Annotated in this window: 37 protein-coding genes and 2 pseudogenes (2 of these 39 only partly in view); 18 read left to right on the top strand and 21 right to left on the bottom strand. The window is 73.7% G+C overall.

What is annotated here, in order from left to right:
- Positions 1-426, top strand: the 3' portion of a protein-coding gene (locus tag ACZ6JY_RS30990; protein WP_469201121.1) for an ANTAR domain-containing protein. Its footprint begins 594 nt before the window's first position; the window shows 426 of its 1020 coding nt (coding positions 595-1020); its start codon lies off the left edge, out of view; the stop codon is at positions 424-426.
- Positions 427-437: 11 nt separating this feature from the next.
- Here the strand turns inward: ACZ6JY_RS30990 and ACZ6JY_RS30985 are convergent, their stop codons facing one another.
- The gene (locus ACZ6JY_RS30985) at positions 438-1160 is read right to left on the bottom strand and encodes a hypothetical protein (RefSeq protein ID WP_469201119.1); all 723 of its coding nucleotides are present in this window, start codon (positions 1158-1160) and stop codon (positions 438-440) included.
- 88 nt (positions 1161-1248) lie between these two features.
- On the bottom strand, positions 1249-2226 hold the full coding sequence (locus ACZ6JY_RS30980; protein WP_469201117.1) for an MBL fold metallo-hydrolase: 978 nt from the start codon (positions 2224-2226) through the stop codon (positions 1249-1251).
- A 144-nt stretch (positions 2227-2370) separates the two neighbouring features.
- On the opposite strand from ACZ6JY_RS30980, the gene ACZ6JY_RS30975 reads away from it, so the two are divergent.
- From ACZ6JY_RS30975 to ACZ6JY_RS30960, 4 genes are all read left to right on the top strand, one after another.
- A complete protein-coding gene (locus ACZ6JY_RS30975) occupies positions 2371-2598 on the top strand; it encodes a hypothetical protein (protein WP_469201116.1) in 228 nt (75 codons plus the stop codon).
- Entirely contained in the window at positions 2585-4012 is a 1428-nt protein-coding gene (locus ACZ6JY_RS30970) for an amidase (RefSeq protein WP_469201114.1), read from the top strand. Before ACZ6JY_RS30975 ends, ACZ6JY_RS30970 begins: the two co-directional genes overlap by 14 nt.
- Before the next feature lie 28 nt (positions 4013-4040).
- Positions 4041-4598, top strand: a complete 558-nt coding sequence (locus tag ACZ6JY_RS30965; protein ID WP_469201112.1) for a TetR/AcrR family transcriptional regulator — start codon at positions 4041-4043, stop codon at positions 4596-4598.
- Between the two features lie 347 nt (positions 4599-4945).
- Positions 4946-6112: an alanine--tRNA ligase-related protein gene (locus tag ACZ6JY_RS30960; protein ID WP_469201110.1), complete on the top strand. Its 1167-nt coding sequence runs from the start codon at positions 4946-4948 to the stop codon at positions 6110-6112.
- Positions 6113-6797: 685 nt separating this feature from the next.
- On the opposite strand, the pseudogene ACZ6JY_RS30955 reads toward ACZ6JY_RS30960, so the two are convergent.
- A pseudogene (locus ACZ6JY_RS30955) lies at positions 6798-6920 on the bottom strand (nucleotidyltransferase domain-containing protein); the annotation flags it as partial.
- Positions 6921-7172: 252 nt separating this feature from the next.
- Here ACZ6JY_RS30955 and ACZ6JY_RS30950 point away from each other — a divergent pair.
- The 4 genes from ACZ6JY_RS30950 to ACZ6JY_RS30935 all read left to right on the top strand — a co-directional run bounded on the left by ACZ6JY_RS30950 (position 7173) and on the right by ACZ6JY_RS30935 (position 10506).
- Entirely contained in the window at positions 7173-7355 is a 183-nt protein-coding gene (locus ACZ6JY_RS30950; RefSeq protein WP_469201108.1) for a hypothetical protein, read from the top strand.
- Complete coding sequence (locus ACZ6JY_RS30945; RefSeq protein ID WP_469201106.1) at positions 7352-8086, top strand: hypothetical protein; 735 nt, start codon at positions 7352-7354, stop codon at positions 8084-8086. The genes ACZ6JY_RS30950 and ACZ6JY_RS30945 overlap by 4 nt, the downstream gene beginning before the upstream one ends.
- A 105-nt stretch (positions 8087-8191) precedes the next feature.
- Positions 8192-9124 (top strand): DUF6895 family protein, encoded by a 933-nt coding sequence (locus tag ACZ6JY_RS30940; protein ID WP_469201104.1) that lies wholly within the window; start codon positions 8192-8194, stop codon positions 9122-9124.
- Positions 9121-10506: a serine hydrolase domain-containing protein gene (locus ACZ6JY_RS30935; protein ID WP_469201102.1), complete on the top strand. Its 1386-nt coding sequence runs from the start codon at positions 9121-9123 to the stop codon at positions 10504-10506. Before ACZ6JY_RS30940 ends, ACZ6JY_RS30935 begins: the two co-directional genes overlap by 4 nt.
- Before the next feature lie 201 nt (positions 10507-10707).
- Here the strand turns inward: ACZ6JY_RS30935 and ACZ6JY_RS30930 are convergent, their stop codons facing one another.
- Positions 10708-11133 carry a pyridoxamine 5'-phosphate oxidase family protein gene (locus tag ACZ6JY_RS30930; RefSeq protein WP_469201100.1) on the bottom strand — a complete coding sequence of 142 codons (426 nt, stop codon included), beginning with the start codon at positions 11131-11133 and terminating at the stop codon, positions 10708-10710.
- Between the two features lie 96 nt (positions 11134-11229).
- On the bottom strand, positions 11230-11718 hold the full coding sequence (locus ACZ6JY_RS30925) for a hypothetical protein (RefSeq protein WP_469201098.1): 489 nt from the start codon (positions 11716-11718) through the stop codon (positions 11230-11232).
- A 190-nt stretch (positions 11719-11908) separates the two neighbouring features.
- Here ACZ6JY_RS30925 and ACZ6JY_RS30920 point away from each other — a divergent pair, with 190 nt between their 5' ends.
- Positions 11909-12763 (top strand): LysR family transcriptional regulator, encoded by an 855-nt coding sequence (locus ACZ6JY_RS30920; RefSeq protein WP_469201096.1) that lies wholly within the window; start codon positions 11909-11911, stop codon positions 12761-12763.
- A gap of 13 nt (positions 12764-12776) precedes the next feature.
- On the opposite strand, the gene ACZ6JY_RS30915 is transcribed toward ACZ6JY_RS30920, so the two are convergent.
- The gene (locus ACZ6JY_RS30915; RefSeq protein WP_469201094.1) at positions 12777-13394 is read right to left on the bottom strand and encodes a DinB family protein; all 618 of its coding nucleotides are present in this window, start codon (positions 13392-13394) and stop codon (positions 12777-12779) included.
- Positions 13395-13598: 204 nt separating this feature from the next.
- Here ACZ6JY_RS30915 and ACZ6JY_RS30910 point away from each other — a divergent pair, with 204 nt between their 5' ends.
- From ACZ6JY_RS30910 to ACZ6JY_RS30900, 3 genes are read left to right on the top strand one after another with little or no spacing between them, the layout of a single operon-like run.
- On the top strand, positions 13599-14132 hold the full coding sequence (locus tag ACZ6JY_RS30910) for a 2Fe-2S iron-sulfur cluster-binding protein (RefSeq protein ID WP_469201092.1): 534 nt from the start codon (positions 13599-13601) through the stop codon (positions 14130-14132).
- The gene (locus ACZ6JY_RS30905; protein WP_469201090.1) at positions 14129-15124 is read left to right on the top strand and encodes an FAD binding domain-containing protein; all 996 of its coding nucleotides are present in this window, start codon (positions 14129-14131) and stop codon (positions 15122-15124) included. The genes ACZ6JY_RS30910 and ACZ6JY_RS30905 overlap by 4 nt, the downstream gene beginning before the upstream one ends.
- 26 nt (positions 15125-15150) lie before the next feature.
- Positions 15151-17259 (top strand): xanthine dehydrogenase family protein molybdopterin-binding subunit, encoded by a 2109-nt coding sequence (locus ACZ6JY_RS30900; protein ID WP_469201089.1) that lies wholly within the window; start codon positions 15151-15153, stop codon positions 17257-17259.
- Between the two features lie 60 nt (positions 17260-17319).
- Here ACZ6JY_RS30900 and ACZ6JY_RS30895 read toward each other — a convergent pair whose 3' ends face one another.
- From ACZ6JY_RS30895 to ACZ6JY_RS30870, 6 genes are all read right to left on the bottom strand, one after another.
- On the bottom strand, positions 17320-18348 hold the full coding sequence (locus tag ACZ6JY_RS30895) for a PHP domain-containing protein (RefSeq protein WP_469201087.1): 1029 nt from the start codon (positions 18346-18348) through the stop codon (positions 17320-17322).
- A 101-nt stretch (positions 18349-18449) separates the two neighbouring features.
- Positions 18450-18701 carry a hypothetical protein gene (locus ACZ6JY_RS30890; RefSeq protein ID WP_469201085.1) on the bottom strand — a complete coding sequence of 84 codons (252 nt, stop codon included), beginning with the start codon at positions 18699-18701 and terminating at the stop codon, positions 18450-18452.
- Between the two features lie 135 nt (positions 18702-18836).
- Entirely contained in the window at positions 18837-19697 is an 861-nt protein-coding gene (locus ACZ6JY_RS30885) for a SigB/SigF/SigG family RNA polymerase sigma factor (RefSeq protein WP_469201084.1), read from the bottom strand.
- A gap of 399 nt (positions 19698-20096) precedes the next feature.
- Complete coding sequence (locus ACZ6JY_RS30880; protein ID WP_469201082.1) at positions 20097-20762, bottom strand: HAD family hydrolase; 666 nt, start codon at positions 20760-20762, stop codon at positions 20097-20099.
- A gap of 53 nt (positions 20763-20815) precedes the next feature.
- On the bottom strand, positions 20816-21037 hold the full coding sequence (locus ACZ6JY_RS30875) for a hypothetical protein (RefSeq protein WP_469201081.1): 222 nt from the start codon (positions 21035-21037) through the stop codon (positions 20816-20818).
- 37 nt (positions 21038-21074) lie between these two features.
- On the bottom strand, positions 21075-22370 hold the full coding sequence (locus tag ACZ6JY_RS30870) for a cytochrome P450 (protein WP_469201080.1): 1296 nt from the start codon (positions 22368-22370) through the stop codon (positions 21075-21077).
- 307 nt (positions 22371-22677) lie between these two features.
- On the opposite strand from ACZ6JY_RS30870, the gene ACZ6JY_RS30865 reads away from it, so the two are divergent.
- The gene (locus ACZ6JY_RS30865; RefSeq protein ID WP_469201078.1) at positions 22678-25479 is read left to right on the top strand and encodes an AfsR/SARP family transcriptional regulator; all 2802 of its coding nucleotides are present in this window, start codon (positions 22678-22680) and stop codon (positions 25477-25479) included.
- A gap of 73 nt (positions 25480-25552) precedes the next feature.
- On the opposite strand, the gene ACZ6JY_RS30860 is transcribed toward ACZ6JY_RS30865, so the two are convergent.
- Together ACZ6JY_RS30860 and ACZ6JY_RS30855 are read right to left on the bottom strand one after the other, a co-directional pair.
- The gene (locus tag ACZ6JY_RS30860; protein ID WP_469201076.1) at positions 25553-25816 is read right to left on the bottom strand and encodes a hypothetical protein; all 264 of its coding nucleotides are present in this window, start codon (positions 25814-25816) and stop codon (positions 25553-25555) included.
- Positions 25817-25870: 54 nt separating this feature from the next.
- Entirely contained in the window at positions 25871-26044 is a 174-nt protein-coding gene (locus ACZ6JY_RS30855) for a hypothetical protein (RefSeq protein ID WP_469201075.1), read from the bottom strand.
- Positions 26045-26379: 335 nt separating this feature from the next.
- Here ACZ6JY_RS30855 and thrS point away from each other — a divergent pair.
- Positions 26380-27603 (top strand): annotated as a pseudogene (thrS, locus tag ACZ6JY_RS30850) (threonine--tRNA ligase); the annotation flags it as partial.
- Positions 27604-27615: 12 nt separating this feature from the next.
- On the opposite strand, the gene ACZ6JY_RS30845 reads toward thrS, so the two are convergent.
- Positions 27616-28230 carry a LysE/ArgO family amino acid transporter gene (locus tag ACZ6JY_RS30845; protein ID WP_469201074.1) on the bottom strand — a complete coding sequence of 205 codons (615 nt, stop codon included), beginning with the start codon at positions 28228-28230 and terminating at the stop codon, positions 27616-27618.
- A gap of 70 nt (positions 28231-28300) precedes the next feature.
- Here ACZ6JY_RS30845 and ACZ6JY_RS30840 point away from each other — a divergent pair, with 70 nt between their 5' ends.
- From ACZ6JY_RS30840 to ACZ6JY_RS30830, 3 genes are all read left to right on the top strand, one after another.
- The gene (locus ACZ6JY_RS30840; protein WP_469201072.1) at positions 28301-29224 is read left to right on the top strand and encodes a LysR family transcriptional regulator ArgP; all 924 of its coding nucleotides are present in this window, start codon (positions 28301-28303) and stop codon (positions 29222-29224) included.
- A 193-nt stretch (positions 29225-29417) separates the two neighbouring features.
- A complete protein-coding gene (locus tag ACZ6JY_RS30835; RefSeq protein WP_469201071.1) occupies positions 29418-30317 on the top strand; it encodes an MBL fold metallo-hydrolase in 900 nt (299 codons plus the stop codon).
- An 80-nt stretch (positions 30318-30397) separates the two neighbouring features.
- Complete coding sequence (locus ACZ6JY_RS30830; protein ID WP_469201069.1) at positions 30398-30697, top strand: hypothetical protein; 300 nt, start codon at positions 30398-30400, stop codon at positions 30695-30697.
- Between the two features lie 46 nt (positions 30698-30743).
- Here the strand turns inward: ACZ6JY_RS30830 and ACZ6JY_RS30825 are convergent, their stop codons facing one another.
- The 6 genes in view from ACZ6JY_RS30825 to ACZ6JY_RS30800 are tightly spaced (at most 46 nt apart) and all read right to left on the bottom strand, a layout consistent with a single transcriptional unit that may run on beyond the window.
- Positions 30744-33278: a type I polyketide synthase gene (locus ACZ6JY_RS30825; protein ID WP_469201068.1), complete on the bottom strand. Its 2535-nt coding sequence runs from the start codon at positions 33276-33278 to the stop codon at positions 30744-30746.
- A 9-nt stretch (positions 33279-33287) separates the two neighbouring features.
- Complete coding sequence (locus tag ACZ6JY_RS30820; protein ID WP_469201066.1) at positions 33288-34436, bottom strand: adenine nucleotide alpha hydrolase family protein; 1149 nt, start codon at positions 34434-34436, stop codon at positions 33288-33290.
- A 46-nt stretch (positions 34437-34482) separates the two neighbouring features.
- Complete coding sequence (locus tag ACZ6JY_RS30815; protein WP_469201064.1) at positions 34483-38034, bottom strand: amino acid adenylation domain-containing protein; 3552 nt, start codon at positions 38032-38034, stop codon at positions 34483-34485.
- Positions 38031-52904, bottom strand: coding sequence for an SDR family NAD(P)-dependent oxidoreductase (locus ACZ6JY_RS30810; protein WP_469201062.1), 14874 nt, complete (start codon positions 52902-52904; stop codon positions 38031-38033). The genes ACZ6JY_RS30815 and ACZ6JY_RS30810 overlap by 4 nt, the downstream gene beginning before the upstream one ends.
- Positions 52901-56104 (bottom strand): ACP S-malonyltransferase, encoded by a 3204-nt coding sequence (gene fabD / locus ACZ6JY_RS30805; RefSeq protein ID WP_469201060.1) that lies wholly within the window; start codon positions 56102-56104, stop codon positions 52901-52903. The genes ACZ6JY_RS30810 and fabD overlap by 4 nt, the downstream gene beginning before the upstream one ends.
- Positions 56101-57671: the 3' end of a non-ribosomal peptide synthetase gene (locus ACZ6JY_RS30800; protein ID WP_469201059.1), read on the bottom strand. 4414 nt of this gene lie beyond the right edge of the window; the window shows 1571 of its 5985 coding nt (coding positions 4415-5985); its start codon lies beyond the right edge, outside the window; its stop codon occupies positions 56101-56103. Before ACZ6JY_RS30800 ends, fabD begins: the two co-directional genes overlap by 4 nt.

Genomic DNA, 57671 nt, shown 5'->3' with positions numbered 1-57671 from the left:
TACGCGGGTGAGGCGACCGAGCAAGATCTGCGGGCCACCGTGTCCCAGCTCCAGCGGGCCATGCGGACCCGGCCGACGATCGACCTGGCCCGCGGCATCCTGATGTCCGTGTTCACCCTGAGTCCCGAGGCGGCCTGGGAGGTCCTCGTCACGGCGTCGCAGAACACCAACACCAAGCTCCACCGGCTGGCCGGGGACCTGGTGGACACCATCAAGGGCGACGAGCTGCCCCCGGCCGTGCGGAAGCAGCTCGTGAACGCGGTCGCCAAGACCAACAAGGAGCGGGCGGCGCCCCATACGGAGGCGTCGCCGGCGGTTCCTCCCGTCGCCGAGGAGCAGCCGAAGCCGCCCCGGCCCGTCCCCGCGCCCCCGGGCGCCTGCCCGACGCCCGGCCCGACGCCCGGCCCGGGTCCCGCCACCCGCTGATCTCCGCCCGGCTACTCGGCACCGGCGAGCTGTTCGAGGTCGACGGTTTCACCGGCCGCGGGCTTCTCGGGGGTCACGTCCTCGCCGTAGTCACTGAACGTGGCGCTGTTCGGCGTCTTTCCGCCCTCGGTGGAGCTGCGCAGGATGTACGGCTCGCCCTCGGTGGCGACGTAGAGCGTCAGCGTCTCGCCGCCCGACTTCTTCTTGATGAGCTTGATGGCATCCTGGCCGCCGACCGTGGTGGCCTCGCCCTTCTTCATGCCCTTGCGCTCGGACTTGTTCTCGTCCATCGACGCCATGAGCTGCCGCTTGTCGCACATGCCCTGTGAGGCGTCGTCACCCGCGGGCATCTTCGCCCACTTGTCCTTGAGCTTCGGAATCGCCTTCTCGGCGCCCGGCTGCCCCTTAAACGCGGTCTTCCAATAGGCCTCGTCACCCCGTATGTAGAAAGCCTGGCCGACCTGCCGCACATCGGCCCGTGTGTTCTGTATCCGGATCGTGCCGTCGCAGTTCTTCTGCTTGTCCACCGCGAGATCGACCGTCATCGTCTTTCCGTCGGGCTGCCGCGCGTCGCCCTTCATGCGCAGGGAACGGGCCTTCTCGGTGGCCGCGACCGCCTTGTCCGCGATCTGGTCCGCGCTCTGCCCGGAGAACGCCTTGTCCGAGCCGCTCTTGCCGTCCCCGTCGTCACCGCATCCCGCGAGAAGCGCTCCGGAAAGCCCGACAACCGTCATCGCCGCCAGCATTTTGCTTCCACGCACTGTGAACGTCACCCTCCCCTGGAACGCACGACCGCGTTCCGCTCGTCACGCGGCGTCGGTATCAGCCGCCGGAAGTGCCGGTTACCCCGAATTCACCTTTCTGCACAGCCGAGTTGACCCGGTGGGCCGGGGCCATCCGGTAACCGGAGCCGTGCGCGATCACCCGGCCCGCGGTGGGGGGTGAGAAGTGCGTGCCGATGACGAGGGTGTCGGTGCCGGCGAGCGACGCGAAGAGCCCGCGCCGGGTGGCCTCGGATTGCGCGGGGTCGATGTCGACGCACGAACCGATGCCGGGGTGGGCGAACTGCACGGGGTGGTGGATGCAGTCACCCGTGATCAGCGCGGTCTCGCCCCGCGACGACAGGTGGACGGCGACGTGGCCGGGGGTGTGACCGGGCGTGGGGAGCAGCCGCACTCCCGCGGCGACCTCCACACCTTCGTCCGGGACGTCGACGAGGTCGAGCAGACCGGCCTCCTCCACCGGGACGACGGAGTCGGCGAACATCTGCCGACGCGCCTCGTCCATGTCCTGCCCGGCCCAGAACGCGCGCTCGACGCGGGAGGTGAGGTGCCGGGCGTTGCGGAAGGTCGGCACCCATGCTCCGTCGACCTGGTGGGTGTTCCAGCCGACATGGTCGGTGTGCAGGTGGGTGAGGAGCACCAGGTCGACGGAGTCCGGCGGGAAACCGGCCGCGCCGAGGTTGTCGAGGTACGCCGTGTCGAGGCCGTCCCAGGCCGGGTTCGCCCGCGTCTTGCCGTTGCCGATGCCGGTGTCGACGAGGAGCCGCGTGCCGTCCTCGGTCTCGACTGCGAAGCTCTGGCTGTGGGCGCGGAGGACGCCGTCACGGTCGGCGAAGTCGGGGCTCAGCCACTCCTGCTGGTTCACCACCTCGTGGGTCGCGTCGGGCAGCAGCCAGCGGCCGGTCTCCGGGGGCAGCGGGATCTCTTCGACGCGGTGCACGGTGATGCCGCCCACCGTCCATGCGGGCGGGGAGACAAGGGATTTGGCGGGGGTGAGGGGGGCGGTTCGCGTGTTCACGGGGTTCTCCACGTTCGGGAAGGCCGACTCTTAACGCAATGGGTTTGCTTTAGCCGACCGTAGGCCGTACTGTCCCTTAACGCAACTGCTTAGCGTTTATGCGTTGCGCCGAGCCCACCGACCCACTTGAAGGGACGACCCCAGATGCCCGACCTCACACCCGCCGAGGCGGCCCGCCTGGCCGCTCGTGCGGGGCTGCCGCTCGCCGACGCCCGTACCGCCGGCGTCGCGGCCACGGCCAACCACATCCACTCCGTCGTCTCCGCCCTGCGCGACCTGGACTTCGGCGACACCTCGCCCGCCGCCGCCTACCGGGCCCAGGGCCCGCGGCACGCACACGAAGAGAAGGGCAACACCGATGACGCTCGCTGACCTCACCCTCACGGAAGCCTCGGACGCGATCCGGGAGCGCCGCCACTCCCCCGTCGAACTCGTCGAAGCGGTCCTCGACCGCATCGAGCAGGTGGAACCCCGGCTGCACGCCTACGCGACCGTGGCGGCGGAGCGGGCGCGCCACGCGGCCCGCGATGCCGAGCGCGAGGTGGCCGCCGGGCACCACCGCGGTCCGCTGCACGGCGTGCCCATGGGCCTCAAGGACCTCATCGACGTCGGCGGCATGGCGACCGCCGCCGGCTCGAAGATCCGCGCGGATCACCGTGCCGACTCCGACAGCGCGGTGGCCGTGCGGCTGTCGAAGGCCGGGGCCGTGCTGCTCGGCAAGACCCATACGCACGAGTTCGCCTACGGTCTGACGACCCCGCAGACGCACAACGCCTGGGATCAGGAGCGGGTGGCGGGCGGATCGAGCGGCGGCTCCGCGGTCGCCGTCGCGGCCGGCGCCGCGACCTTCGCGCTGGGCACCGACACCGGCGGATCGATCCGTGTGCCCGCCTCGCTCAATGGTGTCGTGGGCCTCAAGCCGACCTACGGCCTGGTGTCCCGGCACGGCGTCACCTCGCTCTCCTGGTCCCTGGACCACGTGGGCCCGATCACCCGGACCGTCGAGGACGCCTCCCTCGTACTCTCCGAACTGGCCGGGTACGACCCGCGGGACCCGGCGTCCGTCCCCGCTCCCGGCGGCGGCCACCGGCCGGACGGCGGTACCGACCTGTCCGGGCTGCGCGTCGGGGTGCCGCGCAACTACTACTTCGACCGGGTCGACCCGGAGGTCGAGGCCGCCGTGCGTACCGCCATCGCACGGCTCGCGGAGCTCGGCGCCCGTCTCGTCGAGGTCGAGATCCCCATGGCCGCGTACGTCCAGGCCGTCCAGTGGGGTCTGATGGTGCCCGAGGCCACCGCCTACCACGAGCGAAGCCTGCGGACCACGCCCGACCTGTACGCCGACGACGTCCGCGCCCTGCTCGAAGCGGGCGAGCTGATGAGCGCCGGGGACTACCTGCGGGCCCAGCGCGCGCGGACGCTGATGCGGGAGGCGTGGGCACGCCTCATGGCCGACGTCGACGTGATCGCCGCCCCGACGGTGCCCATGACCGCGGCACCGGCCGGGCAGGCGACGGTCACCTGGCACGACGGCAGCGTCGAGAGCGTGTCCGACGCCTACGTACGCCTCTCGGCCCCCGCCAACATCACCGGCGTCCCGGCCCTCACCGTGCCGGTGGGGCAGGACTCGGCGGGTCTGCCGATCGGCATGCAGCTGCTCGGCCACCCCTTCGGCGAGGACGTGCTCCTGCGCGCCGGGCACGCCTATGAGCGGTCACAGCCCGCCGCCGCCCGGGGCTTGACCGCCACGACCACCACGACCGCCAAAGTCACCACAGTCGCCTGAAGCAATTGCTTCGCTTTAAGGTGGTGCCATGAGTCGCAGATCGATGGTGCGCCCGGGCGGGCGCAGTGCCCGGGTCCAGGAGGCGGTGCACGCGGCCGTGCGTGACCTGCTGGCGGAGGTGAGCCGCGAGAGTCTGACCGTTCCCATGGTCGCCTCGCGGGCCGGTGTCACGCCGTCGACGGTGTACCGCCGGTGGGGCGACCTCCAGGAACTCCTCTCGGACGTGGCGGTGGAGCGCCTGCGTCCCGAGACCCCGCCCGACGACCACGGTGCGCTGGCCGCGGACATGGCCGCGTGGGCGGAACAGTTCGTCGACGAGATGTCCTCGCCCGCGGGGCGCGCGTACATCCGTGACGCCCTGCTCGGCGATCCGGACGGCAGCAACGCCGGCCAGTGCTCCACCTACGCCGCCGAGCAGGTCGAGGTCATCCTGGTGCGGGCCGCCGAGCGCGGGGAGGCGGTGCCCGACGTGGAGACCGTCATCGACGGCGTCGTCGCGCCGATCATGTACCGGATCCTGTTCCGCCCGACGGACCTGGGCGCGCCGTACGCGCGACGGCTTGTGGCGTCGGTGCTCGGCGGTTAATCGGGTGACCGAGGGGGCAGGGCGCGTTATCGTCGACGGCATGAATGTCATCGGACGAGACACCTTCGCGACCGCGCGAGCGACCAGCTCGCCGGTTGCCGCCGCCTGACGTCCTTCTTTCATCGGCGACCGGAAACGGCCCGCCGATGATTCCCCCGGTTCCGGCTCTCCCGCCCCGACTCCGGTGATCGTGCGGTTCCGTTCTCCGGCCGCCTCCGCGCCCGTACGCGAAGGAGCCACCCATGAACCCGAACCCGAACCCGAATCCCCACCCGAGCCCGGACCCGAGCCCGAATCCGAGCCCGAATCCGGGCTCGGGTCCGGGCTCGGGTCCGGGTCCGCGGGGCTTGAGCAGCGAGCAGATCATCCGGACGTTCGTCGAGTACTTCGAGGAGCGCGGACACCACCGTACGACGGGCTCGACGCTGCTTCCTCCGCCCGGCGACCCGGTGCTGTTCACCACCTCGGGCATGCATCCGCTCACCCCGTATCTGGAGGGGCGCCCGCATCCCCTCGGCAGGCGGCTGGTCAACGTACAGCGCTGTCTGCGCACCACCGACCTGGAGGAGGTCGGCGACCTCACCCACCTGACGGTCTTCGAGATGCTGGGCACCTGGTCGCTCGGCGACTACGAGGGGCCGCAGAGCCTCGACTGGGGATACGGGCTGCTCACCGAGGGCTTCGGCATCGATCCGAAGCGGCTGCACGCCACGGTCTTCGGCGGCGACGAACGGGTGGGTCCCGACACTCCCTCCCTGGAGGTGTGGCAGAAGCACGGTGTCCCGGTGGAGCTCACCGTCGAGGACAACTGGTGGAACAACGGTCCTACCGGGCCCTGCGGCCCCGACTCCGAGATCTTCCTCTGGACCGGTGACACCCCGCCGCGCTCGACACCCACCCAGGACGACCGGTGGGTGGAGGTGTGGAACCACGTGATGATGCGCCACCGCCTGCTCGACGACGGTTCACTCGTCCCGCTGCCCCAGCGCAACATCGACACGGGCCTGGGGCTTGAGCGGCTCGCCTCGCTGCTCCAGGGGCGGACGTCGGTGTTCGAGTGCGACGTCTTCGACCCCTGGCGGCGCCTCGTTCCGTCACTGTGGCCCCTGGAGGAATCCTCGCTGCGGCTGGTCTGCGACCACTTGCGCTCGGCCATGGTGATCGTCGGCGACGGCGTGCGCCCGGCCAACACCGGCCGCGGCTATGTGCTGCGCCGCCTGGTGCGGCGCGTCCTCACCGTCCTGTGGCGGGACGACCCCTCGCGCGAACTCGCCTCGCTGCCGGACGAGTTGATCCGGCACACCGGTGACCACTTCCGCCAGGAGACGGACGTGGACGGCGTACGGGGTGTGCTGCGCGAGGAGGAGCACCGCTTCCGCAGCCTCCTGGAACGCGGCAGGCAGGTCCTGGCCCGCCCCCGCTTCCGGGGCCCGCTCGACGAGGAGGACCTGCACTATCTGCACGACACGCATGGCTTGCCACGTGACCTCGTGCTGAGCCTGCGGGAGGAGTGAGGGCCGGGCCGGAACACCCGACGCCCTGGTCGGTCCGGCCCCCCTTCGCTCCAGCCCCCTTCGGTCCGCTCCAGCCGTCGGAGCGGCCGCGCCAGTCGAGCGCGTAGCCCTCCCGCAGCGGCCCGCCCACGAGGTCGAGCACCTGCTGGACGGCCGCGGCCAGGGGCACGGGGTCGGCGGTCTCGGCCACGGCCTTGTGACCGTCCAGCAGCGCCGCGCCCCGCACCGCGTCCGCGGCGAGCAGCCTGCGAGGGAGCCACTTGCCGATGCCCGTCCAAGCGTGGTGATGGGCGGTGAGCAGGTGGCTCGCTTCGCGCAACGCGAAGTCGGCCAGGGACAGTTGCTCGTGGCGCGCGGAGCGTGGGGTGTCCAGGAGGTCGTCCAGGTAGCAGGTCAGGCTGTAGCGGCCCTGGGTCCACTCCGTCGGGGTGAGTGGTGGGGGGCCGGCGGCGAGTGTCGCTCGGGCGTGGTCGCGGGTGCGGGACAGCGCTCCGTGGGGGTCGAGCAGAGGGACGCCCTGGTCGTAGAGGAACAGGACCGTGCCGCGGCGGCGGGCGCTGTCCCAGGCGAAGAACTCGGGTATGTCCGCGAGGGTGTTGAGGAACAGTTCCGTCAGGCGGCCCTCGTGGCGCAGGACTTCGCGGCGGCTGGTGTCGGAGTCCGGCAGAAGCACGGCCACGTCCAGGTCGCTGGCCGGGGTGGCGCGCCCCTGGGCGGCCGAGCCGCCCAGTATGGCGCCGAGAGCCTGCGGGAAACGGGCGGAGACCAGGCGTAGCGCCTGAGCGGCCAGGTCGTCGTGATCAGTCATGGGGCCGCATCCTGGCAGGCCCGGCGCGGCGAGTGGTACGTCGTCGGGCGCGGCCTCCACGGCGGTGCGCCGACTGCGTATCAGGGGTGAGCCCTCAGACATGCGGCCACCCTATGTACACGCCCGTTTCCACCCTGCTCGGGGTTCGGGTGACCGCATGAACTGAACAGACAATATAGGCCAATTGCCCTAAACTAGTCCGAGGGTGGGCGTCACTTGACCGGTGATGACGTTTTGATTGAGGAGGCAATGATGCTTACTCAGGAAGTACCACTTCTCGTCAGCACGACCGACGCGGCGACCCTCGGCACGGCCATGGTGGAACCGGAAGCCACTCTGAGCGACGCACCGGTGTACGCGCCGCAGGCGGTGGGAATCCTCCTGCTCCTCGCGCTGCTGTCGCCGAAGGAGCCCAAGGAGCCCAAGGACAAGTGAATTCCGATCAGTCGCAGATCGCATACGCGGCCTCGGCGGCTGACCTGGCTGTTCGTGCCCTTGATGTCCTGCGTGGCATCGAGGGCGCGGCCGTGGTCGCCCGGCACGTCGAGGGCGCGGCGGACCCCAAGGCGGCGCTGGCCGCGGTCCGCGTCGTGGGCGCCGACCTGTTCGCCCCGCAGCTCCTCACCGGCACCGCACTCTCCCCCGAGGACGCCATGGCCGTCACCCAGTCCTTCACCGTCTTCCCGCTCCCGGTGAGCGTCCCGGCCCCGCCCCCGGCGGCGGCCGCCGAGCCCTGGATCGCCGCCTGGCGGGACTGGGCCACCGCGGCCCTGCTGGCCCGCTTCACCGGCGGCGAAGTCCTGGCGCCCAGGCCCGCGGGGGCCCCCGCCCCGGAGGACTCCGACTGGCAGCGCTGGTCCGTCCGCATGGGCCAGCTCTCCCCGCTCGCCCTGCCCGGCCTCGACGGGCCCGTGCACGCCGCCGCCCGTCGCGCCCCGCTCGCCCTGGCGCGCGGCGCGAGCCGTGCCGTGCTGCGCCGGGACTTCCCCACCGCCATGCGGATCACCCGGTGGCTCGCCCTGCTCGCCGCGGAGGGCGTGCGTCTGCCGCTCGACCCCGCTCCCCTCGTCGAGCACCTGCGCCTGCTCGGCGGCGGACCACGGCTCGCGCTCGACGCGGCGATCGCCGGACGGCTGCTCGCGCCGGCCCGCAGCGACCGCGCCTGATCCCTCACGGGACTCCAGGCACGCCTGGATCCCTCGGACTCCAGGCCCGCCCGATCCCCCCCGACCGGAGACGCTCCGCACGCCTGACCCCTCACGGGAGACCCCATGACGGCAACCGCGACGCAGACAGCCCACCAGGTGAGCGCCCAGGCCATGGCCTGGCTCCACACCCACCACCGGCTCGGCGCGCTGCCCCCCGACACCACCGCCGACCTCGGTGACCCCGACAGCGTCTACAAACCGCTCGGCGAGACCGCGCTCGCCGCCTCCCTCGTGCTGCGCGAAGCGGCCGCCGGAAGCACGCAGCTGCGCATGGCCCGCGAACTCCTCGACTTCTGCTGGCAGCAGCTCCGCGAGGGCGACATGCTGTACGAGCGGCTGCTGCGGTACTCGATGATGACCGACCCCCTCGAAACGTACGCGCCCTTCGCCCGCAGCGGCCTCCGCCATGAACCCCTGGAGCGGTTGCTCGGCCACACCAGCGCGCTGCGGTCCGTGCGGGCCCTGGAGATCATGCCCAACCGGCGGCTCGCCGTCGCCAACGCCGCCCGCGTCGTCGGCCTCGACCAGGGCCGTGCGTACGACTGGCCGGCGCTGGCCCGCGCCACCTGGCTCGGCGGCCTGCCCGAGCCATGGCTCGTGGACTGGATGTCCGGCTACTGCGCCACCCACACGGTCTTCCACCTCACCGACTGGGGCGCACGCCCCGCGGGCCTGCCGGCCGACCTCACCGCGTATGTGGGCGCGTGGCTGCCCGTATGGATCGACATCTGGGCGGAGATCGAGCAGTGGGACCTGGTCGGCGAGCTGATGCTCGTCGGGTGCTGCCTCGACGAGCCCTACTGCGAGCCCGCCGACTGGGAACGGCTGGCCGGGGTCCAGCACGCGGACGGCCTCGTCCCGCGCGACGGCGACCCGGTGTCCGAAGACCCCGCGCGGCGGTTCACCGACCAACAGCACACCACCGTGGTCACCGCCATCGCCGGCACCCTCGCGGTCTCCCGCACGCTGGGCGGCGGAACGGCGGCGACGACGTGACCCACGACGACCCGCCGTACACCGGGGGCGATGGACGACCGCCGTACACCGGAACCGGAGGCGCTGGCCGACCACCACACGCCGACCGCGACGGAGAGCCGCCGTACGTCGAGCATCACGGTGAACCCCCGCACGCCGATCGCGACGGCCAGTCACCGCACGCCGACCACGACCGTGAACCGCCACACGCCGAGGGTGACGGCGAGCCACCGCACGCCGACCGCGACGGTCAGTCACCGCACGCCGACCGTGACCGTGAACCCCCGCACGCCGACCGCGACGGCCCATCGCCGTACGTCCGGTTTCAGGGCGGCGTGCCGGGTGGGCCCGCGTGGGCCGACGCTCTCCTCGGCGGGCTCCGCGATGCCGCGCCCCGGGCCAGCGCGGTGGCGCTCGCCGTGCGGCGTGGGCCGGAACGGGCACTGCTCGCCACCGGCGGGACGGTGATGCGGGGCGGGGCCGCGGCCGGGCCCGACACCCGGTTCGAGATCGGCTCGCTCACCAAGACCTTCACCGCCCTGCTGCTCGCCGAGATGGTCGCGCGCGGCGAGGTCGCGTACGACGATCCGATCGACCATTTCCTGCCCCACGGCGCCGCCCCGCGGCTGCGCGGCTCCCCCATCACGCTCGGCCACCTGGCCACCCACACGTCGGGGCTGCCCCGGCTGCCCCCGGGGTTCCTGCGCGGCAGCGCGCCCGCCTATTTCAGCAACCCCTACGCCCACTGCTCCCCCGCCGACCTGTGGCGAGCCCTCGCGCGCACCCGGCCGCGCGCCGCCCCCGGCACCCGCGTGCGGTACTCCAACCTCGGGGTCGGGCTCCTCGGTGAGCTGCTCGCCCGCGCGGCGCACGGCCCCGGCGGCACCTATGCCCCGCTGCTCGACGAGCGCGTCCTGCGGCCGCTGGGCCTGACCCGTACGAGCTGCGACACCGGGCTGCCTCAGGCCACCGGCTACTGGCACGGCCGGGCCCGCCCCGCCTGGCGGATTCCCGCCCTGCCCGGCGCCGGGGCCGCGCGGTCGAGCGCGCGCGACATGCTGACGGTCCTGGACTGTCTGATGGACCCCGCGTCGGCGCCCGCGGACACTCCCGGCCCGCTACGGGCCGCGCTCGCCGACGTCGTCAGGCCGCGCATCGCGCTGCCGCGCACCGGCCGGCGCATCGCCCTGGTCTGGAACATCCGCCCGCGCCCCGGCCACGACCTCTACCACCACTCCGGGGGCACCCGCGGCTTCACCGCCTTCGCGGGCTTCGACCCCCGGCACCGGATCGCCCTCGCCGCGCTGGCCAACACGCACCCCGCCGTGACCGGCGCGTTCATCCAGCGGGCGTATCTGGCGCTGTGGGCGCTCGCCCAGGAGGAGTCGCTGAGGCGCGTGTGAACATGCGTGAGCGGCCGCGTCTCTGTCCCACGAGGAACGCGGCCGCCCATTTCACACACCCGACACCGCCCACTGACCATTCACAGCGGTGCCTCACAGGTTGTCACCCCTGTACTTCCTCGACTGCCCCGAGCGACGGGGCCTACACCCCCCGGAACCCATCCAGTTCGCGGAACGTGGGAACGCGGTGGCCGGCGCCCGTCAGACGGTGCCGAGGTCCGAGGAGTACCAGCGCTCGGGGCGCAGGTAGTAGACGGCCTGCTCGCCGTGGTCCTTGGCGGCCGACTCCATGTACGCGTCCACGTTCTCGGCCGGGAGGTAGCGCGCCGAGATCTCCCGGAGCTGCTCGGTGGTCGCCTCCTCGGTGCGCACCACGGGGCCCTCCACGGAGACGTACCGGATCGTCGGCTCCAGCCGGTCGACCATCAGCGAGAAGCGGCCTGCCGCCTCGATCAGACGCCCCTTCCTGGAGTGGCGTCCGGTCATCACCCACAACTCGCCGCCGGGCGCGTACTGGTACCAGATCGGCAGGGTGAGCGGCGCCCGCCCGTCACCCGCCGCCACGGCCAGCGCCCCGATGTGGGGTTCGGCAAGGAACTGTTCCCGCTCTTCGACACTGAGGGACATGACTTCTCCTCCGGAGATACGGCGAGCCGAGCTGGGGCCTGTCCTGGTCCTCAACCCGGCGGCGGCGCGCGGATATTCCGTACCTGCGCAGGAGTTTCAGCGCTCGCCGAGCGACGTCCCGCACCGTGCGCAGAAGCGGGCGTCGCGCTCGGTGGCGAGGCGGCCGCACTCGGGGCAGACGCGGTCGAGCAGGCAGGCGGCCTCACCCGCGTCGGAGGGGCGCGCGGAGCCGATGCTCATGGGCGGCCTGCGGCGATGGGCGGTCGTGTACGTGAGCCCGTCAGGTCCCGCGTGGACGGAGCGGGTCGTGCCGGCGGGCAGCCAGGCGAGGACGCCGGGTTCGAGCCGGAAGGCCGCGTCCGGCGTACGCACCTCGCCCGAACCGGCGAGGACGGTGACGAGGACGCCGAGGACGGTTTCGGTGTGCTCGGCGATGTACGCGTCGGGCGCGAGACGCACGACGTTGGCGTCGAGGTCGCGCGTGGGGCCGGTGAGCGACCACGTCACGCTGATCGGGCCCAGTCCTGCCGCTCCGGTCTGCTCCTTGCCGACGTACTCTGCGGCGGCGGGCGGCGGCGTACTCATGGCGACTCCAGTCGACGGGGGTCGGGTCACCATAGCCAAGCCGTCGGCCACCCGCCCGCGCGCCCCGGGCCACCTGCCCGCGCGCCCCCGGCCGCCTGCCCGCGCGCCCCGGGCCATCTCCCCGCGCGCCCGGGCCGGCCTACTCCGACCCGCGGCCCGCCGCGATGAGCCGCGGTTATGCTCTGGAAGCATGACCATCGAGCTGCGGCACCTGCGGGCGTTCCTCGCCATCGCCGACGAGGGCAACGTGACCCGTGCCGCCGCGCGGCTCCGGCTGAGCCAGCCCGCGCTCTCGCGGACCTTGCGGCAACTGGAGGACCACCTGGGCGCCCGGCTCGTCGACCGCTCCACCCACCACCTCGAACTCACCGCGCCGGGCCGCACCTTCCGTGACAAGGCCGCCGCCGCCATCGCCGCCGTCGAGACCGCCCTCGATCCCGGCGGCCTGAGCGGCTGGCCGCTGCGTCTCGGGCACAACTGGGCGGCGCTCGGCGACCACACCGTTCCGCTGCTGCGCCGCTGGGACGAGACCAGGCCCGGCGTGCCGCTGGAGCTGCTCCGCTTCGACGACCGCACGGCGGGGCTGATCCAGGGCAAGGTCGACGCGGCCCTGCTGCGCGGCGCGGTGACCGCCGCGGGGCTCCGCACGGAGCCGCTGCGGCACGAGGAGCGCGTGGCGGTCATGCCCGCCGACAGCCCGCTGGCGGCCCTGCCCCGCGTCACGCTCGCGGATCTCGCCGCCCATCCGATCGCGCTGAACAGCGTCTCGGGCACCACGACACCGGACCTGTGGCCGCCCTCCGCCCGTCCCCGCAGGACCGTGGACGTCTCCAACACCGACGAGTGGATCATGGCGATCGCCGCGGGGCGCGCGCTGGGGGTCTCGACGTCGGCGACGCCGAGCAGCCACGCCCATCCCTCGCTGGTGTACCGCCCGCTCGCGGACGCGCCGCCCGTCCCTCTCGTCATCGCCTGGCGGGACGGGCCCGGGCACCCCGCCATCCCGGATCTGGTCGCGCTCGCCCACGAGATCCTCGCGGAGTGAGCGCGGCGCCACCTCAGCCGCGGCGCGCGCGGTACAGGTCACGGAGCAGGGCGATCTCGGCCCCGTGGTGCAGGACTTCCTGGTTGACCCACCACACGACCTCGATGAACGGCTCCTCCTCGTAGCTGCCGTGCGGGTAGGTGCAGTGGCCCTTGGTGTCGAGCGCGGCGTCGTCCGCGTCCTCCAGGGCGGCCCGCCAGGCGGCCGCCGCGGCGCCGAAGGCGGCCACTGCCTCCGCCGCGTTCCCGCTGATGGCGTAGTCGTCCCGGGTGAGCGTGCGGGTGCCGATGGTGTGGTCGGCGGCGACGAACAGCAGCTCGCTGAGGTGGCTCAGCCGCCAGGCGAGGGTCGTGAACGGCGGCGGCCACGGATGCGGGTACGCGGCGGCGTCGCGGCCCCAGTCACCGGCGCCGGCCAGGGAGGTGGCGCGCGGCCCCGGCCCGTCGGCGCGCCGCCGGACCGACCAGCAGTCGGGCACCGGCTCCCAGAGGTACTCCTCGTCCGTCAGGGGCCCGGTCCTGGTCTCCGTACCGTCACCGCTGTCCATGACGGGGCCCGCCAGGCGGCCCGTGAGGCGTTCACACGCGAAGGCGAACTGTTCGAGCAGCGGAGTCAGGCGGGGTGGTGTCACGGGGCGCTCCTGTCAGGTGCGGCGGTCTGCGCGGGGGGGCTTTCGGCGGGCGATCCTGCCACGGCGTGGTGTGACGGCGCCTGCCGTTTTCCGGGCCCCCCGATCGCGGATCCTCACATTTCCGGCATGCCGGAACGTGTGTCCTGGCTCAGGCTGGATACGCGGTCACCGCACCGACCACGCCCGACGAGGGAGCCAAGTGTCATGGGAGCCGATGTGTTCCACTCGGAAGTGCCCCTGACGGTGAACGGCGAAGCCCGCCGCCCCACCGTCGACCACCGCTCGACGCTGCTGGACGTCCTGCGCGAGCAGCTCGGCCTGACCGGCGCCAAGAAGGGCTGTGACCACGGCCAGTGCGGCGCCTGCACCGTCCTCGTGGACGGGCGCCGCGTCAACAGCTGTCTGCTGCTCGCGGTCGCCCTCGAAGGGTGCGACATCACCACCGTCGAGGGGCTCGCCCCCGCCGGGGGTGACGACCTGCACCCCTTGCAGCGGGCCTTCGTCGACCGCGACGCCTTCCAGTGCGGCTACTGCACCCCGGGGCAGATCTGTTCCGCCGTGGGCGCCATCGCGGAGGCGCGGGCGGGCCGCGCCTCCCATGTGACGGCACCGGCCGCCGACCGGGGCTCGCCCGTGGAGCTGACCAGGGACGAGATCCGGGAGCGGCTCAGCGGGAACATCTGCCGCTGCGGCGCCTACCCGCACATCGTCGAGGCCGTCGAGGACGTGACGCGATGAAGTCCTTCATGTATGTGCGCGCCCACAGCGTCGACGAGGCGACCGCGGCGCACGCGGGCCGCCCCGGCTCCCGCTACCTCGGCGGCGGCACCAACCTCGTCGACCTGATGAAGACGGGCGTGGAGCGGCCCCGGACGCTGATCGACGTCAGCAGGCTGCCGCTGGACGCGGTCGAGGAGCTGTCCGACGGCTCCGTGCGGGCCGGGGCGGCGGTGCGCAACAGCGACCTCGCCGCCCACCCGCTGGTGCGTGACCGCTACCCCGTCCTCGCCCAGGCGCTGCTCTCGGGCGCGTCGGGGCAGCTCCGCAACGCGGCGACGACCGGCGGCAACCTGCTCCAGCGCACCCGCTGTCCCTACTTCCAGGACCTCGGCAAACCGTGCAACAAGCGGGAGCCCGGCACCGGCTGCGGTGCGCGCGAGGGCGTCCACCGCGACCACGCGGTGCTCGGGCACTCGCCGCAGTGCATCGCCACGCACCCCTCCGACATGGCGGTGGCGCTCGCCGCGCTCGACGCCCAGGTGGAGCTGCACGGGGCGCGCGGCCGGCGGACCGTTCCCGCCGCCGAGTTCCACCGGCTGCCCGGGGACCGCCCGGACCTGGACACCGAGATCGCGCCCGGCGAACTCGTCACCGGAGTCCGGCTCCCGGCCGCGACGGCCAACCTGCCCTCCGCCTACCGCAAGGCACGCGACCGCGCCTCGTACGCCTTCGCGCTCGCCTCCGTGGCCGTGGTGCTCGACGTCGAGGACTCCCTCGTACGCGATGTGCGGATCGCGTTCGGCGGTCTCGCCCACCGCCCCTGGCGCGCGCTGCGCGCCGAGCGGGCCCTGCTGGGCGGCCCGGTGACCGAGGAGGCGTTCCGGCAGGCGGTCGACGCCGAACTCGCCGCCGCCGAACCGCTGCCGGACAACGCGTTCAAGGTGCCCCTCGCCCGCAACATCGCCTGCGACGTCCTGCGGCGCCTGAGCACGGCGTCCACCGCCGCCTGACCTCCGCCACCGAGGGAGAAGAACCCATGCCGGACACCACCAGCGCTCTCGGGGCGCCCACCGAGCGCAGGGAGGGCCCCGCCAAGGTGACCGGGGCCGCCGCTTACGCCGTCGAGCGCATGCCCGAGGGCTGCGCCTACGCCTGGCCCGTGCCCGCCACGGTCGCGCGCGGCGAGATCACCTCCATCGACGACACGGCGGCCCTCGCGGTGCCCGGCGTCGTCGGCATCCTCACGCATCTGAACGCGCCGCGCCTTGCCGAGGCGGACGACGCGACCCTCGCCGTGCTCCAGGACGCCCGGGTCCCGCACCGCGGCTGGTACGTCGCCCTCGTCGTCGCCGACACGCTGGAGGCCGCCCGCGAAGGCGCAGCCGCCGTGACGGTCGCCTACTCCGAGGAGCCGCACGACGTCACCCTGAACGCCGGCAGTCCCGCGGCCTACGTGCCCGAGGACCCCGACGGCAACCCGGACGAGCACACGCGCGGGGACCCCGACGGGGCCTTCGCCGACGCGCCCACCCGGGTCGACGTGACGTACGAGATGGCGCCACTGCACAACCACCCCATGGAGCCGCACGCGGCCACCGCCCTCTGGCGGGACGGGCGGCTGACCGTGTACGACTCCAGCCAGGGCGCCACCACCGTCCGCGAGACCCTGGCGAGCCTCTTCAAGCTGCCCGAGGAGCAGGTCACGGTCGTCTCCGAGCACGTCGGCGGCGGCTTCGGCTCCAAGGGCACGCCCCGCCCGCACGTCGTGCTCGCCGCCATGGCGGCGCGCGAGACCGGGCGGCCCGTCAAACTCGCCCTTCCCCGGCGCCACCTGCCGACCGTGGTGGGTCACCGCTCGCCGACCGTGCAGCGGCTGCGGCTGGGCGCGGCGGCGGACGGCACGCTGACGTCGGTGATCCACGAGGTGACCTCCCACACCTCGCGCATCAAGGAGTTCGTCGAGACGGGCGCCGCCGTGTCGCGCGTCATGTATCCCTCGCCGCACGCCCGCACCAGCAACCGGGTGCTGCCGCTCGACGTGCCGAGCCCCTCCTGGATGCGGGCCCCCGGCGAGGCGCCTGGCATGTACGCCCTGGAGTCCGCCATGGACGAGCTCGCCGTGGCGCTCGGCATCGACCCCGTCGAACTGCGGCTGCGCAACGACACCGACACGGAACCGGACAGCGGCAAGCCGTTCAGCAGCCGTCACGTCGCCGAGTGCCTGCGCGAGGGCGCCCGCCGCTTCGACTGGGCCGGGCGCGACCCACGGCCCCGCTCGCACGCCGATGGCCCTCTCCTGATCGGCACCGGAGTCGCCGCCGCGACCTACCCGGTGCTCGTCTCCCCTTCCCAGGCGAGCGCGCACGCCTACCCGGACGGCGGCTACGTGGTCCGGATCAACGCCACCGACATCGGCACGGGCGCCCGTACCGTGCTCGTCCAGGTCGCCGCCGACGCGCTCGGCGTGCCGGTGGACCGCGTGCGCACCGAGGTCGGCAGCAGCGACCTGCCGTCGGCGCCGCTCGCGGGCGGCTCCTCCGGCACGTCCTCCTGGGGCTGGGCGGTCCACGAGGCCTGTACGCGGCTCGCCGGGCGCCTCGCCGGGCAGCACGGGCAGCAACTGCCGCCGGAGGGCGTCGGTGCCTCGGCCGACACGGCGGGCACCGCCGACACGGAGGGCAACTACGCGGAGAGCGACTACGCGCGCCATGCCTTCGGCGCCCACTTCGCCGAGGTAGCCGTCGACTCCGTCTCCGGCGAGGTCCGCGTGCGCAGGCTGCTCGGCGTCTACGCCGCGGGGCGCATCCTCAACGCCCGCACGGCGCGTTCGCAGTTCATCGGCGGAATGGTCATGGGCCTGGGCATGGCCCTGACCGAACACAGCACCATGGACAAGGCCTTCGGTGACTTCGCGGAGAGCGACCTCGCCTCGTACCACGTACCGGTGAACGCCGACGTGCCCGCGATCGAGGCGCACTGGATCGACGAGGACGACCCGCATCTCAACCCCATGGGCAGCAAGGGCATCGGCGAGATCGGCATCGTGGGCACCGCCGCGGCGATCGGCAACGCCGTGCACCACGCCACTGGGGTGCGGCTGCGGGAGCTGCCGATCACACCGGACAAGATCGTGACCGGTCTCTGACCGGGTAGTTCGGGAGGCGGTGGGCTGCGAGCGGGGCGGGGCTTCAAGTGAGGCGGGGCTTCAAGTGGTGGCTCTGGCCCGGCTTTCGCGGGTCCAGGCCACCACCTCGTCCGCCGTCCACGTCGTGACCACCCGCTCGGCAGGGACACCGCACTCCTCGGCCCGCGCGCACCCGATGATCTGCCAGTCCAGTTGGCCGGGGGCGTGCGCGTCGGTGTCGATCGAGAACAGGGTGCCCGCCTCCACGGCACGCTGGATCAGTCTGCGCGGCGGGTCGAGCCGCTCGGGCCTGCTGTTGATCTCCACCGCCGTCCCGGCCCCGGCGCAGGCGGCGAAGACCTCGTCCGCGTCGAACTGCGACTCCGGCCTGCCGCGTCCGGTGACGAGCCGTCCGGTGCAGTGCCCGAGCACGTCGGCGCGGGGGTCGCCGACGGCCCGGACCATGCGGCGGGTCATGGCGGCGGCGTCCATGCGGAGTTTGGAGTGCACCGACACGACGACCACGTCGAGGCGGTCGAGCAGCTCGGGTTCCTGGTCCAGGGAGCCGTCGTCGAGGATGTCGCACTCGATGCCGGTGAGGAGCCGGAAGGGCGCCCAGGTCTCGTTGAGCGCGGCCACCACGTCCAACTGCTCGCGCAGCCTCTCGGGAGACAGGCCGCGGGCGATGGTCAGGCGCGGCGAGTGGTCGGTGAGCGCCGCCCACTCATGGCCGATCGCGCGGGCCGCGAGGCCCATCTCCTCGATCGGGCTGCCGCCGTCGGACCAGTCGGAGTGCAGGTGGCAGTCGCCGCGCAGCAGCGCACGCAGCTCGCTTCCGCCCTCCGCGAGCGGGTCGCCCGCCTCGCCTTCGAGGCGCTCCAGGTAGCCGGGCACCCCGCCGGCGAGTGCCTCGCGGACCACGCCGGCGGTCTTGGGCCCGACGCCCTTGAGCTTCTCCAGGCTGCCGTCAGCGGCGCGCCGCGCGGCCTCACCATCGGCCAGGCCCGCGATCACCTCGGCCGCGGTGCGGAAGGCCCGTACACGGTAGGTCGGGGCGCGGCCGCGCTCCAGCAGAAAGGCGATCCGTTCCAACGCCTCCACGGGCTCCATCGGCACCTCCGGCCCGCCGGTGACTTCGGCGGCGTTCGCGTCCTTACAGCCTCGCCGACGGAGCGCCGCGCGGCACGGCGAGCGGGCGCCGGGGTGAGCCGTCAGCCGGTGGGCTCCTGCGCTTCGGGGTCCTCCTCGACCCCTGTCCCGTCGGACTCGGGCGCTTCGCGTCGGCCGGTGCCGCCCTCGTCCGTCCGGGGGACGTCGTCCCCGGAGCGCTCCTTGCTGCCCGCGTCGGCGGCCGCCACATCCATGTCCAGGGGGTCCTCCTCATCCGTGGCCTGCTGGTCCGGGAGGTCCCTGGGGGTGGGCGGACCGTCCTCGCCGGGGGCCGCGGGGTTGCGCTCGACCATGGGTCTGTCTCCTTCGGTGCGTCTGCTGTGTGACGTGTTGGCGTGTGGGCGTGTGGGCGTGTGGGCGTGTGGGCGTGTGGAAGCGCAGGTACCCGGCGCCGCCGTGACGACACACGGGGTGGGTGCCCGCTGAGGTCACGCCGCCGCCGGCCGCCTGGCGTGCTCGTGCCCGTGCTCGTGCCCGGGGTCGGCCTCGGCGCGCACGCGGGCGCAGCTCCGGCTGATCAGACGCGAGACGTGCATCTGGGAGATGCCGAGTTCCTCGGCGATCCGGCTCTGCGTCATGTCCTCGAAGTAGCGCAGGTAGAGGATGGTCCGCTCGCGCTCGGGGAGCCGCCGCAGGCCCGCCTTGGCCGCCTCGCGGTCGTTGACGTGGTCGTACGCGGGGTCGGTCGCGCCCAGCGTGTCGACGAGGCTGAACCCGTCGGGCTCGGCGGAGGAGACCTCGGCGTCGAGCGACAGGGCGCTGTAGCCCTCCATGGCCTCCATGCCGTCGCGGACCTCGGCCTCGGTCAGTCCCGTCCGCTCGGCCAGCTCGGCGATGGTGGGCTCGTGGCCGCTGCCGCCGGGCCGGTCGAGGAGTTCACGGCGCGCGGCACGGACCTTGTTCCGCAGTTCCTGTACGCGTCGTGGGACCCGCACGTCCCACATGCGGTCGCGGAAGTGGCGGCGCAGTTCGCCCGTGATGGTGGGGACCGCATAGCTCTCGAACGCGCCGCGGCCGGGTTCATACCGGTTGACGGCCTTCACCAGGCCCATCGCGGCGACCTGCTGGAGGTCCTCCAGGCTCTCGCCCTTGTTGCGGAAGCGCCTGGCGATCCGGTGTGCCATCGGCAGCCATGCCTCGACGATTTCCGCGCAGAGCACCTCGCGTTCGGGGCCGCTCCCGAGGGTGGCCAGGCGGGCGAATTCCACCGCCGTGTCGGGAGCGTCGCTGTGGGAGTGCCGATTCGCCGAACGGCGGCGTGCGGAATATTCGGTGAGATCTGTGAGCATGAGGGAAAACGCCTCTCAACGGTGCCGTCAAACAAGTGACCGCGAGAAACGGGACGCCCCATCAGCGGACATCCACCAGGAGCTGAACACACCGCTCCCCGCGAACGCGCCTCCGGTCCGAAGCACGGTATTCGCCTGCCCTTCGAATCTGTGCGCAAACAGCCGCCGTCACGAAGACTCCGTACGCGTGCTGACGCTCCGTCGGATGACGGCCGGGCGTTCGCCGCATCGCCCGTTCGGGGGACGCGGCGCATAGGCCGGTGAGTACGGGGCACACGCGCCCCGGGGTGCGATCGCGTCGGAACGGCCTTCGGACGCCTTCCTCACCGGTCGGCCGCATTGGGGTGCGGCCGACCGGCCTCCTCGCCCCTCACTCGACCGTTCCGCGCGGCTGCCGCGTCACTCCTCGCCCGCGAGGACCTCACTGTCCAGGTGGTCCAGCATGTCGGCGGGGTCCGCGTACACCTCGGTGGCGCCGGCCGCCTCCAGGTCGGCGCGCGGGATCCCGCCGGAGAGCAGTGCGACGGCGCGTACGCCCGCCTTGGTGGCCGCCTGCATGTCCCACACGGAGTCGCCGACGAACAGGGCGTCATCGGCGGTGCATCCCGCGATGTCCAGGGCGTGCTGGACGGGGTCGGGGGCGGGCTTGCCCGACGACACGTCGTCGGAGCTCGCCACGCCCGCGATGACGTCGTCGGCGTCGATGGCCCGGCGCAGCGCGTCCAGCTCGAACCCGCCCGCCGAGGTCGCGAGGACGATGCGCCGGCCGCGCTCGTGCAGGGCGTACAGCAGATCGCGCGCGCCGTTCAGCGCCGAAAGGCGGTCGAAGTACGTGCCGTACAGGGCGCTGTGCGCGGCGCTGATCTCCTCGTCGCCTTCGCTGTCGCGGTCCTCGCCGAGGCAGTGGGCGACGAGGTCGGCCGAGCCGAGGCCGATGGCGTGGTGGATGTCCCGCATCGCCACGGTGTGGCCCGCCTGGCGGAACGCCTCCCACCAGGCCACCACATGCAGATGGTTGGTGTCGGTGAGGGTCCCGTCGACATCGAAGAGCGCCGCACGCGCCATGACTTCACACCTTTCCTCTGAAGCCTTTCGGCTTACTGCTCCAGCCTTTCGGCTTACTGCTTCGCGTCGCGGTCCTTGTTCCGGTGAATGGCTTCCTGTGCCTTCGGGCTGGGCGTCAGGGTGTCGCCCGCCTCACCGTTGTCATCGTTTTCATCGCTGTCGCGCCGGTCGCCGGGAAGGCGCGTTTCGGCGGCCTCGACTTCGTCGAATACCTCTTCGGCGGCCGTTTCCGCGTGGTTGCCGTTCTTCTTTTCGTGGCTCTGCTTGTGGCTCATGAAGACGGTCCTTTCTTGTACGTCGCCATGGTGCGTCTCAGTGGGTTTCCGCGATGACGAAACCGCTGCGCGGCTTGGTCGGCATCCGGTTCAAGGGGATGCGCAGGTCCTGGTCCGGGACGCGGTAGTCGAGCCGCGCCAGGCGCGGCAGCAGGGTGCTCAGGACCGCCAGCGTGACGTCCTCGCCCGGGCAGCGGTGCCCCTGCGATGCCTCGCCGCCGCCCTGCGGCACGAGTTCGTCGCGCCCCGGCTCCCGGCCCACGAACCGCTCGGGGTCGAAGGTGTACGGGGACTCCCACAGGGCGGGGTCGTGGTTCTGCCCGTACAGGTCGAGGAGGACCATGGTGCCCTCGGAGATGTGCTCGCCGTGCCATTCGATGTCGCCGGGGGCGACGCCCGCGACGAACGGCGCGAACGGGTAGAAGCGCCGCACCTCGTGGGCGAACGCCCGGGCATGGCCCTCGCCGCCCGTGGCCAGGCGCTGCCGCAGCGACGGGTTGCGGTGCAGGGCGTGGGCGCCGAACACGGTGTACCAGGTCACGGCGGCCGTCGGACGGATGATGTTGAGGATCTCCACGGCGGCCGTGCGCGGTTCGAGGAGTTCGCCGTCGGCGTCCCGGTGGACGGCCACGGCCTCCACGGCGGTGGTCGCGGGGCCGCCCTCGCCGGTCGTCTTGGCGCCGGCCGACCTGATGTCCTCCACCAGCCGGGCCAGACGCTCCTCCTGACGCTGCCGGGCGCGCCGGGCCTTCCAGTGCCGCGGGCCCGCCGTGGCGAAGCCGTCGACCATGGCGATCAGGTCCTGCGCGGTGCGCCGCGCCTCGGCGTCGGGTTCGGCCTCGGGTTCGGCCTCGGGTTCGGGTTCGGGTTCGGCCTCGGGTTCGGGTCCGCCGGTGAGCGGGACGCCCGCCCATGCGCACACGGCCCGCGTGATCAGGACACTCACCTCGTCGAAGAGCGTCACCTGGGGCCGGTCGGACCACTCCTTGCAGGACCGCTCCCACTCGTCGGCGACACGTTCCGCCAATGCGGTGACGCCGGAGGTGTCCTTGAGCACCTTGATGAACAGTTCCTTGCGTTTACGGTGCTCCGCCCCGTCCAGGGTGTGCACCGCGGTCTTGCCGAAGAGCGTGGCGAGTACGGGCTCGGGCAGGGCTGTTCGGCGGCGCACATGGTCCTCGTCGTAGAAGAACCCGACGGCTGCCGGGCCGCGCAGCGCGATGGCGGGCTTTCCCATCAGCCGGGTGCGGACCGCGCCTGGACCCTTGCGGCGGCTCAGATCGGGAAGCCACGCGTAGCCCCGCGCGAGCAGCGGAAGCGTGTTGTCCAGCATGTGGTCCTCCTGGGTGAAGCGTCGCAGGCCGGGACGTGGACGGGCGGTGGCGCCCCTCAGAATCCTGACGGAACCAGGACACCCGTGCATGTCACCGTCCCGCGCTCGGATCGGTCCGGCGGTGATCTGGCGATCACGACGAACGGGTGCCCCGAGGCGCATCGCTGAACCCGGCGCGGCCGGTGGCGAGCGGCTGTGGAGGCCTGCGGGGAAGCGTTCGCCCCCGGCGGGACAGGTGTGCGGCTCGGCGGGACAGGTGTGCGGCTCGGCTAATCTGGATCTTTTACCCGCAGGAGGAGTTACACCGGTGGAATTTCGGCTGCTCGGAGCGGTTTCCGTCGCCACTGAGGTCGGGGTGCTGCCGCTGGGCCCCGCCAAGCGGCGGAGCCTGCTCGCCGCCCTGCTGCTGCGGCCCAACCACCCGGTTCCCGTCGACCGGTTGACGGCGGCGCTGTGGGACCACGAGCCGCCGTTGCGCTCCCGCGGGGTCATCCAGGGGCACGTGTCGCGCCTGCGGGTCCTGCTCGGCGCCGCCGACGCCGAGACGTTCGGCGTCGAACTGGTCACCCAGGGCACGGCGTACGTCCTGCGGATGCCGGAGTCCCTCCTCGACGCCCACCGCTTCGAGGAACTGGTGACCCTGGCCCGCGGCCGGCGGGCGCCCGCCGACGCCGTGGCGATGTACCAGGAGGCCCTGTCGCTGTGGCAGGGACCCGCGCTGACCGGTGCCTATCCCAGCCAGCCGTTGCAGGCCGCGGCCCAGGCCCTCGAAGAGCTGCGCCTGGCCTCCGTGGAGTCGCTGGCCGGTGCCTGGTCGCGGATGGGCGAGCACGCCAGGGCCGCCGCCGTGCTGCGCGCCGAGGCCGGCGCCCATCCCTTGCGCGAATCGCTGTCCGCCGCGCTGATGCGGGCGTTGCAGCGCGCGGGCCGCCGCACCGAGGCCCTCGACTGGTTCCACCGCACCCGGCGGCTGCTCGCCGACGAGCTGGGGGTCGACCCCGGCAGGGAACTGGCCGACGCGTACGCGCTCGCTCTGCGCGGTGCGGACGAGAGCGAGGAGGAGTACGGCGCAGACCGTGCCGCGTGGCGCGGCCCCGCGCAGGTGACGGGGCCGGACACCCTCGCGGTCGCGGCGCCCGCGGCCACAGCCGTCACCGTCCCGACGCAGCCCCCTCCCCCGCTCCCCGCCGCGATCGACCTGCTGCCGCGCATGCCCCGCGGCTTCCACGGACGGGCCGCCGAGCTCACCGCGCTGTCCCGGGCCGCCGCCGGTGAGGCGCCCGTCTGTCTGGTCACCGGGCCCGCGGGCGTGGGCAAGACAGCGCTCGTGACGCACTGGGCGCACCGCCACCGCGACCAGTTCCCCGGCGGGCTGCTCTACGCCGACTTGCGCGGCTTCAGCGACACCGGGGAGCCGACGCTCCTGGAGGTGCTGCGCGAGTTCCTGCTCGGCCTCGGAGTGGCGCCGCGCCGGATACCGGAGTCGGCGAACGCCGCGGCCGCGCTCTTCAGGTCCCTGTGCGCCGAGCGCCAGCTCCTGGTCGTGCTCGACAACGCGCGCGCCTCCGAGCAGGTACGGGAGCTGCTGCCGGGCGGCGCACGCTGCGTCACCGTCGTCACGAGCCGCTACCGGCTGCGCGGCCTGATCGCCTCCGACGCGGCCCGCCCCGTACCCGTGGACGTGCTGGAACCGGAGGACAGTGCCGCCCTCCTCGCCGCCGTGCTCGGCACGGAACGGGTGCTGGCCGAGGAGGTGGCCGCGCGGCGCCTCGCCGAACTGTGCGGCGGGCTGCCGCTCGCCCTGCGGGTGGCCGCCGCCCGGCTCGCGGACCAGCCGGAGTCGTCGCTGAGCGCGATGGGCGAGGAACTGGCCGACGAGTCACGGCGGTTGAGCCTGCTCGACGTGGAGGACACGGGTGTGCGCGCCGCGCTGCGGCTGACCGTGCGCCGGCTGCCCGCGGGCGCCGCGCACCAGTTCGCCCACCTCGGCCGCCACCCCGGCAGGTACGTCGACCGGTACAGCGCGGCGGCCCTGGCGGGCACCGACCCTGCCACCGCCGAGGCCGCCCTCGACACGCTGACCGCGGCGCATCTCGTCGTGCGGGCCGCGCCCGACCGCTGGACGCTCCACGATCTCGTACGGCTGTACGCGCGCGGCCTGGACGCGGAGAGCGACGCCCTGCTGCGGGTGCTCGACCACGCCGTGGTCACCGGCCTGGCGGCGGCGGAGGCGGCCGAGCCCGGTGCCGAGTCCTGCTTCACGCTGCCCGCGGACTTCCGCGCGCCGAAGGGGGTGCGGGAGTTCGCCGGCCGTGAGGAGGCCATGGACTGGTACGCGGCCGAGCGCGAGGACCTGACGCCGGCGGCGGCCGCCGCGGACGCCGCGGGGCTGCACGGCAGGACGTGGCGGATCATCCTGGCGATGTGGCCGCAGATCGTCTGGCGGGTGCGGGACGGCTGGACTCCGCTGCTCGCCACGGCGCTCGCGGCGGCGCGGGCCGATTCCGATGCCCGTGCCGAGGCGCGGGTCCTGGCGCTGCTCGGGTGGGTGCTGACCGAGGAGGGCCGCGTCAGCGAGGCCCTGGTCCACCTGGAGGCCGCGCCTCCGCTCGCCGCGCGGGCCGGCGATCCCCGCGGCGAGGCGACCGCGCTGATCAACCTGTCCCTCGCGCAGGCCGCGCTCGGCAGCCCCGATGAGGCCGCCGAGGGCTGTGCGCAGGCGGCGGAGCTGGCGCGCGGAGCCGGTGACCGCAACACGGAGCGCCTGGCGTTCAGCCATCTCGCCCGGCACCACCTCGACGCGGGGCAGTGGCAGGACGCCCACGACACGGCCCGCACCGCGCTCGGCCTCGACGCCCCGGAGGACACCCCGGTCGCGACCAGGATTCTGCTGCTCATCGCGCTCGGCGAGGCCATGGTGGCGATGGCCGACGAGGCCGGCGGCATCGGGCATCTGGAGGCGGCGGCCCGTGAGGCGGAGGCCTGCGGCTATGACGACGGAGCCGTACGCGCCCTGGGCGCCCTGCTGCGGGTCTCCCCGAACGCAGGCCTGCGGGCCCGCCACGACGCGGCGAGATCACGACTCCTGAACCACGCCCCGAACCCCTGAGCACAGCAGCCGCCGGATGCCTTCAGTCCGCACCACGCCACCGGGTCAGCCCTCGGCGGGGCGCGCCGCCGGGTCAGTCCCCGGCTGTGCGGGCCGCGTGGTTCGTGAGTTGTTGGTGGACCTCTTGGGTCTGTTCCGTCAGCTCGCGGGCCCGCTCCTCCGCTCGGTCCGCCCTGGCGTTGATGCGGGCGATGTCCTCCTCGATGACCCTCATGGCCAGCTCGGCCGCGGCGTCCGCGTCCTGCGGGGGAAGGTCCTCGGGGAGGGCCTCAAGGGCGCTCCGCACCGCGGGGATGCCGCCACGTGCGTGGATGTCTTTCCAGAACTCGTAGTCCATCCCGTCATCCTGACCGATCCACCGCGCACGGCGCGAGGCGCCCCCCGGCGGCCGCTAGGAAGCGGCGTCCGCGGGTGCGCTCAGGCGCGGCGGGGTGCTGAAGTCCAGGACGTCCTGTGCCGTCTGCCGGGTCTCCTCGGCGGCCTTGCGCGCCGTGGCGAGGACATCGCCGTGCTCCTGTACGAGGGAGTGGTAGATCGGCGCCTGGATGACGTCATTGGCCGGCATGAACTGCGGCTCCTTGTTCGGGGACAGTGGAATCGGGTCGCCCCGCGGGGGGCGGCCGACCCGCGACCTTACGCGAAACCTGTGCCCCGATGGCACCCGACCCCGATCATGAGACGGCCGCTTGTGACGTCTTTCACAGGCGCGCGGGCCGTCGCGTCAATTCGGTCGCCCGCCCGGCCACCCGGCCGCTACGGTCATCCGCATGAAGCGTGCCGCGATGAAGACGACGACGCCGGAGAGTGTCCCGGCGCGCTGACCGATGTCTTGAGTCGAAGCCCCGGGGCGAGTGCCCCGGGGCTTCGCGCTGTGGTCACTCGCCCGATCCACGCGAGGAGACCGCCATGCACGACCACCGCAGACTCGGCCGTGACCTTGAGCTGTTCGGCACCGATCCGCTGATCGGCGCGGGTCTGCCGTACTGGCTGCCCGACGGCGCCGCCGTACGGCACGCCCTGGAGGAGTACGTCCGGGACGCCGAACGCCGGGCGGGCTACCGCCACGTGTACTCACCGGTCCTCGGCAAACGCGAGCTGTACGAGATCTCCGGGCACTGGTCGCACTACGGCGAGGACATGTTCCCGCCCATGGACGTGGGCGGCGAGCAGGTCCTGCTGCGGCCGAGCCTCTGCCCGCACCACGCGCTCATCTACCGCTCCCGCTCCCGCAGTTACCGCGAGCTTCCGCTGCGGATGGCCGAGCTCGGCGGCATGTACCGCGCGGAGCTCTCCGGTGTGCTCGGCGGGCTGAGCCGGGTACGGGCCATCCATCTCAACGACGCCCATGTCTTCTGCACCCTGGACCAGGCCGCCGAGGAGGCGCGGGCCGCCCTGGAGATGATCGGCCGGGCGTACGAGGCGCTGGGCATCCGCCCGGCCCGCTTCCGGCTCTCCCTGCCCGGGCCCGGCGGCAAGTACGTCGCCGACCCGGAGAAGTGGCGGCGGTCCACCGCCCTGCTGAGGGAGGTGCTCGACGCCTCCGGGCTCGCCTACGAGGCGGTGGAGGGCGAGGCCGCGTTCTACGGTCCCAAGATCGACGTCCAGATCGTCGACGGGGCGGGCCGGGAGTCCACCCTCTCCACCGTCCAGATCGACTTCCACCAGCCCGAGCGGTTCGGCCTGCGCTACGTCGGCGCGGACGGCGCCAAGCACCGCCCGGTGATGGTCCATCGCAGCGTCATCGGCAGCGTGGAGAGAGCCGTCGCGCATCTCATCGAGGAGCACGGCGGCGCCTTCCCCGCCTGGCTCGCCCCCGTCCAGCTCGTGGCCCTGCCGGTCTCCGATGCGCAGGTGCCGGACGCCGACGCCTTCCTGCGGCGCTGTGCCGCGCTCGGGCTGCGGGCCGAGCAGGCAGGGCCCGAGCACGGCAGCCTCGGCGCGCGCATCAGGGGCGCCAGGCTCGTCCCGTACCAGGTGGTCATCGGGGCGAAGGAGGCCGCCGACGGCCGGGTCGCCCTGCGGCTGCGCGACGGGCGCCGCGTCGGTCCGCTGCCCGCCGATGAGGTCCTGGCCCGCGTCGGCGCGCTGGTCTCGGCGTACGCGACCGAGCTGTGGGACCGGTAACGGCGGCCCGCGTCAGAGCGCGCCGATGACCAGGGTGAGGCCCATGGCCGCCATCATGACGGCGATCAGGGCGTCCAGGGCCCGCCAGGCGGCCGGGCGCGCGAAGAAGCCGCTGAGCAGGCGTGCCCCGTAACCGAGTGCGGTGAACCAGACGACGCTGCCGAGCATCGCGCCGAGCCCGAAGGCCCACCGCAGTCCGTCGTGGCCCGCGGCGACCGAGCCCAGGAGCAGGACCGTGTCGAGGTAGACGTGCGGGTTCAGCCAGGTCATGGCCAGGCAGGCGAGCAGGGCTCCGCGCCGGCTGCCCGCCGTGGCGCCCGCGGCCGACATCGCCGCGGGCCGCAGGGCGCGGCGCGCGGCGAGCACGGCGTACGAGAGGAGGAACGCGCCGCCCACCAGGCCGACGATGGTCAGCGCCGGCGGCCAGGCCGTCACCGCCGCGCCGACCCCGGTGACGCCCGCCGCGATGAGCACGGCGTCGGACACCGCGCAGACGGCCACCACGGTGAGCACGGCGTGCCGGCGGATGCCCTGGCGCAGCACGAAGGCGTTCTGCGTGCCGATGGCGACGATGAGTGAGAGGCCGGTGCCGAATCCGGCGGCTGCGGCCGTCAGTGCTGATCCCATGCCGTCGACGTTATGGATCACCGGCCGCATAAGTACAGGTAAAGATTCTCAGGTACCTTAAGTAATTGTGATGTCTTTGCACGGCGGTCTCTCGGAGCTGCCCCTCGAACAGGTGCGGACGCTGCTCGCCGTCGTCGACGAGGGCACCTTCGACGCGGCGGCGGCCGCCCTGCACGTCACGCCGCCGGCCGTCAGTCAGCGCGTCAAGGCGCTGGAGCGCAGGACGGGCCGGGTGCTGCTGATGCGGACCAAGCCGGTGCGGCCCACGGAGTCGGGTCAGGTCATCGTGCGGTTCGCGCGGCAGCTCGCGCGCCTCGAAAGGGACGCGCGCGCCGAGCTCGGCATCGGCGACTCGGGCCGGGGCGCGCTGCTGCCGGTGGCGGTGAACGCGGACTCGCTCGCGACCTGGTTCCTGACCGCGCTGGCCCGGGTCCCCGACGAGCTGCGGGTCTGCTTCGAGCTGCGCCGCGAGGACGAGGAGCACACGACGTCGCTGCTGCGCGAGGGCGCGGTGATGGCCGCCGTCACCTCCTCGCCGGACGCCGTGTCGGGCTGCACGGTGCGCCGCCTCGGGCGGGTGCGCTACCTCCCTGTCGCCTCGCCGGAGTTCACCGAGCGGTGGCTGGGCGACTGGCCGCGGGTGCCGCTGGGGCAGGTCCTCGCGGACGCCCCCGTACTGCTCTTCGACCGCCGCGACTGTCTCCAGGACCAGTTCGCGCGGGAGGTCACCGGCGGCCGCGGGGCGGGCCCCCTGCGCCACTACGTCCCCTCGTCGCGGGGGTTCGCGGAGGCGATCGAGGCGGGGCTCGGGTGGGGCGTGGTGCCGCGGGCCCAGGCGGAGCCGCTGCTGCGGGGCGGCAGCCTGACGCTGCTCGACCCCGAACGGGTCGTGGACGTACCGCTGTTCTGGCAGCAGTGGAAGCTGGACTCGCCCGCGCTCGCGGCGCTGGCGGAGGCGGTGGTGAGTACGGCGGCGGAGGCGTTGGACCAGTGAGCGTGGCGGGGCCCGCCGCCGAGTCCCGAAGCCCACAGCCTTGCCCGTGACATGACATGCGCACGTCATCAGCACGCACTCCCTCAGAGACCCCTCATGCCCGAGAAACCAGTGCCGGCCCCCCTTCCGCTTCGGACCGGCCCCGGGTTACCCCTGAGGGGAGACGAGAGCCCCCGCAGGAAGCGAGACCGACGTGAACGACTCCACCATCCCGCTCCCCCCGTCCAGCGGCTGGTCCGTGGACGACCGCTGCACCAACTGCGACGTCGCACGGCAGCTCGCGCCCAACCTGGTCCACGAGGCCGGCCACCGCTCGGAGGTCGTGCGCCAGCCCCGCGACGACGCGGAGGAACGCCTGCTGTACGCCGCCGCGTTCGCCTGTCACACCCGCTCCATCCGGCCCGCCTCGGGCCGCCTGGACGAGGCGCGCGACCCCTACCCCCTGCCGGTGGACGACTCCGTCCTGTTCTGCGGGCACAACTCCCCGCGGACCGCGGGAGCCAACGCCTATCTGCTGCGCCGCCCCGCCGGGAACCTGCTGATGGTGGACACCCCGCGCTGGAGCGAGGCGCTGGCCGTGCGGTACGAGGCGATCGGGCCCGTCACCGACGTGCTCCTCACCCACCGGGACCACGCGGCGCACGGCCGCAGGTACGCCGACCGCTTCGGGGCCCGGCTGTGGATCCACGAGGGCGACCTGGACGCCTCGCCCGACGCCGACCACGTCCTGCGCGGCACGGACGACGCCGAGGTCGCCGACGGCGTCACCGCCCACCCGCTGCCCGGCCACACCCGGGGCAGCGTGCTGTACGTCGCCGACGGGCGGTACTGCTTCAGCGGGGACAGCTTCTACTGGTCGCGGTCGACGGGCGACGTCGAGGTGGCCGAGAGCGTGACCTGGTACTCCATCGAGGAACTGGCCGCCTCGTTGGCCCGCACGGCCGAACGGCTCCGCTTCGAATGGCTGCTGCCCGGCCACGGCGACCGCAGGCACCTGCCCGCCGCCGAAATGGCGGAGCGCATGCGGGCGTTGACGGCCAGGGCCGCGACGCTACGGCCCCGCCCGGTGGACTTCACCGCCCTGCGGTGGTGACCACCCGCCGGCGGCGACACACCCCGCCGCCCGGCGGCGAATACATGCGGCGAGCGCCACTCCTGTCTAGCGTCGCCCGCATGGCGACTGAACCGCGAAGGACCGACCCCGAGCTGCCCGAGCCGCAGGCGTTCGAGCTGCTGATCGTGCCCGAGTTCAACGAAGACGGTACGGAGACCGCCGACACCCGCGGCACCCTGCGCTCCGCCCTGGTGCGGGCCACCGGGGAGACCGGCGCCTCCGGCTATCCCCGGTACACCGGTGACGGCATGGAGGCCGACATCGACCCCGTGACCCGGGCCGTGGAGGCCCTGCTCGTCGACGGGGCCGAGCTGGCCTACGGCCTCATGGTGCGCGTCGCGGACCACATGGGCGACTGAGCCCGCACGCCCAGCCGCCCCGCCACCGCTACCGCGCCCCGCCCCGCTACCGCGCGCCGCCGGGGCGGCGCGCCGCGGCCCGCTGCGCCCGGCGGGAGACCCGGCCCTCGGAGGCGGCGGCGGGGGCCTCCGCCGGTGTCTCGGGGGCGATGCCCAGCTCACCGCTGAGGTCGGTGACGAACGAGCGCACGGTCGGGTACTCCACGAACGCCGACGAGCGCACCGGGTGGGCCAGTTCGTCGCTGAGCTTGGCGATGACCTCGATCAGGATCAGCGAGTCGAGGCCCATGTCGAACAGGTTGGTGTCGAGGTCCACGGTCCGCGGGTCGGGCGCGCCGAGGATCGCGGCGATCTCCTGCCTGATGACCCCGGTGAGCAGGGCGCTCTTCTCCGCGTCCGTGGCTCCCTCGAAGCGGTCCCGCAGCGTCCGCGTCGCGGGCCCGGCGGCCGGTGCCGCGCTGCCGTGCGGCTCCGTCCAGTGCCGTACGCGCTCGAAGGGGTAGGTGGGCAGCGGCACCCGCCGTATCCGCTCGCCCCGGTGGAACGCCGCCCAGTCGACGTCCTCGCCCGCCGTCCACAGCCGACCGACGAGGCCGAGCAGGAACGCCGTGCCGACGGGGGCCGACGCCTCAGGCAGCAGAGCGATGCCGGGCCGCCCTGCGCCCGCGGTGTGTTGTGCGCCGGTCTCCGCCAGGAGGCGCAACGCCGCGTCGGGCAGCTCGGTGCGGTCGGCGGCGACCACGGGGGCGGTGATCCCCCAGCCGGTCAGTGTCCTCGCGGTGGCGTACTGGACGGCGAAGTCCGCCGCCGGGCTCCCCGCACCCAGGAGTTCGTCGGCGGGTGTCCCCAGCTCGGCGGCGCACCGGTCGAAGTGCTCGCGGAAGGCCGCGGATTCCTCGTACAGGTCGGCGGCGTGGCCGGGCACGGAGCCGCCGGCCGCCAGGTCGAGGACCGGTCGCTCGTCGGCCGGGCCGGCGGTCAGGACCCGGCTCTCGTCGCCCAGGGCCAGGGCGAGCGCGGCGTCCCGTACGTCGGTGGCGACCAGCGCGCGCCGGTAGGGGTGCGCGCGGCGGCCGAGCGCCAGCGTCTGTGCCACGGCGGGCAGGTCGAGGCCGCGGTCCTTGCGGAGCCCGCGGGCGAGGTCGGCGGTGGCCGTGTCCAGGGCCGCGGGGGAGTTGGCTGAGAGCACCAGAAGCCTCGGCCCGGCGTCCGCCGCGTCGGGGGCGGGAGTGACGGCGGGCGGTTCCTCCACGATGACGTGGGCGTTGGTGCCGCCGATGCCGAAGGAGCTCACGCCGGCCCGGCGCGGTAGCGGTCCGGCGGGCCACTGCCTGGTCTCGGTGCCGACGTAGAAGGGCCCCGCCGCGAAGTCGATCTCCGGGTTGGGGGCGTCGAAGTGGAGGCTGGGGACCAGCGTGCGGTGGCGCAGCATCAGGATCGTCTTGATCAGGCCCGCCATGCCCGCGGCCGTGTCGAGGTGGCCGACGTTGCTCTTGACGGAGCCGATCGCGCAGGATTCCGGGGCGAGCGTGCCGCCGTCGCGGCCGAAGGCCTGGTTGAGCGCGGCGATCTCCACCGGGTCGCCGAGCGGGGTCGCCGTGCCGTGGGTCTCCACGTACGAGATGGTCTCCGGGCCGACGTCGGCGATCTGCTGGGCCTCGGCGACCACGGCGGCCTGTCCCTGGACGCTCGGCGCGGTGTAACCCGTCTTGTCCGAGCCGTCGTTGTTGACCGCGGTGCCCTTGATGACGGCGTGGACGGTATCGCCGTCGGCCAGCGCGTCGCTCAGCCGCTTCAGGACCACGACGCCCACGCCGTTGCCGATGACGGTGCCCTGCGCCTTGGCGTCGAAGGCCCGGCAGTGGCCGTCCGGCGAGAAGATCATCCCCTCCTGGTGGAGGTAGCCCTCGCCCTGGTCCGCCTGGACGTGGGCGGCGCCCGCGAGCGCCATGGTGCAGTCCCCGGAGAGCAGGCTGAGGCAGGCCAGGTGCACGGCCACCAGCGAGGTCGAGCAGGCGGTGTTGGTGCTGACGCTCGGGCCCCGGAGGTTCAGCTTGTAGGAGGTTCGGGTGGCGACGAAGTCCTTGTCGTTGGTGATCATCATGCGGTAGCGGTCCACGGACGAGGCGGTGCGGTAGCGCTCGCCGAGGTTGTGCAGCAGGTAGGTGTTCAGGCCCACTCCGGCATAGACGCCGATCTGCTGCTCGCCGCGCCGCGGGTCGTAGCCCGCCCGCTCCAGGGCCTCGTGCGCGCACTCCAGGAACTGGCGCTGCTGCGGGTCGATCAGCTCCGCCTCGTCCCGGGTGACGCCGAAGAAACCGGCGTCGAACTTGTCGGCGTCCGCCAGGACCTGCCCGGCCTTCACGTACCGGTCGTCGGTCAGGAGGTGCTCGCCGACCCCGGCCGCGCGCAGCTCCTCGTCGGAGAAGTACGTGAGGGTCTCCCTCCCCTCGCTCAGCACCTTCCAGAACGTGTCGGGGGTGTCGGCGCCGGGGAACCGGCAGGCGAGCCCGATGACGGCGATGTCGGAGTCCCGGACCTCGAAATCCTGGCCCTGCTGCTCTGTCCGCTGGTCGTTCATGTCTTCTCCTCAACCCACCCTGATACCGAGGTCCGCCGCCACCGAGCGCATGTCCAGGAACGTCTCCGCGATGAACCTGGCGCCGTCGTCGGTGGTGTCCATCTGCTTGAACAGCTCCACGAGCGCCGCGCGGTGCTCCTCGCGGTCGCCGTCACCGGCGGCTATCTCCAGGACCACCCGCTTCAGCTTCTCCTCGACCTCGGGCAGGTCCAGGGAGCGCGGGAACTTGATGCTGAAGGTGGAGCGGTCGTAATCCTTGTTGCGGCTCACCGCGCGGGTGTAGCTGGACGCGTTGAGCTTGTAGAACATGCAGTCCCAGTTCTTGAACGAGTAGTAGTTCAGGAGGGGGAACAGCGTGCAGTGCGTCTCCATCGGCGAAGAGGCGTAAAGGCCCTTCTCCTTCAGTTCCGCCACCATGCGGTCGGGGTCGTAGTCGTGCCGCATGGCGATGAACGGAAACACGATCTTGGGGAGTTCGTCGTCCTCGGCGAAGAGGATCTCCTCGATCTCACCGTCGAAGAGTTCGCTCGCGAGCTCGGGTCCGAAGGACTTGTAGAAGCCGCGCACCACCTCCCGGACGTTCGACTCCATCGTGAGGATCTGCTGCGGGTCCGCGCACAGGGCGATGTAGGGAATGCGCTCACGGAAGGCGTGCAGGATGGCGCGGATCACGAAGAACGTACGGCAGGAGACGCAGGGCAGTTTCTCGTCGAGATACTGTCCCGGCTTCTTCGGGCGCGGCCGGTTGAAGACGTCCCGCATCATCTTCTTGATGTTGTCGTCGTCCGCGTCGACGATGAACGTGGCGGGCAGTTTCTCCTTTGCCAGCTTGATGTTCTGCGCGGCGTGCGTGCTCTCGAACGGCACGTCGAAGGTGTACGCGAGGGTCCGCTTGCCGTACTCGTTGACGAACTTGTCCAGCATGTACGTGCTGTCCTTGCCGCCGCTGTACATGAAGAGGCAGTCGAATGCGCCGCGCGGATTCGGCGGTGCCGCCTGGAATTCGGCGAACACCTCATTGGTGTACTTGTAGTTGACGAGCAGGTCGCCCGCGAAATCGAGGTTGCAGAGACTGCACACCCGCTGGTCGTCGAGGACGACCCCCGGGTGCCCTTCCTTGAGCGAGCAGATCTTGCAGCGGACGATGGTGGGTTCCACGTTGCCTCCTGGAGAAGATGTGTCGCCGCCCGGCCGAGCGGCCGGCTCAGCGTTCGGCGCCGGACCTCCGGCGGCGCGCTCCGAGCAGGGACCTGTCCCTGCCGCCCTGCTGCCGCCCGCGCACCGGTGGCCGGGCCGCGGCCCCGTCCTCGGCGAGGTGGCGGGCCATCGTCCGGATCGTCGGGTGACGGAACATGTCGAGCCGGGTCAGTGAGGGGCGCAGCTCCGCCCTGAGCCGCGCCACCACGTGGGTAAGCCGCAGGGAGTCGCCTCCCGCGTCGAAGAAGTTGACGTCGGCCCCGACTCCCTCCAGGCCGAGCGCGCTCTGCCAGATCGCGGAGATCCGCTGCTCGAGTGCGCTGCGGGGCACGGCCTGCTCCGGCCCTCCGGCGGCGGCCGCCACGCCGTGCGGGGCGGGCAGGGCCTTGCGGTCGAGCTTGCCGTTGGGCGTCAGCGGCAGCGCAGGCAGCGGGACGACGGCCGACGGGACCATGTACGCGGGCAGCCGCGCCCGTACGTGTGCGCGCAGCTCGGCGGCGCCCGGCACCTGTCCCGTTCCTTCGGCCACGGCGTAGGCGACGAGTCTGCCGCCGCCGGGCCCGTCCTCGCGTACGACCACGGCGGCCTGGGCGACGGCGGGGTGGTCGCGCAGGACGGTCTCGACCTCGCCCGGCTCGATGCGGTAGCCGTGCAGTTTGACCTGGCCGTCCACCCGGCGCAGATACTCCAGGCGGCCGTCGGGCAGGTGCCGCACCAGGTCACCCGTGCGGTAGACGCGGCCGGGCGCGAACGGGTCGTCGAGGAATCTGGCCGCGGTGAGCTCCGGGCGGCGGTGGTAGCCGTCGGCCACCCCGTCACCGCCGATGTACAGCTCCCCCGGGCTGCCGGGCGGCACGGGCCGCAGCCGTTCGTCGAGCACGTACATCCGCGTGTTGGCGAGCGGACGGCCGATCGTGACCGGCCGTCCCGCCTCGACCCGGTCGGCGGAGGACCAGATGGTCGTCTCGGTCGGCCCGTACATGTTCCAGACCCGGTCCGCCCGCCGGACGAGACCGGCGGCCAGGTCGTCGGACAGCGCCTCGCCCCCGCACAGGACGGTCAGCCCGGCACCGCCCTGCCAGCCCGCGCCGATCAGCATGCGCCAGGTGACGGGCGTCGCCTGCATGACGGTCGGCCGGTACGCCTCGACGAGCTCACGCAGCGCGAACCCGTCGGCGGCCGTCTCGGCGGACGCCACCCGCACCTCGCCGCCGGTGACCAGCGGCAGGTACAGCTCAAGCCCCGCGATGTCGAAGCAGGCCGTGGTCACCGCGAGCAGGGAGTCGTCGGGGCCGAAGCCCGGCTCCCGCGCCATCGAGGTGAGGAAGTTGGTCAGCGCGCGGTGGCCGACCCGCACGCCCTTGGGCAGGCCGGTGGAGCCGGAGGTGTAGATGACGTAGGCGAGGTCCTTGGCGGAGGCCCGGTCGGGGAAGTCGTCGTCGGCCTCCGTGTCACCTTCGGGGCCGGTCTCCACCACCCGTGCCGGGCAGTCCCCGGGCAGCGCGGAGGCGAGCGCGGGCTCGGTGAGCACCAGGAGCGCGCCGGAGTCGTCGAGCATGTGCCGGATGCGCTCGGGCGGGTAGACCGGGTCGAGCGGCACGTACGCGGCGCCCGTCCTCAGCACCGCGAGCAGCCCCGTGAGCAGGTCGGCCGAGCGGTCGAGGAACACCCCGACGAGCGTGCCGGGGCCCGCGCCGAGGCGGGCGAGGCGGTGGGCGAGCCGGTTGGCCCGGCGGTCGAGTTCGCCGTACGTGAGGACGGTGTCGCCGGAGCGGACCGCGGGCGCCTGCGGCTGCCGGGCGGCCCACTCGGCGACGAGCTGGTGCACGCACCGGTCGGCGGGGTAGTCGGCGGCCGTGTCGTTCCAGGTGTCGAGCACCTGGCGGCTCTCGTCGGCGGACAGCAGCGGAAGCAGCCCGGCGTCTTCGTCGGGCCGTTCGGCGGCCGAGCGCAGGAACCGCTCGAAGCGGGCCGCCAGTTGGTGGGCGGCGGCCGCCCTGCCCTCGTCGGCCGGAACGAAGGCGAGGCTACGGGGCGTTTCACCGGGCCCGCCGAGCCGTACCGTCAGGGCGGACCCCGCAGGGTGGCGCGTGGTGCCGTGGCCGTCGCTCAGGTCCACGGTGACCGGCAGCGCGGTGCCCGCGAGGGCCGCGCGTTCGCCGAGGCCGGGCATGCGCAGGTGCGCTCCCCGCAGCGGGGCGCCCCGCTCGGCCGACGCGGCGAGCCGCCGGGAGACCGCTGCCGCGAAGGCGGCCAGGGGGCGGCCGTGCTCCGCCCCGGGAACGCGGAACGGCACGTCGGACGCCGTGGGCCCGGCCGCCGGCCCGGTCAGGCGGAGCGCCACGTCGAACCCGCCCGCGCTCTCCCCCGCCATCCGGCCCAGGAACAGCAGGAGCGCGGCGAGCAGCCAGACCCTGGCCTCCTCGGCATCCTTGGCGGGGATGTCCGGCGGGGCTTCGGCCCGGGCGAGCGTGCGGGCGAGGGCGTGGGCGGTCGTGCGGGCGGTCGTGTCGGCGCCGGGCGCCGCCGCGGGCTCCGGAGCCGCGGGCCAGGGGACTTCGAGGGGCGTCCGGTCGGCGAGCAGGCGCAGCCAGTGCCGCTCGTGCCGCCGCGCGGCGCGGGCGGCACTCGCCCACCGCTGCCGGGCCGCGTCGTCCAGCTCCGTGAACCGGTCACCGGGGCGCGGCCCGGCCTGGTCCGACGGGCCGCCGTCCAGCTCTGACAGCTCCGTCAGGCGCACGTCGAAGTCCGCGGTGGCGACGGTCACCGCCGGGCCTTCCACGGCGACCACGGTGCCGGGCGGGCTCGCCGACGGGCGGCCCGTGACCTCCGCCTTCCGTACGGCGAACAGCCGCTCGTCCAGGGCGAGCAGCGCGAGGCCGAACGCGTTGCGGTGCGGCCCGAGGTCGGTGGCGCGCACCAGGGCGTCGAGGTCGGCGGCGGGCCTGCGCCAGGAGAACAGGCCGCCGTCGGGCGGGCCGTCGTGGAGCCCGTGGTAGGTGCGCAGGGCCAGGTCCTGCGGGGTGCGGGTCTCGGTGCCCGCGGCCAGTTCGTCGACGAGCTCGCCGAACGTGGCGGCCGCGGCCTCGTAACAGGCGAGGTTGAGGGTGTACGCGGTGTCGTCGGGGCCGACCGGCACCGCCCGCTGCTTGAGCAGATCGCCCGTGTCGGCCTCGCGCTCCATGACGTGCCAGGAGACGCCGTGCTCGGCGGCGCCCTCCAGGACGGCCCAACTGGTGGCGTGCAGACCGGCGTGCCGTGGCAGCAGCGCGTCGTGGAAATTGACGGGCATCCGCTCGGGCAGCGCGAGGACGTCGTCGGGGAGCATCCGCAGGTTGGTGACGCTGAACAGGTACGCGAACCGCAGCGGACGCAGCCGCTCCGCGAGGCCCCGGCCGGGATCGACCACGGTCACGCCGTGCCCGGCGGCCCAGCGGCGCAGCCCCGGGTCCTCGGCGACCACGGCGGCCACGTGGTGGCCCCGCGTCAGCAGATGCTCGCCGCACTCGGCGAGGAGCGGCTCCTCGCCGATCAGGACGGCGCTGAAGGGCGTGGTCATCGCTGCTCCTCCTGGTCCTGGAGAACGCTGCTCAACTGCCGCAGCAGGCGGTCCACCTCGGCGTCGGAGAGGCTGTCGACGATCTGCTCGATGCCGGGTTCCCGCGCCACTTCGGGCTCTGGCTCGGGTGTCTCGCCGGTCACCGGAGTGGCCAGGTGGCGGGCGAGGCGCTCGATGGTGATGTGCTCGAAGAGCAGGGTCGACGGCAGCGGCCCGTACTCCCCCTCCAGCTCCTTGGTGAGGCTGAGGACCACCAGTGAGTCGACGCCGTAGTTCTCGAAGGTGGCCCGGGGGTCGAGCTGGTCCTCCGGCATCTCCAGTACGCGCGCGAAGACCGCCTTGACCCGGCGCTCCGCCACACGGACCGGGTCGGTCTCGGCGGGCTGTCCTGCGGGCTGTCCTGCGGGCTGTCCTGCGGGCTGTCCTGCGGGGGCCGTACGCACGGTCCGGGGCGCCGGTTCCACCGGGGCGGGCGTGCCCGGCGCGGTCGGTACGGGCACGAAGCCGTCGCTCTCGGCCACCAGCACGCACTGGTGGGTGGCGCCTTCCGGGCGCGGCCCCTCGGTGATCCGGCGGAAGCCGTTGTGGGTGAGGACGTCGCGCCAGGCGGTCGTGGAGAGGAGCGGGGAGTGGGGCAGCCGGTACTCCGCGTCCTCGGACAGCCACCAGCCGGTGGCCAGGCCGAAGATCAGGGACATCTGGTCGCGCGGCTCCACGCCCTCGTTGAGCACCAGCACGCCGTTGGTGCCGAGCAGCCGCTTGGTGTGGGCGAGGGTGCGGTCGATGCTGCCGGTCGCGTGGAACACGTTGGTGGCGAGCACCAGGTCGTGGCCGCCGCTCTCGATGCCCTGCTCCTCGGGGTCGCGTTCGATGTCCAGTGCCCGGAAGCGGGCGAAGGGGTGGTCGGCACCGAAGCGCTTGCGGCCGTGCCGCACGAACCCATCGGACACGTCGGTGCAGAGGTACTCGACGTGGTCGCCGAGCCCGGCCTCCGCGATCGCGCGCAGGACGCAGGCGCTGGTGCCGCCGGTGCCCGCGCCGACTTCGAGCACCCTGACCCGGTCGCCGGGCCGGCCGCGCAGGCGCTCCGTCACGTACCGCAGCACCGTGTCGGCGACCTGCTCGTTGCACCGGTCGGTGACGGGGTCGCCCGCGTAGACGGCCTCGACCAGGTCGAACGAGCCGCCGGGGAAGAGCACGTCCATGTGTCCGCGCCGCCCGGTCAGTACGTCGGGCAGCGCGTCGACGCAGCGCAGCAGCAGGGTCGTCACCGCCGCCGCCTCGGGATGGCGTGCCGTCAGGTCGGCCGCCGCATCCTGCGGGTGCTCGACGCAGCGGCGCAGGGCCGGGTCGTCGGCCAGGGCCGTGGACACCAGCTCGTCGCCCTCGGCGCGGAGGTGGCCCGCGCGGAGCAGGATGTCGACGAGGAGGCCGAGGAGCCGTTCCTGTGCCGCGACGACGCCGAGGCGGCGGCGGAGCCCGTCGCGGGTGTGCCGCTCGCCCGGGCCGCGCAGGACGCCCATGGTCCGCAGGGCGCCGACGAGCAGCCGCCGGGCGAACGTCTCGACGTCCGTGGACGCGCCGCCGCCGTGCGTGGCCTGCCCCAGCGGCTCGCGGTCGGGTGCCGTCAGGACGGGCGGGGCGGGCAGCTCCGGCTGCGCCCGCAGCACGGTGTCCGGGTCGACGCCGAGACCGGCGAGGATCTTCGGGTCGGCCTTGACGACGAGCGCCTGCGGCAGCGCGCCCGAGAGCACCCGCTCCACGGCCGCCATGCCCTCCTCCGCGCTGATGGGCCGGATGCCCGCGGCGGCGAAGCGGCTCAGGACGCGTTCGCGGTGGGCGTCGCCCGCGGCGTGCCAGTAGCCCCAGTTGACGGTGCGGACGGGGTGGGGCGCGGTGCGGGCCGCGGCGAGCGCCAGCGCGTCGGCGGTGTGGCAGCCCGCCGCGTAACCGGCCTGGCCGTGGTTGCCCTCCAGGGTGACCGCGGAGGAGTGGAGCAGCACGAAGTCCGGCCGCTCACCGCGCAGGGCGTGGAACATGCTCCACACCGTGTCCGCCTTGGCGTCAAGGGCGGTTCGCAGCTCGGGTTCGGAGAGCTCCCTGATGGGCTTGTCGACGAGCACCATCGCGGAGTGGATCACGCCGTGGAGCGCGCCGAAGCGGTCCTTGGCCCCGTCGATGACCTGGCGCAGGGCCACCGGGTCACCGGCGTCACACCGTACGTACGACACCTCGGCGCCCAGCTCCTCCAGTGCCGCGAGGTCGGTGCGGCGCCGCTCGTCCAGCGCCCCGCGGCCGACCAGGACCAGGCGGGCGCGGTAGGCGCGGGCCAGGTACCGGGCGGTGTCGCGCCCGAGCACCCCGAGGCCGCCGATGACGAGATACACCCCGCGCTCACGGAAGCGGGTCGGGGCGGCGGCAGCTTCCACCGCTTCGAGCCGGCGGACGCGCCGCACCCCGCCGCGCATCGACACCGGACGGACCTTGGCCCGCACCGGCTCCTGGACCAACGCGGCCAGCCCGGCGTCGGGTTCATCGCCGCGCACATCGAGGCAGGCCGCGCTGAGCTGCGGGAACTCCTTCGCCGCGACCTCGCAGAAGCCGATGAGCCCGGCGGCCTCGGGGCGCACCGCGTCGTCGTCGCCGAGCGGCAGGCCGTCGGCGGTGAGCACCTTGAGGGCCATGGGCCGGTCGAGCATGCCTGCCCGGTCCAGGCCGCGGATCAGCCGGTACAGCGAGACGGCGCCGCGATCGCGCGCCGCGTGCAGCCCGGCCCTGTCGTCGGCGGGTTCGTGCGGCCCGCCGACGCCCAGGAAGTACACCAGGTCGAGGTTCGGTACGCGGGCCAGTAGCTCGTCCGTCGCCCGCTCGTCCAGGCCGCCGTCGCCGATGGTCAGCCGTACGTGTTCGGCGTCCGGGTGGGCCTCACGCAGGGCGTCCGCCGACGGCGTCCCTTCCTCGCCCGTCACGGTCAGGACCGTCCGGGGGGTGGCGGTGTCCGCGACGGCCGGGGGCGCCACCGCCCAGCGGAGCCGGTAGTCGATGGACAGCTCCGGTTTCAGCTCCCGCAGGACCAGGCCGACGACGCGTACGCATACGTGGCCTTCGGCGTCGGTGACCGTCACGTCGAAGCGCCGTGAGCCCAGGTCGCGGACGTGGGACCAGCCTTCGTCGGGCAGGGCGGCGTGGATCTCCACCCTGTCCGCGGCGAACGGCAGCAGCGGCCGGCCGCTCGCGCCCCCGTCGGCGAGCAGCAGGGACAGCGGGTGCAGCGCCGCGTCGAGTGTGCCGGGGTCCAGCGGTCCGGGGGCCGCGCCGGAGTGCGGCCGCGGTCGTCGCAGCCGGGCGAGGGCGGTCCGGTCGCCGGTCCACGCCTGCGCCACGCGCCGGAAGTGGGGTCCGTAGGGCAGGCCTTGGCGGCGCAGGCCCTCGTACAGCTCCTCGTGGCTCACCTGGCGCGGGCAGTCCGTCTTGATCAGGTCGATGACGAGGGGTTCGGGGCGGCCTGGCACGGAGTCGATGACCTGGCCCTGCGAGAACACGGCGCTCTCGCCGGTCGATCCGTCGCCGGTCGAGGGCGCCGTCAGGCGGTAGCCGAGCGCGGGGGCGGCGTCGGGGTCGGCGTCGGGCTCGGTCGTGAGGGTGACTTCGGCGCCCGTGTCCGGCACCACGAGCGGGGCGAGCCAGCGCACGTCACGGAAGACCCGTGCCGCGTCCTCTCCCAGGGCGCGGGCCACCAGGTCCAGGTGGCCGACGCCGGGCAGCACCGCACGGCCGCCGACCACGTGGTCGCGTACGAGCGGGTCGGTGGGTGCGAGGTTCAGGGTCCTGGTCGCCGCCCGGGGTGGCGGCGTCGACCGTGTTCGCGTCTTCTCCGGCGGCCGGGGCACGTCGGTCAGTTCCGTACGGGTGACGGGCAGCCAGTGGCGTGGGCGCTCGAACGGGTAGCCCGGCAGCGGCACCGTCCGGCAGTCGCGCGCCGCGCGCTCGTCCAGTGCCGTCCATTCGGCGAAGGCACCACAGACCCAGAGTCTGGCCAGCCGGACGTGGTCCCCGGCGGCCGCGAGCGTCCGCAGGAAGCCGGGGCCCTCGCCGTCGGTGAACACGTCGGCCAGCGCCGTGTGCCGGCCTGCGTCGCCGGTGATCGCCGAGGGGACGCTCGCCCCTTCGGCGAAGGCGGCGAACTTGTCGGCGGCGTCGTCGGTGTCGGACGCCAGGAAGGCGAGGCGTTCGGGCAGCGCCTCCCGGCCGGTGCGCAGGGTGTGGCCGGTGTCGGCGAGGGCGGGGCGCTCGCGGCGCAGATGCGCGGCCATCTCGGCGGCGTAGACGCGCAGCCGCTCCGGGGTGCGGGCGGAGAGCACCAGCAGCTCTGGGCCGCCCGAGAGGGCGTCGGGCCGGTCGGTCTCGGCGCGGTACTCCTCCAGGATCACGTGCGCGTTGGTGCCGCCCGCACCGAACGAGCTGACGCTCGCCCTGCGCGGCTGCTCCACCCGCACCCCGTCCACCTCGGTGACGGGCCGCGCCCAGTCCGCGAGGTCGCGCTGCACGCGGAACGGCGACCGGGTGAAGTCGATGATCGGGTTGGTCTCCTCGGAGTGCAGGGAAGGCACCAACTGGCCGTGGGTGAGCTGGAGCACGGCCTTGGTGACGCCCGCGATGCCGGCGGCGCCCTCCAGGTGGCCGATGTTCGACTTCACCGAGCCGAGGGCGATGGCGCCCATGTCCCGCGTGGCCCCGGTGAAGGCCTGTTGCAGGGCCGTGTGTTCGATGGGGTCGCCGAGGGCGGTGCCCGTGCCGTGCGCCTCCACGTAGCCGATGGTGCCCGGGTCGATGCCCGCGCGGTCCAGGGCCTCTTCGATGAGGGCCTGCTGTGCCTGCGGGTTGGGCACGGTGTAGCCGCCGGTGCGGCCGCCGTGGTTGACCGCCGTCGCCTTGATCACGGCGTGGATGTGGTCGCCGTCGGCGACGGCCTCCGAGAGCCGCTTGAGCAGCACCGCCCCGACGCCCTCGCCCGGCACGTAACCGTCGCCGCCCGCGCCGAAGGACCGGCAGCGGCCGTCGGTGGAGAGCATCCGCATCCGGTTCAGGTGCGCGTACTTCGACGGGTGCGCGGAGACGTTGACACCGCCCGCGAGGGCGTAGCGGCACTCTCCCCCGCGTACGCTCTCGCAGGCCTGGTGCAGGGCGACCAGCGAGGCCGAGCAGGCGGTGTCCACGACGACGCTCGGGCCGCGGAAGTCACCGAAGTAGGAGACCTGGTTGGCGATGGCCGAGCGGTTGGCGAGGACCGTGTGGTGGTTGCCCCTGGCGGCCTCCTCGGCGGCGAGCTGGGCGTAGTCGCCCCACATCACGCCGGCGAAGACGCCCACGTCGCGGCCCTGGCCGCCGAAGCGGGGGTGCGGAAGGCGCGAGGGCGGGTAGCCGGCGTTCTCCAGCGCCGACCAGGCGGCCTCGAGGAACAGGCGTTCCTGGGGGTCCATCAGCTTGGCCTGGGAGGGCGGGATGCGGAAGAACAGCGAGTCGAAGGCGTCGACGTCCGCGAGGAAGCCGCCCCACGTGCCGTGGCCGGCGCCGGGAGCCGCGTCGTCCCCGGCGACGTGCGCACCGGCGTCCCAGCGGTCGCGGGGCACCTCGGTGACCGCGTCGTGGCCCCGGCGCAGGTTCTCCCAGAACTCCGTCAGGTCGCGGGCGTGCGGGTAGCGGCCGCCGATGCCGATGATCGCGATGTCGTCCTCGGCCTCGGGCCGGCGCGGGGGCACGGTGGGGGCGACGGGCCGCCGCTCGACGGGCGTCGGGGGCGCGGCCGGTGCGGCCTCCCCGGGGAACAACCGCCGGGCCGCTTCGGGGTGTTCCTCCAGGAGGTGGGCGGCGAGGTCGTGCACGGTGCGGTACTCGAAGAGCAGGGTGCCGCGCGCGCCGGGGAAGTCCCGGTCCAAGTGCTCGTTGGTCTCCATGACCAGCACGGAGTCGAGGCCGTAGGCGTCCAGGGCGGTGTGGTCGTCGATGCGTTCCGCCGAGAGGCCGAGCACCTGGCCGAGCAGGGCTCGGACGTGGTCCCGCATGCGGGTCAGCAGGGCGGCGGTGGGTGCGGGTGCGGCGGGCTGTGCGGTGACTGCCGAAGCCGCCGGGGACGCGGCGGCAGGGGTGGTGTGCGGCGGGCGCGACGGCACCGCCGGTCCGGTCGCGCCCGCCGCGCGCGGCAGCAACGCCGCGTCCACGACCTCCAGGTCGCCGACCGCCGGTACGAGCCGGGGCAGGCCCGTCCGCCAGGCCAGTTCCAGGGCCCGCAGCCCCTCGTCGCCGGTGAACTCCCGCATTCCCGTGCGGTGGCGGTAGCCGGCGCGCTCCTGCTCGCCCATGAGGGCGTCCACGCCGCCGACCCGCCAGAGCGGCCAGGCCAGGGAGAGGGTGCGGCCGGCGGCCAGGCCCTCGCGGACCCGGAGGTCGCGCAGGTCCGCGTAGGAGTCGAGGAAGCGGTTCGCCGCCGCGTAGGCGCACGCGCCGAAGTCGCCGACGACCGAGGCGATGGAGGAGAAGACCACGAACAGGTCGAGCGGCTCGTCGGCGGTGAGGGCGTCAAGGAGCCGGACCCCGTGGGCCTTCACCGACAGCAGCTCGGCGAAGCGGGCGGCGTCCGCCTCAAGGAGCGAGCACTGGTCGGCGGCGCCCGCGAGGTGGAAGACGCCGTCGAGGTGTCCGAAGCGTTCCCTGGCCCGCGCCACCGCGGCCCGCATGCCCGCCGCGTCCGTGGTGTCGGCGGCCACCAGGAGCACTTCGGCGCCGGACGCGACCAGCCCGTCCGCCGCCTCGCGCGCCGCGGTCCTGTCGGCGGAGCGGCTGATCAGCACGAGTCGCGCCCGGTACGTCGACGCCAGGTGGCGGGCCAGCTCCAGGCCGATGCCGCCGGTGCCGCCGGTGATGAGGTAGGTGCCGCCCTGCTTGAGGGGGACGGAGGCTTCGGTGCCCGTCGCCTCGGCCCTGCGCAGGACGCGGACCTGGCGGCCCGCCGCCGAGTGGCGGATCTCCGCTCCCGCCGGACGCCCGCCCTGCGCCAGCTCGGCGGCGAGCAGACCGGGCAGCCCCGGCCCGTCGGCGCAGGCCACGGTGAACAGTTCGAAGCGCGGCAGCACCCCGGTGAGGGAGAGCGCGAAGCCCGCCACGGCCTCCTGGTCGGGGCGTGGCCCCTGCTCCGTATCGGCGAGTACGTAGGCACAGCGCACCCGGCCGGTGAAGCGGGCGGCGTCCAGGGCGAGGGCGAGGGAGCGCAGGCTGTGCAGGCCGCGCGCGAAGGCGCCGTCGAGCGCGGCTGCGGCGTCGGCGGACGCGCCCTCGCGTCCGTAGTCGACGGGCTCGGCCGTCAGGCCCCACAGGTGCACGACGTCGAGCGAGCGGACGCCGTCCCGTGCCAGGTCCGCGAGGAGCCGCTCGAAGTCGCCTGGCCTCGCGGGGTCGAGGGCGTACCGGTCGGGCCCGGTCCTCGCGAACTCCGGCGCCACCCGTACGTCGATGACGCGCCGCCCACCGGCCGGCCCGGCCAGACCGCGGGCCACCTCGTCTTCGTCCCCGAGGACGAGCACGGCGTCGGCGCCGGGACCGGCGCCCGCCACGAGGTCCTGGTCCTGCCAGGCCTGCTCGTAGAAGAACGGGGCCTCTTCCTTCGTGAGGTGACGGCCGCCGAAGTCGTCGATGCGGACCAGCTCGGCCCCCGACTCGTCGAGAACGCGTACGTCGAACTGCCGCAGACCGGGCGCCGCGCCGCTCTGCCGGGCGGGCACGGCGTGCGCGAGGCACCTGCGCGGCAGCCGTCCTCCCTGCGCCCGGATCTCCAGGGCGCCGAGGCTGAACGGCACGGCCAGGCCGCCGCTCTCCCGCTCCGGCTGCCGGTCCGCCCAGTGGCAGGCGCGCAGCGCGCCGTCGAGCAGCGCCGGAGGAAGGAGCGTGACCCCGTCCTGCTCGGGCAGCGTGAGGGTGAGGAGCGCGCCGCCGTCGCCGAACCGGGCCTCCTCGATGACGTCGAAGGCCGGCCCGTAGGCGAAGCCCGCGCTGTCGTAGGCGGCCCGGATCTCCGCGGCTCCCAGGACCTGGGGGCAGCTCGCGCGGAGGGTGGCGAGGTCGATGGCGTCGGTGGTTTCGGCAGCACCGGCAGGGCTCGTGTACACCGTGCCGCGCACGTGGACGGTGCGGTCGGTGCGTTCGGTGCGTTCGGTGCCCTGTGACGTCCAGACGGTGAAGGCCAGTTCGCGGCTCGCGCGGTCCTGCCCGCGGGTCAGGCCGACGTACACGTCGACCGGCCGCCCGTCCTCGATCACCACCGGCCGCCCCCACAGCACGTCCCGCACGCCGAGCGCGTCGTCGAGCCCGGCGAGACCGGCCGCCGCGCGCGCCATCTCCAGGCAAACCGCCCCGGCGAGCAGGGCCCGCCCTTCGATGACGTGGTCACGTACGAGCGGCTCGTCGGCCAGGAAGGTACGGCGGAAGCGGATCTCGTCGACGGTGGACTCGTTGGCGTCGAGCAGGGGGTGGAGGCGGGCGGCAGGGCTGCCCGCGCTCCGGTCTGCCGCGGGCACCCAGTAGCGCTCACGGGCGAAGGGGTAGCGCGGCGCGGAGACGCGGCGGGGCTTCGGGCCGCCGGGGGCGGCCCCGCTCCAGTCGGCCGCTCCGTCGCGCGTCCACCGCGCGGCGATGCCGAAGGCCGGGCCATGCTCCTCCGGCTGCCCGGACCCGGCGGACGCGCTGGTCAGAAGCCCTGCGCAGGGAGATCCGTCCTGGAAGGCGCGGAGCGCCCTGACGAGGGCGGCGCCGTCGTCGGCGACCACCGCGAGGCGTTCCTCCATGACCTCGCGGCCGTGTTGCAGCGTATGGGCGAGGTCCTCGGCGCGGACGAGTTCGCGTTCGGCGAAGTCGGCGAGGCGGCCCGCGTAGGCGCCGAGCCGTTCCGTGTCCCGCGCGGAGAGCGGGAAGACCAGCGGCTGCGCGAAACGCTGGCCGACGACGGGTCGCGCGGCGCGTTCGGGGCCCTCTCGGTACTCCTCGATGACCAGGTGGGCGTTGGAGCCGCCCGCGCCGAACGAGCTGAGCCCGGCGCGGCGGGGCGCCGGACCGTGCTCCCCGGCCGGCTCGGGCCAGTCGGCGGCCTCGCGCTGCACCTGGAACGGGGCGCGCCCGAAGTCGATGTTCGGGTTCGGCTCGTCGGCGTGCAGCGAGGGGACGAGCCGCCGGTGCTTGAACTGGAGCAGCACCTTGGTGAGTCCGGCGATCCCCGCGGCCGATTCGAGGTGGCCGATGTTGGACTTCACCGAACCGATGGGCCACCGCCGGCCGTCCGCCGTCGACGCCCCGAAGGCCTTGGCGAGCCCGGCGACCTCGATCGGGTCCCCGAGCGAGGTGCCGGTGCCGTGGGCCTCGACGTATCCGATGTCGGCCGGTTCGAGACCGGCCACGCGCAGCGCGCGGCGCACCGAATCGGCCTGCGCGTGCGGGCTCGGCACGGTGTACCCGTTGGTCCTGCCGCCGTGGTTGACGGCGTGGCCCCTGATCACCCCGTAGATGTGGTCGCCGTCGCGCTCGGCCGCCGCCAGCGGCTTGAGCAGCACCGCGCCGACGCCCTCGCCCGGCACGTACCCCGTGCCCCCGGCGCCGAAGGCGCGGCACCTGCCGTCGGCGGAGACGAAGCGGCCCTGGCTGAGGAAAACGTACTTGTACGGGTGCAGCGAGAGGTTCACCCCGCCCGCGACGGCCACCTCGCTCTCGCCGCCGCGCAGGCTCTCGCAGGCCAGGTGGATCGCGGTCAGCGAGGACGAACACATGGTGTCGAGCGCGATGCTCGGCCCGTTCAGGCCGAGGGTGTACGAGACGCGGTTGGCGATGGAGGCGAACGACGAACCCGTGACCCTGATGCCGCCGCGCTCGGCGTCCGCCGCGCCGTAGAGCTGGTACTCGCCGTACATCACGCCGACGAAGACACCGACCGGGCGGCCTGACAGCTCGTCCCTGCGGTAACCGGCGTCCTCGAACACATGCCAGGCGTTCTGGAGGAACAGGCGCTCCTGCGGGTCCATCAGCTCCGCCTCGCGCGGCGAGATGCCGAAGAACAGCGGGTCGAAGCGGTCCACGTCACGCAGGAAGCCGCCCCACTTGGAGAAGGCGCGGCCGCGGGCCGACGGGTCGGCGTCGAAGTAGCGGTCGTGGTCCCAGCGGTCGGCGGGGATCTCGGTGACGCAGTCCCGGCCTTCGGCGAGGTTCTCCCAGAACTCGTCGACGTCGTCGGCCATGGGGTAGCGCCCGGCGAGGCCGATGATGGCCACGGCGTGGGCCGCGTCGGCGGAGTCGGGCCGATGGCTCGCGGCACCGGTGGCCGTGGCGGCGACCGCCGGACGGGCCTCGGGGTGACGGTCGACGGCGTCCCCGGCGGGCACGGCGCCCGCGGGCGCGGCCTCACCCGCCGGACCGCCGGCCGACGCCGCCAGTTCCCCGAGCCGGTCGGCGTGTTCCGCCACGAAGTACTGGGCCAGTTCCTCCAGCGTGGCGTACTCGAAGAACAGTGTCTTCGGCAGGTCGTCGAAGTGCCGCTCCAGGTCGGCGTTGAGCTGGGTGATGACCAGGGAGTCGATGCCGTAGCGGTCGAACGGCAGGCGCGGGTCGAGCTCCTGCGCGTCGAGCTTCGTCCGCTCGGCGAGCAGTTCCCGCAGGAACGTCGCGGCCCACTCGGTCAGGTCGGTGCCGGACGGCTCGGCGCCCGTCGCTCCCCCGGCCGTGACGTTCCGCCGTACGGGGGCGGGTGCGAGGGCCGCCGCGACCCGGCCCAGGTCCCCGTGGCCGACGAGCAGCGCGCCGCCGTCGCCGTCCTGCCGCAGCGCCTCGTCGAAGGCGGCGAGACCGGCGTCCGTGGGCATCGGGGAGAGGCCCGTACGGTGCCGCAGCGCCCGGGCGGCGTCCTCGTCCTGGCGCATGCCGCCCGCCGTCCAGAGCGGCCAGCCGAGGGAGAGCGTGCGGCCCGAGCGGCTGCCCGCGGCCACCTGCGCGCGGCGGCGCTCGGCGAAGGCGTCGAGGAAGGCGTTGGCGTACGCGTAGTCGCTCTGGCCCGCGTTGCCGAACGCGGCGGCGATGGACGAGAAGCAGACGAAGAGGTCCAGCGGGTCGTCGGCGGTGAGCCGGTCGAGGAGCTCCGCGCCGAGCGCCTTGGGGCGGACGACCTCGGTGAACTCCTCCCAGCTCTTGTGCAGCAGATAGGCGTCGCCCAACGTGCCCGCCGCGTGTACGACCGCGCGTATCGCCCCGTGCTCGGCGCGGACGGACTCGACGGCCTCGCGCAGGGCAGCCTCGTCGGTGACGTCCGCGTGGCGGAAGGTGACGTCGTGCCCGGCCGTCCGCAGGGCCTCGATGCGCTGTGCGGCTGCCGGTGCGGGCGCGGTCCTGCCGAGCAGGACGAGTGGGGCCCCGGTACGCCCGGCGAGGTGCTCGGCCAGGATCAGACCGAGGCTGCCCGCGCCGCCGGTGATCAGGCAGGCGCCGTCCTGCGGCAGCAGGGCGGTTTGGGTCGCGGCCGGGCGCCGGTGGCGCCGCACGTGCCGGATGCCGCCGCTGTGCCGGGTCTCCCTCTCCCCATCGGCCGTGCGGGCGAGTTCGTCGACCAGCGTGGGCAGGAGCGCCGTCCCGGCGTCCAGGCCGACCAGGCGGTGGGTGACGCGCGGGTTCTCCAGCGTGACGCTGCGCGCGAATCCGGCGAGGGCCGCCTCGGCGGGGTTCGCGCCCTGCGCGTCGGTCCGGTGCGCGACCAGCAGCGCGGTGCGGTCGCCGCCACGGCGCGCGAGCAGCGCCTTGGTCAGCGCGAAGACCGAGCGTGGGCCGTCGTGGTCGCCGGTGCCACCGGCCGCGCACCAGGTGTGCAGCACCGTGGACGGGGTGCGGTCCGTCCCGTCGAGGCTGTCGAGGAGCGCCGCGAAGTCCTCTTGGCGGGAAGGGTTCACGGTGTAGTGGTCGCCGTCCACCCGCGTGAACTCATCGCCGGGGGTCGCGAGAACCACCACGGGGTCCGCGTCACCCGCGCCCCGGAGGGCTTCGAGCAGCTCGGCGCGGAGGGCGGGGTCGTGCGCGAGGAGGAGCCGGGGGCCCGCGGGCAGCGCCGCCGGGGCCTCCGGGCCGACGGGCTCCCAGACCCCGGCGAAGAGGGCGGTCCCGGGCTCGTCGTGGTCGTGCCGGAGCGTACGTACGGACAGGTCACGCAGGCGGGCCAGCAGCCGCCCCCCGGTGTCGAGGAGGTCGATGTCCGCCCTGGTCTGCTTCTCCCCGGCGCCGTGCGCGGGCAGCCTGACGTGGGCGAGGCAGTGCCGGGGCAGCGGTGCGAGCACCTCCAGCTCGCCGAGCGCCAGCGGCAGGTACGTGGTGCCGTCGTCCTCGCGGGCGGCCAGCAGGCCCACCACCGCGTGCAGGGCGGCGTCGAGCAGCGAGGGGTGCAGGACGAAGGCGTCGGTGCCGCGCTCCCCCGCCGGGAGGGCGTCGTCGGACAGTTCGAGGACGCCCAGGGCCTCGTCACCGCCGCGCCGCAGCTCGCGCAGGGACCGCATGGCGGGGCCGTAGTCGAGGCCGCGGGCCCGCAGCAGGTCGTACAGGTCCGCCGCGACGAGCAGGTCGGGGCAGCGTGCCGTGATGACGGCCGGGTCCACCGGGAGCGGGGCCACGGGGGCCGCGGCGGCTGCGGGGACGCCGCAGGAGACCTCGCCGCGGGCGAAGACCTCGGGCGCGCCCGTGGCTCCCGCCGCGTCCCCGGTGATCGCGAACCGTGCGGCGTCGTCCCCGTGCGGGGTCAGCTCGACGTGCACCGTACGCGGTCCCCGCGCGAAGGACAGCGGCCGTTCGAAGGAGACCCTGCTGAGGGACGGCGCCCCAGTGGGCAGGGACAGGGCGCCCGCGGCACGCGCCATCTCCAGGTAGCCGACGGCGGGCATGACGGCCCGGCCCTCGACGCGGTGATCGGCGATGAAGAACTCGTCGCCGGTCAGGGTGGTGGCGTAGCGGTGCTCGGCCAGGGTCGAGACATTGGCGCCGAGGAGCGGATGCAACGCTTCGGCGACGGCCGCGCCCGCGGTGTCCGGGGGCGGTTCGAGCCACACCCTGCGGCCCTCGAAGGGATACGTCGGCAGCGGGACACGGCGGCGCCGCTCGCCCGCGTAGAACTGCTCCCAGTCCACCTCGGCGCCGTCGAGCCAGGCGGTGCGCACGGCGTCCAGGAGCGCGTGGCCCGCGAGGTCCGGGGCGGGCGTGAACGCCCGCCGCTCGGCGGCGTCCTCGGTCTCACCCGTCGCGCGGCCGGGCTCGGCGCGCTCACGCAGGGCGCGTACCGCCTCGGCGGGGTCGGCGCAGAGCACGGCGCGCCGGTAGCGGTGGACTTGGCGGCCCACCGCGAGGGTGTACGCGGCGTCGGCGAGGTCGGTGGCGGGGTCGGCCTCGAAATGGTCGGCGAGGGCTTCGGTGAGGGTGTCCAGGGCGGTAGGGGTCTTGGCGGAGAGCACCAGGAGCTGCTGCTCCCGCGCGGAGGGGGCGCTCGGGCCCTGCTCGGGGGCCTCCTGGAGGATCGCGTGCGCGTTGGTCCCGCCGATGCCGAACGAGCTGACCCCGGCCCGCAGCGGCCCGCTGCCCTGCCAGGGCCTGGTCTCGGTGTTGACGTAGAACGGGGTGGCGGCGAAGTCGATGGCCGGGTTGGGGCGTTCGTAGTTGAGGGTGGGCACGAGGGAGCGGTGGCGCAGCATGAGCGCCGTCTTGATCACCCCGGCGACGCCCGCGGCGGCGTCCAGGTGGCCGACGTTGGACTTGAGGGAGCCGATGGCGCAGAAGCCGGTGTCGGGCGTGCCGCGGCGGAACGCGGCGGTGAGCGCGGAGACCTCCACGGGGTCGCCGAGCCGCGTCGCGGTGCCGTGCGCCTCGACGTACGAGACGCTGTCCGGTTCCGTGCCCGACACGGCGTGCGCCTCGGCGATGACGGCGGCCTGGCCCTCCTTGCCGGGAGCGGCGTAACTGACCTTCAGGGAGCCGTCGTTGTTGGTGGCGGTGCCCTTGATCACGGCGTGGACCGTGTCCCCGGCGTCGAGGGCGTCCTCCAGGAGCTTGAGGACGACGATGCCCACGCCGTTGCCGAGGACGGTGCCGCCGGCCTCCGCGTCGAAGGTGCGGACCCGCCCGTCCGGGGAGAGGATCGCGCCCTCCTCGTACAGATAGCCGCGCGCCTGCGGCAGCTTGACCGTCACGCCGCCCGCCAGCGCCATGTCGCACTCGCCGTTGATGAGCCCCTGGCAGGCGAGGTGGATGGCGACGAGCGAGGTCGAGCAGGCCGTCTGGACGCTGTAGCTCGGTCCGCGCAGGTCGAGCTTGTAGCTGACGCGGGTGGCGAGGAAGTCCTTGTCGTTGCCGACCATGACCTTGAAGTGGTCGGAGGTGGCGGTCTGGTCGATGCTCGGCAGGACGTTCCGCTGGAGGTAGGTGTTGACGGCGGCGCCGCCGTAGACGCTGATCAGCCCGTCGTAGCGGCGCGGGTCGTACCCGGCGTCCTCCAGCGCCGTGTGGCAGCTCTGGAGGAAGAGGCGCTGCTGCGGGTCGATGACCTCGGCCTCGGCGGGCGTGAACTCGAAGAAGCCGGTGTCGAACAGGTCGACGTCCGGCAGGATGCCGTGGGCCCGTACGTACGCCGGGTCGGCGCGCAGCGCGGCGGGCACCCCGGCGTCGGCGAGCTCCTCGTCGCTGAACCGGGTGATGCCCTCGCGGCCCGCGCGCAGCAGCTCCCAGAGTTCCTCCACGCTGTCGGCGCCGGGGAAGCGCCCGGCCATGCCGACGATGGCGATGTCGTTCCCGGACACTTCGGTGGCGTCGTGCGAACTCACGGTCGTTCCCTCTTCCCTCGCGGCTCGGCGAACGCGGCCGCGCGGTCGCGCAGCAGTGCCGCCGTCTCGGTCATCAGCTGCTCGGCGATCGCGTCGACGTGGCGCGACTGCCAGGACTCCAGGACGGTGCCGCGCACCCAGGAGTTGAAGGCGCCCATCGCGGGCCCGCAGTAGATCAAGTAGTCGACGGTCCTGCCGGGTTCGCCGCGTCGTGCGAGGTCGAAGCCTCGGTCGAGGTAGGTGCGGAAGGCGTCGGCCATCCGCCGTTTGGGGTCGCCGCCCGGGGGCGCCTCAAGCGGCCCGCGCAGGAACTTCTCCTCGATCTGGCGGCGGGTCGCCGGGTCGAGTGCGTCGAGCGAGTCGTGGCGGCGCCACAGGTCGTGCAGCTTTCCGGCGCGCGCCGCCAGGAACACTCCGCGCTTGACGACCTGTGCGCGGACGCCGAGTTCGAACATCTCGGCGGCGGGCGCGAGGGCCACGTCGTGGACGTCGAGCGTCTGGAGCAGGTCCTTGACGGCCGTGCTGGTGTCAGCCTCGGGCGTGCACTGGTTGATGGACCCGGTGAGCAGGAAGTCCGCGCCGAGGACGAACGCGGCGGCGGCCGCCTCCGGGGTGCCGATGCCTCCCGCGGCGCCGACGTGCACCCTCGGTCCCGGCCCGGCCGCCGCGTCGCGCAGGCGGAGCACGGCGGGCAGCAGGGTGGCGAGGCTGCCGACGGCGTCGTACCAGCCGGAGCCGGTCTCCACGCACAGGTCGTCGGCGAGCGGCACGTCCGCGTACCGGGCGGCGTCGGCCCCGGAGACCTGGCCCGAGTCGACCAGCTCCCGGACGACCGTGTGCGGGGCGGGTGCGAGGAAGGCGGCGGCCATGTCGGTGCTCGACACCTTGGCGAGCACCCGGCCGCCGCTGAGCCGGTACTTCACCAGGGCCGGGGTGACGCGCAGGAAGCCGGAGGCCTCGACGGTGCGGACGCCCTTGCGGAGGAAGAGGTCGACCAGGGCCGATTCGCGGTGCGGGTCGGTGTGCTGGTGCAGCAGGTTGGCGCCGTAGGGTCCGTCGGCGCCGAGGTCGGCGCGCACCGCGTCGAGGCCCGTCCCGACCTCGTCCAGGGAGAGCCCGGCGGTGCCGAAGAAGCCCATGCCGCCCGCCTTGGCGAGCCGCACCAGGAGGTCCGCGCCGGACACGCCGCCGTACATGGAGCCGGCGAGGTAGGCGTGGCGCAGGCCGTAGCGCTCCCGGAACGCGGCGGCGCCGAGGGCGGCGTGGCCAACACCACCGGGCCGGATCTCCACCGGTCCCGCCGCCTCCCCGAGCGACGTCTCCGGCTGGGCCTCCGCCACCAGCGGCTCCGCCTCCGCCCTGATCTTCGTGACGAGCTTGCCGAGGACCCGCCCGGGGCCCAGTTCCACGAACTCGAAGTCGCCCTGGCCCATGAGGTGGCGGATCGTGTCGGTCCACCGCACGGGCGAGGAGATCTGGCGGGCGAGCTGCCGCGCCACCTCGCCGGGGCGGTAGGGCCGGGCGTCGACGTTGGCGATGACGGGGACGGCGGGGTCGCGCAGGGTGAACCCCTCCAGGTAGCGGCCGAACTCCTCCGCCGTGTCCCGCAGATAGCGGGAGTGGAAGGGGGCGCTGACGTTGAGCTGTACGTAGCGCGCGCCGAGGCCCTCGAACACCGGCTTGGCGGCGGTGATCTGCTCGGCGGGACCGGCGAGCACGAACTGGCCGGGCGCGTTGTGGTTCGCGATGTCCAGGCCGGTCAGGCCGTGCTCGGCCAGGGTCCGCTCGACGGTCGCGAGGTCACAGTTGAGGACGGCAGCCATCCGTCCGCCGTCGGCGCGGCCCATCAGCTCGCCGCGGCGGGCCACCAGACGCAGGCCGGTCTCGAAGTCGAAGGCTCCGGCGGCGAACAGCGCCACGTACTCGCCGAGGCTGTGCCCGACGAAGCAGTCGGGCGGCACGGGGTTCACGCGCCGCTCGCGCAGCCAGGCGAGCGCGCTGACGACGTACAGGGCGGGCTGGGTGAACCGGGTGAGTCTCAGTTCGCGGCGGGGGTCCTCGACGCAGAGTTCGCGGATGGAGTAGCCGAGCACGGAGTCGGCGAGCGCGGTCTGCTCGGGGAACTCGTCGAAGAGGTCCTTGCCCATGCCCTTGGCCTGGCTGCCCTGGCCCGGGAATCCGTACACCTTCATGACGCCGTCCTTGGATACGGGGGTTGCGGGGGCCGCCGGGGCCGCGGGGCGCCTGGTGGCCGGCACGGCGGCGCGCACGGCGGCGAGGGAGCGGGTGTCGTCGCCCAGCGGGCTCAGCAGCGGCAGCGACCGGGAGCGCGAGGACGCGGGCAGGCCGTTGCGGGCGAAGTTGTGCAGGGTGCCCGACGGTCCGAGGTCCACGTACTGGAAGGGACCGCGCCGCTCAAGGGCGGCCAGCGTGTCGGCGTACTCGATGGGCAGCCGGGTCGCCCGCCACAGGTGGCCGACGGTGACGCGGTCCACCGCGCCGCCGGTGGCGCAGGAGATGACGGGGACGCGCGGTGGCCTCAGCTCGGTCCGTGCCATGGCGGAGCGGAACAGCGGCTCGCCGGAGTCCATCCGCCGCGAGTGGAAGGCGTACGGGACGGGGACGCGTTGGCACACCACCTTTCGGGCGCGCAGCTCCTCCTCGGCGGCCACCAGGTCCTCGTGCGCGCCGGAGAGGACGAAGTGCCCGGGGTAGTTGCGGGCGGCGACCTCGGTGCGCTCCCGCAGCAGCGGCACGCGTTGGTGCAGTGCCACGTCGTCGAGTACGGCGAGCATGCCGCCGCGCGGCGCGGCACGCAGGGCGGCGGCCTGGCGGACGATCAGCCGCAGGCACTCCTCGGCGTCGAGGACGCCCGCGAGGACGGACGCGGTGAACTCGCCGAGGCTCGCGCCGAGCAGCAGGCCGGGCTCGATGCCGTACGCGATGAGGGTCTCGGCGGCGGCGAGTTCGACCATGACGATCGCCGGGTGGGTGAACGCGATGTCGTCGAACGGTTCGGCGCGGCCCCGGCCCGGCGCGTACAGGGCCGCGAGCACGGACGCGCCGAGCTCGTCCGCCGCCGCCGCGTCGAGGCGGTCCATGACACGGCGGAACACCGGTTCCGTCTCGTAGAGGGCCGCTCCCATGCCGCTGTACTGCGAGCCCTGTCCGGAGAACTGGAAGACGACGGGGCGGTTCAAGCGCGTTCACCGCCCTGCTGTTCGCGTATGTCCGCGACGCGGAACTCGCCCTCGTGGAAGACGCCGAGGCCGGGCGGCGCCTCGCGCTCCTCCAGGGCGGCGTCGGCGAGTTCCCCGACGGTCCTGTCCAGGCCGCCGAGCATGGCTTCGAGCACGGACCGCAGGCCGAGCAGGAGCCGGGTCGCGGCGGCGTCGGTGACCTGGTCGCGGTGGTGGGACAGGTGCACGGTGACGACGTTGGTGGGGAAGACGTCGAGGCGCAGCGGGAAGCCCATCTTGGAGACGAAGAACGCGGTGCCCGAGCGCTCCATGGTGTCCACGCCGACGTTCTGGAACACGATGTAGCTCTCGCAGGGCAGGGTGCCGTGCGGCAGGTCGCTCCAGCCGAGGACGGTGTCCAGGGGGGTCGTCTCGTGGCCGCCCATCTCCACGAGGGCGCCCAAGACGTCGTGGAGGAACGCACTCGCATCGCGGTCGCGGTCCAGGCGGGTACGGAGCGGCAGGATGTTGAAGGCGGGGCCCACCATGGTGGACAGCGCCTCGGGGTCGGCGACCGGCGAGGAGCGACCGGCGAGGAGCACGCCGTGCGTGACGTCGTCGGATGCGGTGTACGCGGCGTTGACCAGCGCCCAGGCGCCCTGGAACAGGGCGTTGAGCGGGAGGTGGGCGCGCTGGGAGAGGCGGCGCAGGCCGAGGGTGGTGTCCCGGTCGAGGGTGATGATCTGCCGTGCGCAGCCGTCCTCGGCCGGTTGCGCGGGCAGCGTCGCGCGCACGCCTTCGGACAGGGCGGTCGGCCGGGTGAGTCCGGCGAGGGCGCGCCGCCAGTACGTCTCGGCGGGCCGCGCGGGCAGCTCACGTACGCCTTCGACGAACCTCTTGAACGCCAGCCTCTCCGGTGCGGGTTCCGGGGAACGCCCTGTGGCGGCCGCGTCGAGCAGCTCCTGGAGCCGGTCGGTGACGATCTCGAAGCTCCAGCCGTCCAGGCAGAAGTAGTTCAGGCTCACCACGACGAGCGCGGTGTCCGCGTCGAGCAGGGCGACCAGGTAGCGGAGCGCGGACGCGGTGCCGAGATCGACGCCGCGGTCCCGGTCGGCGGCGAGGTAGGTCTCCAGGCGGGCGTCCTGCTCGGGCCCCGCGAGGCCGCGCCAGTCGGCGAAGACCGTCTCGGGCGCGGCCTGTTCGTGCACCACCTGCACCGGTTCGGCGAGGCCCTCCCAGGCGAAGGTGGTGCGCAGCAGCGGGTGCTCGGAGATGAGCTGCCGGAAGCAGTCGACGAAGACGCCCTCGTCGAACTCGGAGACCTTCAGGAGCTGCATGCGGTGCACCAGGAAGAGGCCGGGCTCGGGACGCTCGCGCCACTCGCCGAGCGCCCACTGCTGGAAGGGGGAGAGCGGGTAGACGTCGACCACGCCGGGCGCCTCGGACAGCTCGCGCAGCGCCGCGTCCGCGTCCCCCTCTATGGCGGCCGGGCGCTCGGGGGCGGCGGTGTCCGCGGCGGCCCGCTCGTCGAGGGCCGCGGCCAGGGCGGCGATCGTGCCGTGCCGGAAGACGAGCTGCGGGGCGAACT

It is taken from the genome of Streptomyces sp. NPDC046335 (assembly GCF_055587985.1).
The sequence above is the reverse complement of the archived record's forward strand: the minus strand, read 5'-3'. Positions and strand labels throughout refer to the sequence as shown.

What these genes read in the sequence shown, in the direction of transcription:
- ACZ6JY_RS30985 (WP_469201119.1), bottom strand. Translation starts at nt 1,160, where the DNA reads ATGACGGTTGTCGGGCTTTCCGGAGCGCTTCTCGCGGGATGCGGTGAC.
- ACZ6JY_RS30975 (WP_469201116.1), top strand. Translation starts at nt 2,371, where the DNA reads ATGCCCGACCTCACACCCGCCGAGGCGGCCCGCCTGGCCGCTCGTGCG.
- ACZ6JY_RS30970 (WP_469201114.1), top strand. Translation starts at nt 2,585, where the DNA reads ATGACGCTCGCTGACCTCACCCTCACGGAAGCCTCGGACGCGATCCGG.
- ACZ6JY_RS30965 (WP_469201112.1), top strand. Translation starts at nt 4,041, where the DNA reads ATGAGTCGCAGATCGATGGTGCGCCCGGGCGGGCGCAGTGCCCGGGTC.
- ACZ6JY_RS30950 (WP_469201108.1), top strand. Translation starts at nt 7,173, where the DNA reads ATGCTTACTCAGGAAGTACCACTTCTCGTCAGCACGACCGACGCGGCG.
- ACZ6JY_RS30940 (WP_469201104.1), top strand. Translation starts at nt 8,192, where the DNA reads ATGACGGCAACCGCGACGCAGACAGCCCACCAGGTGAGCGCCCAGGCC.
- ACZ6JY_RS30930 (WP_469201100.1), bottom strand. Translation starts at nt 11,133, where the DNA reads ATGTCCCTCAGTGTCGAAGAGCGGGAACAGTTCCTTGCCGAACCCCAC.
- ACZ6JY_RS30925 (WP_469201098.1), bottom strand. Translation starts at nt 11,718, where the DNA reads ATGAGTACGCCGCCGCCCGCCGCCGCAGAGTACGTCGGCAAGGAGCAG.
- ACZ6JY_RS30920 (WP_469201096.1), top strand. Translation starts at nt 11,909, where the DNA reads ATGACCATCGAGCTGCGGCACCTGCGGGCGTTCCTCGCCATCGCCGAC.
- ACZ6JY_RS30910 (WP_469201092.1), top strand. Translation starts at nt 13,599, where the DNA reads ATGGGAGCCGATGTGTTCCACTCGGAAGTGCCCCTGACGGTGAACGGC.
- ACZ6JY_RS30905 (WP_469201090.1), top strand. Translation starts at nt 14,129, where the DNA reads ATGAAGTCCTTCATGTATGTGCGCGCCCACAGCGTCGACGAGGCGACC.
- ACZ6JY_RS30900 (WP_469201089.1), top strand. Translation starts at nt 15,151, where the DNA reads ATGCCGGACACCACCAGCGCTCTCGGGGCGCCCACCGAGCGCAGGGAG.
- ACZ6JY_RS30895 (WP_469201087.1), bottom strand. Translation starts at nt 18,348, where the DNA reads ATGGAGCCCGTGGAGGCGTTGGAACGGATCGCCTTTCTGCTGGAGCGC.
- ACZ6JY_RS30890 (WP_469201085.1), bottom strand. Translation starts at nt 18,701, where the DNA reads ATGGTCGAGCGCAACCCCGCGGCCCCCGGCGAGGACGGTCCGCCCACC.
- ACZ6JY_RS30885 (WP_469201084.1), bottom strand. Translation starts at nt 19,697, where the DNA reads ATGCTCACAGATCTCACCGAATATTCCGCACGCCGCCGTTCGGCGAAT.
- ACZ6JY_RS30880 (WP_469201082.1), bottom strand. Translation starts at nt 20,762, where the DNA reads ATGGCGCGTGCGGCGCTCTTCGATGTCGACGGGACCCTCACCGACACC.
- ACZ6JY_RS30875 (WP_469201081.1), bottom strand. Translation starts at nt 21,037, where the DNA reads ATGAGCCACAAGCAGAGCCACGAAAAGAAGAACGGCAACCACGCGGAA.
- ACZ6JY_RS30870 (WP_469201080.1), bottom strand. Translation starts at nt 22,370, where the DNA reads ATGCTGGACAACACGCTTCCGCTGCTCGCGCGGGGCTACGCGTGGCTT.
- ACZ6JY_RS30860 (WP_469201076.1), bottom strand. Translation starts at nt 25,816, where the DNA reads ATGGACTACGAGTTCTGGAAAGACATCCACGCACGTGGCGGCATCCCC.
- ACZ6JY_RS30855 (WP_469201075.1), bottom strand. Translation starts at nt 26,044, where the DNA reads ATGCCGGCCAATGACGTCATCCAGGCGCCGATCTACCACTCCCTCGTA.
- ACZ6JY_RS30845 (WP_469201074.1), bottom strand. Translation starts at nt 28,230, where the DNA reads ATGGGATCAGCACTGACGGCCGCAGCCGCCGGATTCGGCACCGGCCTC.
- ACZ6JY_RS30840 (WP_469201072.1), top strand. Translation starts at nt 28,301, where the DNA reads ATGTCTTTGCACGGCGGTCTCTCGGAGCTGCCCCTCGAACAGGTGCGG.
- ACZ6JY_RS30830 (WP_469201069.1), top strand. Translation starts at nt 30,398, where the DNA reads ATGGCGACTGAACCGCGAAGGACCGACCCCGAGCTGCCCGAGCCGCAG.
- ACZ6JY_RS30825 (WP_469201068.1), bottom strand. Translation starts at nt 33,278, where the DNA reads ATGAACGACCAGCGGACAGAGCAGCAGGGCCAGGATTTCGAGGTCCGG.
- ACZ6JY_RS30815 (WP_469201064.1), bottom strand. Translation starts at nt 38,034, where the DNA reads ATGACCACGCCCTTCAGCGCCGTCCTGATCGGCGAGGAGCCGCTCCTC.